This window comes from Pseudomonas sp. GW821-FHT09D08, assembly GCF_059416305.1.
The window spans coordinates 57,672-110,873 of the sequence record NZ_JBWKOX010000023.1; the positions used below are offsets into that span (position 1 = coordinate 57,672).

56 protein-coding genes (1 of these 56 cut by a window edge) are annotated in these 53,202 nt (G+C 63.9%); 32 read left to right on the plus strand and 24 right to left on the minus strand.

Annotated features, from left to right (window positions below):
- A protein-coding gene (dapF, locus tag AC07OP_RS27410; protein ID WP_495102874.1) for a diaminopimelate epimerase crosses the window boundary here: on the plus strand, positions 1-788 show its 3' portion. Its footprint begins 16 nt before the window's first position; the window shows 788 of its 804 coding nt (coding positions 17-804); the start codon falls outside the window, past its left edge; the stop codon is at positions 786-788.
- Here dapF and AC07OP_RS27415 read toward each other — a convergent pair.
- Positions 776-1,918, minus strand: coding sequence for a PAS domain-containing sensor histidine kinase (locus AC07OP_RS27415; protein WP_495102873.1), 1,143 nt, complete (start codon positions 1,916-1,918; stop codon positions 776-778). The genes dapF and AC07OP_RS27415 overlap by 13 nt on opposite strands.
- Complete coding sequence (locus AC07OP_RS27420) at positions 1,908-2,723, minus strand: alpha/beta fold hydrolase (RefSeq protein ID WP_495102872.1); 816 nt, start codon at positions 2,721-2,723, stop codon at positions 1,908-1,910. Before AC07OP_RS27420 ends, AC07OP_RS27415 begins: the two co-directional genes overlap by 11 nt.
- A 128-nt stretch (positions 2,724-2,851) precedes the next feature.
- Between AC07OP_RS27420 and AC07OP_RS27425 the strand changes: the two genes are divergently transcribed.
- Positions 2,852-4,057: a TPM domain-containing protein gene (locus AC07OP_RS27425; RefSeq protein WP_495102871.1), complete on the plus strand. Its 1,206-nt coding sequence runs from the start codon at positions 2,852-2,854 to the stop codon at positions 4,055-4,057.
- Between the two features lie 59 nt (positions 4,058-4,116).
- On the opposite strand, the gene AC07OP_RS27430 is transcribed toward AC07OP_RS27425, so the two are convergent.
- Together AC07OP_RS27430 and AC07OP_RS27435 are read right to left on the minus strand one after the other, a co-directional pair.
- A complete protein-coding gene (locus AC07OP_RS27430; RefSeq protein ID WP_141155309.1) occupies positions 4,117-4,542 on the minus strand; it encodes a GNAT family N-acetyltransferase in 426 nt (141 codons plus the stop codon).
- Between the two features lie 18 nt (positions 4,543-4,560).
- A complete protein-coding gene (locus AC07OP_RS27435) occupies positions 4,561-5,052 on the minus strand; it encodes a GNAT family N-acetyltransferase (protein ID WP_495102870.1) in 492 nt (163 codons plus the stop codon).
- Between the two features lie 274 nt (positions 5,053-5,326).
- On the opposite strand from AC07OP_RS27435, the gene AC07OP_RS27440 reads away from it, so the two are divergent.
- The gene (locus AC07OP_RS27440; RefSeq protein ID WP_495102869.1) at positions 5,327-5,797 is read left to right on the plus strand and encodes a GNAT family N-acetyltransferase; all 471 of its coding nucleotides are present in this window, start codon (positions 5,327-5,329) and stop codon (positions 5,795-5,797) included.
- Positions 5,798-5,917: 120 nt separating this feature from the next.
- Here AC07OP_RS27440 and AC07OP_RS27445 read toward each other — a convergent pair whose 3' ends face one another.
- Positions 5,918-6,403 carry an HIT family protein gene (locus AC07OP_RS27445; RefSeq protein WP_495102868.1) on the minus strand — a complete coding sequence of 162 codons (486 nt, stop codon included), beginning with the start codon at positions 6,401-6,403 and terminating at the stop codon, positions 5,918-5,920.
- A 140-nt stretch (positions 6,404-6,543) separates the two neighbouring features.
- On the opposite strand from AC07OP_RS27445, the gene AC07OP_RS27450 reads away from it, so the two are divergent.
- The gene (locus tag AC07OP_RS27450) at positions 6,544-6,873 is read left to right on the plus strand and encodes a DHCW motif cupin fold protein (RefSeq protein WP_092357344.1); all 330 of its coding nucleotides are present in this window, start codon (positions 6,544-6,546) and stop codon (positions 6,871-6,873) included.
- 70 nt (positions 6,874-6,943) lie between these two features.
- On the opposite strand, the gene AC07OP_RS27455 is transcribed toward AC07OP_RS27450, so the two are convergent.
- A complete protein-coding gene (locus tag AC07OP_RS27455; RefSeq protein ID WP_115488955.1) occupies positions 6,944-7,411 on the minus strand; it encodes a copper chaperone PCu(A)C in 468 nt (155 codons plus the stop codon).
- The gene (locus AC07OP_RS27460; RefSeq protein WP_024074981.1) at positions 7,411-8,016 is read right to left on the minus strand and encodes an SCO family protein; all 606 of its coding nucleotides are present in this window, start codon (positions 8,014-8,016) and stop codon (positions 7,411-7,413) included. Before AC07OP_RS27460 ends, AC07OP_RS27455 begins: the two co-directional genes overlap by 1 nt.
- A 181-nt stretch (positions 8,017-8,197) precedes the next feature.
- Between AC07OP_RS27460 and AC07OP_RS27465 the strand changes: the two genes are divergently transcribed.
- The 6 genes from AC07OP_RS27465 to hemN all read left to right on the plus strand — a co-directional run bounded on the left by AC07OP_RS27465 (position 8,198) and on the right by hemN (position 13,780).
- A complete protein-coding gene (locus tag AC07OP_RS27465; protein ID WP_495102867.1) occupies positions 8,198-8,581 on the plus strand; it encodes a DUF2946 domain-containing protein in 384 nt (127 codons plus the stop codon).
- Between the two features lie 62 nt (positions 8,582-8,643).
- Positions 8,644-9,189, plus strand: a complete 546-nt coding sequence (locus AC07OP_RS27470) for a putative natural product biosynthesis protein (protein WP_495102866.1) — start codon at positions 8,644-8,646, stop codon at positions 9,187-9,189.
- Between the two features lie 170 nt (positions 9,190-9,359).
- Positions 9,360-10,676 (plus strand): OprD family outer membrane porin, encoded by a 1,317-nt coding sequence (locus AC07OP_RS27475; protein ID WP_495102865.1) that lies wholly within the window; start codon positions 9,360-9,362, stop codon positions 10,674-10,676.
- A gap of 95 nt (positions 10,677-10,771) precedes the next feature.
- On the plus strand, positions 10,772-11,215 hold the full coding sequence (locus AC07OP_RS27480) for a hypothetical protein (protein WP_495102864.1): 444 nt from the start codon (positions 10,772-10,774) through the stop codon (positions 11,213-11,215).
- Positions 11,216-11,292: 77 nt separating this feature from the next.
- Entirely contained in the window at positions 11,293-12,408 is a 1,116-nt protein-coding gene (locus tag AC07OP_RS27485; RefSeq protein ID WP_495102863.1) for an oxygen-independent coproporphyrinogen III oxidase, read from the plus strand.
- Complete coding sequence (hemN, locus tag AC07OP_RS27490; protein ID WP_027607208.1) at positions 12,395-13,780, plus strand: oxygen-independent coproporphyrinogen III oxidase; 1,386 nt, start codon at positions 12,395-12,397, stop codon at positions 13,778-13,780. The genes AC07OP_RS27485 and hemN overlap by 14 nt, the downstream gene beginning before the upstream one ends.
- Before the next feature lie 474 nt (positions 13,781-14,254).
- On the opposite strand, the gene AC07OP_RS27495 is transcribed toward hemN, so the two are convergent.
- Genes AC07OP_RS27495 through AC07OP_RS27545 form a run of 11 tightly spaced genes read right to left on the minus strand, consistent with a single transcriptional unit; the run spans position 14,255 to position 23,179 of the window.
- Positions 14,255-15,709 carry a cytochrome D1 domain-containing protein gene (locus tag AC07OP_RS27495; RefSeq protein ID WP_495102862.1) on the minus strand — a complete coding sequence of 485 codons (1,455 nt, stop codon included), beginning with the start codon at positions 15,707-15,709 and terminating at the stop codon, positions 14,255-14,257.
- A complete protein-coding gene (gene cobA, locus AC07OP_RS27500; RefSeq protein ID WP_495102861.1) occupies positions 15,706-16,545 on the minus strand; it encodes a uroporphyrinogen-III C-methyltransferase in 840 nt (279 codons plus the stop codon). The genes AC07OP_RS27495 and cobA overlap by 4 nt, the downstream gene beginning before the upstream one ends.
- Before the next feature lie 44 nt (positions 16,546-16,589).
- The gene (gene nirJ, locus AC07OP_RS27505) at positions 16,590-17,771 is read right to left on the minus strand and encodes a heme d1 biosynthesis radical SAM protein NirJ (protein WP_405125661.1); all 1,182 of its coding nucleotides are present in this window, start codon (positions 17,769-17,771) and stop codon (positions 16,590-16,592) included.
- A 3-nt stretch (positions 17,772-17,774) separates the two neighbouring features.
- A complete protein-coding gene (gene ahbB, locus AC07OP_RS27510; RefSeq protein WP_495102860.1) occupies positions 17,775-18,284 on the minus strand; it encodes a siroheme decarboxylase subunit beta in 510 nt (169 codons plus the stop codon).
- Entirely contained in the window at positions 18,259-18,702 is a 444-nt protein-coding gene (locus AC07OP_RS27515; RefSeq protein ID WP_495102859.1) for an Lrp/AsnC family transcriptional regulator, read from the minus strand. Before AC07OP_RS27515 ends, ahbB (AC07OP_RS27510) begins: the two co-directional genes overlap by 26 nt.
- A complete protein-coding gene (gene ahbB, locus AC07OP_RS27520; protein ID WP_027607202.1) occupies positions 18,695-19,210 on the minus strand; it encodes a siroheme decarboxylase subunit beta in 516 nt (171 codons plus the stop codon). Before ahbB (AC07OP_RS27520) ends, AC07OP_RS27515 begins: the two co-directional genes overlap by 8 nt.
- The gene (locus tag AC07OP_RS27525) at positions 19,207-19,665 is read right to left on the minus strand and encodes an Lrp/AsnC family transcriptional regulator (protein WP_495102858.1); all 459 of its coding nucleotides are present in this window, start codon (positions 19,663-19,665) and stop codon (positions 19,207-19,209) included. Before AC07OP_RS27525 ends, ahbB (AC07OP_RS27520) begins: the two co-directional genes overlap by 4 nt.
- Position 19,666: 1 nt before the next feature.
- A complete protein-coding gene (locus AC07OP_RS27530; RefSeq protein WP_495102857.1) occupies positions 19,667-20,836 on the minus strand; it encodes a cytochrome D1 domain-containing protein in 1,170 nt (389 codons plus the stop codon).
- On the minus strand, positions 20,833-21,150 hold the full coding sequence (locus AC07OP_RS27535) for a c-type cytochrome (RefSeq protein ID WP_495102856.1): 318 nt from the start codon (positions 21,148-21,150) through the stop codon (positions 20,833-20,835). Before AC07OP_RS27535 ends, AC07OP_RS27530 begins: the two co-directional genes overlap by 4 nt.
- Positions 21,151-21,166: 16 nt before the next feature.
- The gene (locus tag AC07OP_RS27540) at positions 21,167-21,481 is read right to left on the minus strand and encodes a c-type cytochrome (protein ID WP_495102855.1); all 315 of its coding nucleotides are present in this window, start codon (positions 21,479-21,481) and stop codon (positions 21,167-21,169) included.
- Positions 21,482-21,505: 24 nt separating this feature from the next.
- On the minus strand, positions 21,506-23,179 hold the full coding sequence (locus AC07OP_RS27545; protein ID WP_495102854.1) for a cytochrome D1 domain-containing protein: 1,674 nt from the start codon (positions 23,177-23,179) through the stop codon (positions 21,506-21,508).
- Positions 23,180-23,374: 195 nt separating this feature from the next.
- Between AC07OP_RS27545 and AC07OP_RS27550 the strand changes: the two genes are divergently transcribed.
- From AC07OP_RS27550 to AC07OP_RS27575, 6 genes are all read left to right on the plus strand, one after another.
- Entirely contained in the window at positions 23,375-24,151 is a 777-nt protein-coding gene (locus tag AC07OP_RS27550; protein ID WP_065941877.1) for a CbbQ/NirQ/NorQ/GpvN family protein, read from the plus strand.
- Entirely contained in the window at positions 24,135-24,698 is a 564-nt protein-coding gene (locus AC07OP_RS27555; protein WP_115488970.1) for a cytochrome c oxidase subunit 3, read from the plus strand. Before AC07OP_RS27550 ends, AC07OP_RS27555 begins: the two co-directional genes overlap by 17 nt.
- A 7-nt stretch (positions 24,699-24,705) precedes the next feature.
- On the plus strand, positions 24,706-24,954 hold the full coding sequence (locus AC07OP_RS27560) for a cytochrome C oxidase subunit IV family protein (RefSeq protein ID WP_115488971.1): 249 nt from the start codon (positions 24,706-24,708) through the stop codon (positions 24,952-24,954).
- Between the two features lie 559 nt (positions 24,955-25,513).
- Positions 25,514-25,954, plus strand: coding sequence for a c-type cytochrome (locus AC07OP_RS27565; protein WP_074847069.1), 441 nt, complete (start codon positions 25,514-25,516; stop codon positions 25,952-25,954).
- Positions 25,955-25,957: 3 nt separating this feature from the next.
- A complete protein-coding gene (locus tag AC07OP_RS27570; protein ID WP_065941880.1) occupies positions 25,958-27,379 on the plus strand; it encodes a cbb3-type cytochrome c oxidase subunit I in 1,422 nt (473 codons plus the stop codon).
- Positions 27,380-27,601: 222 nt separating this feature from the next.
- Positions 27,602-29,443, plus strand: a complete 1,842-nt coding sequence (locus AC07OP_RS27575) for a nitric oxide reductase activation protein NorD (RefSeq protein WP_495102853.1) — start codon at positions 27,602-27,604, stop codon at positions 29,441-29,443.
- On the opposite strand, the gene AC07OP_RS27580 is transcribed toward AC07OP_RS27575, so the two are convergent.
- Genes AC07OP_RS27580 through AC07OP_RS27590 form a run of 3 tightly spaced genes read right to left on the minus strand, consistent with a single transcriptional unit; the run spans position 29,437 to position 30,541 of the window.
- On the minus strand, positions 29,437-29,628 hold the full coding sequence (locus AC07OP_RS27580; protein WP_495102852.1) for a protein DnrP: 192 nt from the start codon (positions 29,626-29,628) through the stop codon (positions 29,437-29,439). The two genes, AC07OP_RS27575 and AC07OP_RS27580, sit on opposite strands and share 7 nt — an antisense overlap.
- The gene (locus AC07OP_RS27585; RefSeq protein WP_495102899.1) at positions 29,625-30,308 is read right to left on the minus strand and encodes a Crp/Fnr family transcriptional regulator; all 684 of its coding nucleotides are present in this window, start codon (positions 30,306-30,308) and stop codon (positions 29,625-29,627) included. Before AC07OP_RS27585 ends, AC07OP_RS27580 begins: the two co-directional genes overlap by 4 nt.
- Before the next feature lie 29 nt (positions 30,309-30,337).
- Positions 30,338-30,541 carry a hypothetical protein gene (locus AC07OP_RS27590; RefSeq protein ID WP_137212229.1) on the minus strand — a complete coding sequence of 68 codons (204 nt, stop codon included), beginning with the start codon at positions 30,539-30,541 and terminating at the stop codon, positions 30,338-30,340.
- A gap of 120 nt (positions 30,542-30,661) precedes the next feature.
- Between AC07OP_RS27590 and AC07OP_RS27595 the strand changes: the two genes are divergently transcribed.
- The 8 genes from AC07OP_RS27595 (at position 30,662) to ubiT (ending at position 37,850) form a co-directional block, all read left to right on the plus strand.
- Positions 30,662-31,852 (plus strand): NnrS family protein, encoded by a 1,191-nt coding sequence (locus tag AC07OP_RS27595; RefSeq protein ID WP_495102851.1) that lies wholly within the window; start codon positions 30,662-30,664, stop codon positions 31,850-31,852.
- Positions 31,853-31,861: 9 nt separating this feature from the next.
- The gene (locus AC07OP_RS27600; protein ID WP_027607187.1) at positions 31,862-32,293 is read left to right on the plus strand and encodes a membrane protein; all 432 of its coding nucleotides are present in this window, start codon (positions 31,862-31,864) and stop codon (positions 32,291-32,293) included.
- Between the two features lie 661 nt (positions 32,294-32,954).
- Positions 32,955-33,602: a pyridoxamine 5'-phosphate oxidase gene (gene pdxH / locus AC07OP_RS27605; protein ID WP_115489180.1), complete on the plus strand. Its 648-nt coding sequence runs from the start codon at positions 32,955-32,957 to the stop codon at positions 33,600-33,602.
- Between the two features lie 85 nt (positions 33,603-33,687).
- Positions 33,688-34,242 (plus strand): molybdenum cofactor biosynthesis protein B, encoded by a 555-nt coding sequence (gene moaB / locus AC07OP_RS27610; protein ID WP_027607185.1) that lies wholly within the window; start codon positions 33,688-33,690, stop codon positions 34,240-34,242.
- A complete protein-coding gene (locus AC07OP_RS27615) occupies positions 34,239-35,471 on the plus strand; it encodes a molybdopterin molybdotransferase MoeA (protein ID WP_146478379.1) in 1,233 nt (410 codons plus the stop codon). Before moaB ends, AC07OP_RS27615 begins: the two co-directional genes overlap by 4 nt.
- Positions 35,472-35,480: 9 nt before the next feature.
- Positions 35,481-36,476: a ubiquinone anaerobic biosynthesis protein UbiU gene (ubiU, locus tag AC07OP_RS27620; RefSeq protein WP_495103129.1), complete on the plus strand. Its 996-nt coding sequence runs from the start codon at positions 35,481-35,483 to the stop codon at positions 36,474-36,476.
- A 10-nt stretch (positions 36,477-36,486) separates the two neighbouring features.
- Positions 36,487-37,377 carry a U32 family peptidase gene (locus tag AC07OP_RS27625; protein ID WP_092357316.1) on the plus strand — a complete coding sequence of 297 codons (891 nt, stop codon included), beginning with the start codon at positions 36,487-36,489 and terminating at the stop codon, positions 37,375-37,377.
- Positions 37,371-37,850 carry a ubiquinone anaerobic biosynthesis accessory factor UbiT gene (ubiT, locus tag AC07OP_RS27630; protein ID WP_027607181.1) on the plus strand — a complete coding sequence of 160 codons (480 nt, stop codon included), beginning with the start codon at positions 37,371-37,373 and terminating at the stop codon, positions 37,848-37,850. Before AC07OP_RS27625 ends, ubiT begins: the two co-directional genes overlap by 7 nt.
- Here ubiT and AC07OP_RS27635 read toward each other — a convergent pair whose 3' ends face one another.
- The 3 genes from AC07OP_RS27635 to AC07OP_RS27645 form a co-directional block, all read right to left on the minus strand.
- Positions 37,851-38,531, minus strand: coding sequence for a Crp/Fnr family transcriptional regulator (locus AC07OP_RS27635; protein WP_253490898.1), 681 nt, complete (start codon positions 38,529-38,531; stop codon positions 37,851-37,853).
- Positions 38,532-38,879: 348 nt separating this feature from the next.
- Positions 38,880-39,527: a two-component system response regulator NarL gene (gene narL, locus AC07OP_RS27640; RefSeq protein ID WP_027607179.1), complete on the minus strand. Its 648-nt coding sequence runs from the start codon at positions 39,525-39,527 to the stop codon at positions 38,880-38,882.
- Entirely contained in the window at positions 39,524-41,326 is a 1,803-nt protein-coding gene (locus AC07OP_RS27645; RefSeq protein WP_495103128.1) for a HAMP domain-containing protein, read from the minus strand. The genes narL and AC07OP_RS27645 overlap by 4 nt, the downstream gene beginning before the upstream one ends.
- A gap of 310 nt (positions 41,327-41,636) precedes the next feature.
- Here AC07OP_RS27645 and AC07OP_RS27650 point away from each other — a divergent pair, with 310 nt between their 5' ends.
- Genes AC07OP_RS27650 through moaA form a run of 8 tightly spaced genes read left to right on the plus strand, consistent with a single transcriptional unit; the run spans position 41,637 to position 53,021 of the window.
- Complete coding sequence (locus tag AC07OP_RS27650) at positions 41,637-42,893, plus strand: MFS transporter (RefSeq protein ID WP_141155276.1); 1,257 nt, start codon at positions 41,637-41,639, stop codon at positions 42,891-42,893.
- Between the two features lie 2 nt (positions 42,894-42,895).
- Positions 42,896-44,293: a NarK family nitrate/nitrite MFS transporter gene (locus AC07OP_RS27655; RefSeq protein ID WP_092357306.1), complete on the plus strand. Its 1,398-nt coding sequence runs from the start codon at positions 42,896-42,898 to the stop codon at positions 44,291-44,293.
- Positions 44,294-44,350: 57 nt separating this feature from the next.
- The gene (locus AC07OP_RS27660; RefSeq protein ID WP_495103127.1) at positions 44,351-48,124 is read left to right on the plus strand and encodes a nitrate reductase subunit alpha; all 3,774 of its coding nucleotides are present in this window, start codon (positions 44,351-44,353) and stop codon (positions 48,122-48,124) included.
- A gap of 1 nt (position 48,125) precedes the next feature.
- Positions 48,126-49,664, plus strand: a complete 1,539-nt coding sequence (narH, locus tag AC07OP_RS27665) for a nitrate reductase subunit beta (protein ID WP_027607174.1) — start codon at positions 48,126-48,128, stop codon at positions 49,662-49,664.
- A 3-nt stretch (positions 49,665-49,667) separates the two neighbouring features.
- Positions 49,668-50,423 (plus strand): nitrate reductase molybdenum cofactor assembly chaperone, encoded by a 756-nt coding sequence (gene narJ, locus AC07OP_RS27670; protein WP_115489187.1) that lies wholly within the window; start codon positions 49,668-49,670, stop codon positions 50,421-50,423.
- The gene (gene narI / locus AC07OP_RS27675) at positions 50,416-51,096 is read left to right on the plus strand and encodes a respiratory nitrate reductase subunit gamma (RefSeq protein WP_065948144.1); all 681 of its coding nucleotides are present in this window, start codon (positions 50,416-50,418) and stop codon (positions 51,094-51,096) included. The genes narJ and narI overlap by 8 nt, the downstream gene beginning before the upstream one ends.
- A 10-nt stretch (positions 51,097-51,106) precedes the next feature.
- Positions 51,107-52,033: a peptidylprolyl isomerase gene (locus tag AC07OP_RS27680; protein ID WP_495103126.1), complete on the plus strand. Its 927-nt coding sequence runs from the start codon at positions 51,107-51,109 to the stop codon at positions 52,031-52,033.
- Between the two features lies 1 nt (position 52,034).
- The gene (gene moaA / locus AC07OP_RS27685) at positions 52,035-53,021 is read left to right on the plus strand and encodes a GTP 3',8-cyclase MoaA (RefSeq protein WP_495103125.1); all 987 of its coding nucleotides are present in this window, start codon (positions 52,035-52,037) and stop codon (positions 53,019-53,021) included.
- Positions 53,022-53,202 lie beyond the last annotated feature (181 nt).

Below are 53,202 nucleotides of genomic sequence, written 5' to 3' on the forward strand. Positions count from 1 at the left end.
CAAAGATGCACGCCCACGGCGACGATTTCATCATCATCGACCGCCGTGGCCTGGACGACCCTGTCACCCCCGAGGTTGCCCGCCGCCTGGGCAATCGCCACACCGGCATTGGCTTCAATCAACTGGCCGTGGTGCTCGACTGCGAAGACGCCGCTGCGCGCATCAAGTTCTGGAACCCCAACGGCACGCCGCTGCAAACCTGTGGCAGCGCCACGCGTGGGGTGGCCGACCGCTTGATGCATGAAACCCGCAGCGATTCGGTTGTGCTGCGCACCGACCGGGGCCTGTTGACCTGCGTGCGGGTAGCGGATCGTCAAGTGTCGGTCAACATGGGTGAGCCGTCGCTGGACTGGTCGGCCGTGCCGCTGGCCGAGGCCATGGATACGTGCACGTTACCGATAGCGGGCAACCCGGCGGCGTGCAGCATGGGCAACCCCCATTGCACGTTTTTTGTGGCCGACATCAACGCCATCGATCCGGCCGCCGTCGGCCCGGCGCTGGAAATTCACCCGCTGTTCCCGGCCAGGACCAATGTGCATTTCGTGCAGGTGCTCGACCGTGGGCATATCCGCCTACGCATCTGGGAGCGTGGCGGCGGTGTGCCGCTGGGTTCCGGTTCGTGCTGCTGCGGCGCGGTGGTCAATGGCATCCGTCGTGGCTTGCTGGACGCCACGGTGCAGGTGCAGTGCGATGGCGGTACGGTCACGGTGCACTGGGACGGGCAGGGCGGTGTGGTGTTGACGGGCAGTGTGGAGCCGATCATGCAGGGCAGTGCCTACCTGTTCTGAAACGTCACCGTGAAGGTGGTGCCGGCCGTGGCACAGGAACTCACCGCCACATCGCCGCCATGGACCTTGGCCAACTCCCGCACGATATACAGGCCCAGGCCCACGCTGCGCACGTCGCTGCCCTGGTCGGTGCCGCGGGTCATGGGCTCGAACAGCCCGGCCAGCAAACCTGCCGGAATCGCCGTGCCGTGGTTGTGCACCGTCACTTCGCAAGCGCCGGCATCCAGGCGTGAGGTGATGGTAATCGGCCGTTGCAGGTCGCCATAGGCCACGCTGTTGGCGACCAGGTTGCCGATGATTTGCTGCACGCGATCGGCATCCAGGCAGGCGTCGCCACGGCCCTGTGCGTGATGCTCCAGCGTTGCCTTGGGGAACGCCACGCGCAGTTCGTCCACCGCGCGATGGATCACCTCGTGCAGGTCCAGAGGCGCCGCCTTGATAGTGATGCCGTGGCCGACCCGTGCCTGGGTAAAGTCCAGCAGGTCGGCGATCATGCGTTGCGCGCGCTCTGAGGACTGGCCGATGTGCCCCAGCAGTTGGCGCTCCTTGGGCGTGCGTTCGCCACGGCTGAGAAAGTCCGAGGCCATGCGGATCGCCGTGAGCGGGTTTTTCAGGTCATGGCTGACAATCGCCACCATCTGCTCGGCAAACAGGGCGCGATGCTGGGCGATGGCGTAGGCCTCGTTCAGTTCGGCCTGGGCTTGTTGCAGCGCGACTTCTGTGGCGGTTTTTTCCTGCAACAGCGCTTCGGCCAGGTGGCGCGCGTTGAGCAGCTCGCGCTCGTATTTGTCGCGGTCGGTGGTGCCGAACAGCGCCAGGTCGTACACCACGGCGCCGGCCTGTTCGCGTTTGTTGCCGTTGAGCAGCACGGTCAGCTTGTGGCCATCGCGGTGCAGCAGGTCCAGCTTAACCTCGGTGACGCTGCCGTGCATGCGCAGCATGGGCGCCAGGTGAGTCTGGTGGAAGATCCTCCCGCCCGTGCTCAGCAGGTCCTGGAAGCGCCGGCCCTGCAGCGCGGCGATGCTGAACCCCAGCCAGCCGCTGAGGCGCGCGTTGGCCTGCAGGATCGTGCCATCTTCCGTGGTGACGGCCAGGGCGCAGGCGGCGCTGTCGAACAGATCAGCCGGCACGTGCGGCCATCCACGGCACGAGGAAGGCGTCCATGGCCGCCGCGCAGGCCTGCGGCGCGCTCATGTGCGGGCAATGGCCGACGTTGTCCACCAGGCAATAGGTGCTGTTGGGCAGCACGCTGTGCAGGTATTCACCCACGGCCACCGGGGCGATCAGGTCGTCACTCGATTGCAGGATCAGCACCGGGGTGGGCAGGCCGATCACGTCCTGGCGGTTGTCCGACATAAAGGTCACGCGCGCGAACTGCCTGGCGATCTCCGGCTCGGTGCGGCAGAAACTCTCGGTCAACTCGTCGCTCAGCGCCGGTTGGCCGGGGGCTCCCATGATCACCGGGGCCATGGCGCTGGACCAGCCGAGGTAGTTGCTGTCGAGGGTGTCGAGCAGGTCGTCGATGTCGGCGCGCTTGAAACCGCCTACGTAGCCATCGTCATCGATATAGCGTGGCGACGGGCCGATCATCACATGGGCGGCGACACGGCCGGGGGCCAGGCGGTCGGCGAGAGTGCCGATCATGGCACTGACCGAGTGTCCCACCAGGATGACCGGGCCCTCGGCAAAGGCCTCGATGATCTCGTTCAAGTCGCGGGCATAGCCGTCCAGCGCGCTGTACTTGGCCTTGTCAAAGGCGTTGAGGTCGGACAGGCCGGCGCCCGCCAGGTCATACAGGACCACGCGAAAGCGCTCTTTGAACTGCGGCGCAAGGTAGTTCCACATGGCCTGGTTGCAGCCGAAACCATGGGAAAACACCAGGGTCGAGTGGCCGTCACCCATCACGTTGACGTTGTTGCGCTGGAGTAGGCCCATGGGGATCTCGAAGTTATGGCGTATTGCTAGGTGTGCTGCAGTTTAGATAGTCGATGGCTTTGGGTCACGCGTTATAGCGTCGATAGGGTAAAGTCAGCGCCTTCAGGAAGAAACTTCAGGTAACAAACATGATGCGGTGGTTGCGGCAATCCGTCTTGACTCTGCTGGTATTGATGTCTGCCAGCCTGTTTATCACCGCCCAGGCCGAGACGTCGCCCATCGGCGTCGCCCTCGACCAGCGGGTGATCGACCTCACCAACACCCTCGACGCCGGCACCACCACCCGTCTGCAAGACCAACTCGCCGCCCTTGAACACCGCAAAGGCGCGCAGGTGGCGGTGTTGCTGGTGCCCACCACCCGTGGCGCGAGCATCGAGGACTACGCCAACCAACTGTTCCGTGCCTGGAAACTGGGGCGCAAGGATGTCAACGACGGCATCCTGCTGCTGGTGGCCAAGGACGATCGCAAGGTGCGCATCGAGGTGGGCTATGGCCTGGAGGGCACGGTGACCGACCTGCTGGCCCATCGGATTATCGAAGAGCACATCACCCCGGCGTTTCGCCAGGGCGACTATGCTGGCGGTGTCGAGCAGGGCGTGAACGACCTGGTTGTCCTGGTGGATGGCGGTGACTTGCCGCAAGTAGCCGGGCAGGGCGGCAGTCTTGAGGCGCTTGCGGTGTTGCTGGCGTTCGTGTGCGGTGCCATCGGCGGCGTGCTGGTCGCCGCGCGCAAGCTGGGCTGGCGTGGGGCGTTGATCGCCACGGCAGTCGTTACCGTGGCGCTGGTGGCATTCGCCGGCGGCCGGGAATGGCCGATGTACCTGCTGGTACTGCCCCTGACCCTCCTGATCGGCGGCGCCACCTTCGGCGCCTTGTGGCTGGCGCGCACGGCGTTCTACTGCGTGACAGGGCTGTTGGCCTACATCGCCGGGGTGGTGATCGCCAACCGATTCGTGGAGGTCAGTTATATCCATTGGCTGGTGTGGCCGTTTGGCGGGGCGTTGGTGCTGGGCTTGTACCTCGGGTTGTTCTTCGTCATCAGGGCATCCTGGAAAAAGCGCCCGCGCTTTTTCCTCCTGCGTGCGCTGGCAGTCATGGCCATCTACGTCGCTGCGGGGACACTGCTGGGGCACGGGTATCAGGGCTGGATCGTGGCGATTCCAGTGGCCTCCTTCGTGGCGTTTATCGTATTTGTGCAGAGCATTGCCAGTTCCGGCTCGGGGTCCGGCTCGGGCGGTGGCTCCGGTTCGGGTTCCAGCGGCTCCAGCTCCAGCAGCAGTTCCTCGGGGGGCGGTGGTTCCAGTGGCGGTGGCGGGGCGTCGGGGAGTTGGTAACCGGCGGTTGTTCGGCCTGACGCCAGGCTGCAAACGGCTGCCTGGCAAAGTCCTGGACGTTACAGCCGCTTGGACAGAAACACGCGACTGCTGCCTGCCGGTTCACACGGGACCTCCCCGAACCGCACCCACCCATGTTTTTCATAAAAGCCCGGTGCCTGAAAACTGAGGGTATAGAGCACCGCGTTCGCGCAGCCGCGACGCCGGGCTTCGTGCTCAAAGGCGTGCAGCAACCGGCTGCCCAGGCCTGTGCCGCGCAGGGCCTCGGGCAGGTGGAACAGGTCGAGAAAAGCCATGCCCAGGGTGGTTTTGCCGGTGATGCCACCGACGGTCTGCCGGGTCTCGGGATCCTTGAGCAATACCGTCAGTGGCAGGCGGTCGTTGTAGCCGGCGATACCTTCGTTGAACGCAGCCAGGCCGTTGCCGAGAATACGCTCGGCGTCGGGATTGGCCTGGTCGCTGACTTCAATAAGCGCTGCGGTCATTGCAAAACCCTCCGTGGGTTAAAGCGTCATCAGCATTTCATGCCAGGCCATGCCGCCATGATCCGAGGGTGACGGCTGGACATAGGTGTAGCCCATGCGGGTGTACAACGGCACATGCTGTTCCTTGCACATCAGGTGAATCGTGCGCTTGCCCATGGCGTGCATGCGCTGCACGAACTCGGTCATCAGCACCTTGGAATAACCCTTGCCCTGATGCGGCGGGTCGACCACCACCGACATGATCACTACATTCGGCGCCTCGGCCGAATGCCCCACCAGTTCCTTGAAGGCCTCGTCCGACATCATCACTTCGTGGGCGCAGCCGCCGTTGATAAAACCCACCACCTCGCTATCGGCTTCCAGGATCAAAAAGCCTTGCGGGTATAGCGCAATACGCGTGGCGATCTTTTCCAGGGTCGCGGCTTCGTCGCCCTCGTAGGCGGTGATTTCAATTTCAAAGCAACGGGCGGCGTCGGCGGGGAGAGCGTTGCGTAAGGTGAGGGCGGGCATGGGCGTTTCCTGGGGCGTTGAGCGAAAGGCCACATCATAACGGCCTTGCTGGGACTCTGGGCAGAACACAGATCGAAATTGTGGGAGGGGGCAAGCCCCCTCCCACAGTTTTGTCTGCGCCAGGCTTGGTGGTGGGTGCTGTTTTCGATGTATGTTGGTCAGGGGCACGGCATTCAAGAGGCAGTGTGGAGCCCGCCAAAGCGGAAGCAAGCGCCCTCACCTCCGTTATTCATTCACCCGGGCGGGCAATGAAAATCCATGAAGGAAGGACCCCATGCTGGAAATAAAACGCGCCACCCCCACCGACGCCAACGCCGCTTTTGACATCCGCCGCGCAGCCATTCGCAGCCAATGCATCGGTGTCTACACCGCTGAACAAATGGCGCTCTGGACCCGTGGCAAGGCCGAGGACGGCTACAGCGCGCTGATGGAAAAACCGTTCTACCTGGGCTGGTTGAACGGTGAGCCGATCGCCACTGGCATGCTCGACCTGGCCAACAACGAAGTCGGCGCGCTGTTCGTGTTGCCCGCATTCACCGGACGCGGGTATGGCAAGGCGATGCTGGATCACCTTGAGCAGGTCGCGCGGGAACTGGCGATTGAAGAGGTGGTGCTGGACGCGACGTTGAATGCCGCGAGTTTTTATCGCGCGTGCGGCTACGTGGGCGATGAACAGGCGATTTATCACTCGCCGTCGGGGTTGCAGTTGGCGTGTATTCCGATGAAAAAACCGCTGCCGCGCTGACGCACCGACTGTAGGAGCCGGCTTGCCGGCGAAAAGCCCGAGGGCAACGCGCTTATTCAGAATGGCCGCGTCATCGTTGACGATTTTCGCTGGCAAGCCAGCTCCTACAGGTGGGCTTGTTCAGTGGAGAAAGTGGGTTCGCAAGGTTGCGATCACTTGTGTAACGGACGGCCCGTGGATCGGTGGAGGCATCAGGCTTTCACCCAACTCCCGCCACACAAACAGCGTCAGTTCAGCGCCATCGGTGAGGGTTTTTGCCAGGTCCTGGGAACCCAAGCCTTGCAGCCGCCGATAACGCTCATCCCCCCAGAACGCATCTTCCACCCAGTCATACACCGGGATGAAATGAAAGTGCAGCGGGAACCCCGGCAGATGCCCATAGCGGCTGATATACAACCACTTGGGCTTGAGTTGCGCCTCCATGACTCGTTGGGTTTTCGCCAGCAGCCCACCCAGTTCGGCCAGCGCTGCATCCGACATGTCGGCGAGGGAATCAACAGGCGCCTTGGCACCCAGCATCAGGTAACCCGGCAGCTTCGAAGCCAGGTGATGGTTGAGCAGCCAGTGCTCGGTCTCAAACAGGATATAGGCGGGGTCGATCTGCATCAGCGCGCGTCCTTGGGAGCAGGGTGGGCAGGATAACAAGCACGCTCGCCTGTATCCCACAAAACCACGGGATCTGTGTCTATCGCGCACGTTGTCAGGTGGATAGCCTCAGGCCACGTTAACTGACGACCGAGCAAACCATGGAACTCACCGCTGTCCCGTTTGGCATCACCGACTGGTCCACCCTCGAACCCGAGCTTCACCCCGGCGTCAGCGGCAGTGCCTCATGGCGCACCTGCCACTTCGGCACCACCCGTGTGCGCAGGGTGGATTACAGCCCCGGCTACCTGGCCGATCACTGGTGCCGGCGCGGGCATGTGCTGCTGTGCCTGGAAGGCGAGTTGCACACCGAGCTGGAAGACGGCCGCCGGTTCACGCTGACGGCCGGGATGAGTTACCAGGTGGGCAATGACATGGAGGCGCATCGTTCCTCGACGAGTGTCGGGGCGAAGCTATTTATCGTGGATTGAAGGGGGACCTTTGTGGTGCGGGAACAAGCTCCCTCACCACAGGAACAGGCACCCCCTTAAATCCGCTGCATCAATGCATCTTGCTATGGTCCATGCCATCCAGCCCACGCGCCGTGGCCTGAACCTCAACGGTCTGCTTCTCGCCCTTGGCGTCCTGCACCGTCAGGGTCAGCGGCACCTGGTCGCCTTCCTTGATCTGGCCGGTCAGGCCCATCAGCATCACGTGGTAGCCGTCCGGGTCGAGCTTGACCGCCTTGCCCGCCGGCAGGGCCACCGCGTCCACCGGGCCCATGCGCATCACGTCGTCCTTCATGCTCATTTCATGGATCTGCACGTCCTTGGCCACCGGCGAGGCCACGCTGAGCAGCTTGCTGTCGCTGTCGGCGGTCACGGTCATGAACGCGCCGCTGGACGGTTGGCCCGGCACCGAGGCGCGCACCCAGGCGTCGGTGACTTGCACCTGGGCACTGGCGTGGGCGGCGAGGCCCACCAGGGCGAGGCCAAGGGTGAAGCGCTTGAGGTGTTGAACGGCAGTCATTAGCAGACCTCCATGACGGTGAGCAGGTCTTCTGCGCACTCTTTAGCGGTAAGGGATGCCTGCAACCCCAGGCGCAGGTTGCCACGGGTGTCGAAGACAAAACTGGTGGCCGTGTGGGACAGGGTGTAGGTGTCGCCGGCGGGGATCTTTTCATAAAAGATCCCGAATTCCTTGGCGGCCACGGCGATTTCTTCCGGGGTGCCGTACAGCGCTTCGAAGCTGGGGTCGAAGGCCTTGACGTACTTGTCGAGGATCTCCGGCGTGTCGCGTTCCGGGTCCAGGGTGATAAAGATCACCTGCATGATCTCGCCGTCGCGGCCCATCAGTTTCTTGGCCTGGGCGGCGCGGGCCAGCGTGGTCGGGCACACGGCCGGGCACTGGGTGAAACCGAAGAACACCACCGGCATCAGGCCACGGTAGGAACTGAGGGTGACGGTGTCGCCCTCGGTGTTCTTGAGCTTGAAGGTGCGGCCCATGATCTTGTCGCTCAAGTCCTTGCCGTACTTGAAGTTCAACTTGGGGCTGTTGTCACAACCGGCCAGCAGGCCCAGGCCCAACAGGCCCATGCCGGTCAGGACCTTGCGGCGGGTGAATAACGTACTCATCAACGGTGCATCCTGTGAAACGCCCGCATTGCGCGAAATCAACTCGGCGGGCTTTGAATAGGAGTAAACGAGGAGGGCGCCAAGTCTACCAACCCTGGCCAGCCCGCGTAATCTGCGACGTTCTGCCACAGGGGCACGCTGAATTTCATCCTTTTGCACCGCTGGTGGTAGAGTCGCCGCCATGAAATCGAGCCGCCCCGACCGTTCCCTGATCGTCTGGACCCTGTACTTCTGCGTGCTGATGAACCTGTTCGTGTGCGGTTTGGGCCATGGCCAGATGACCGGCCAGCAACTCAACGGGATCGGTGGCGCGTTCTGTGGAGTGGACGGCCAACAGCTTCCACTTTCCGACAAAGGGCTGGGCGCGCCGTCTTCCAGTAACATCTCGAACTACTTTGCCTGCCCGGTGTGCAACGCCGTGACCGTCACGCTGGTGTTCCTGATCGGCCTGGCCTGGTTGCTGGGCCTGGGGCAGACCCCACGCCCGGCCCATGAGCGGCGCAACAAGGCGCCGCCGCGTTATTCCTGGCCCTCGGCCAACCCCCGCGCATCCCCCGCATTCTGACGTGTGCCTTGGGCCTCCTGTGAACAGGGGGCGTTCTATCGTCACGACTGTGAGTGCGCTTTATGAACCATCACTTGCCTGCCGGCGCCAGCCGCCTGGTCAGCCAGGCGGCCCGTCGCCTGCGCGCGGAACCGGCACGCCCGGACTACCCGAGCAATGCCCGCTGCTTTGTGCACCTGGATGCACGCCTGTTGCCGTATTGGCACACCGTGTTCGACATCTGCCCGACGCTGCTCAAGCTCGACCCGCCCGAGGGCCTGAACCTGTTTCGCAGCTTCATGACCTGGGCCTATCGCAACCAGCCGGCCCAGGACTGGACCTGGCACCTGAACCTGTGCCGTTGGCTGCTGGCGTCGCCGTATCGCGGGCGGATTGATGAAGAGCCCATCGAAACCTTCATGGCCGCCGCGGCGGCGCGTTGGATCAGTACGGATGACAGCCAGGCCCAGGGGGTGGTCCTGGCCTGGCAGGGCTTGACGGTGTTCGATTGGAAGGACGTGCGCAGTGCCGCCGCCGAACAACAGGCACTGCCCGCCACGCAATGGGATTTTGCCTGGTGTCCGCTCGCCTCCCCAGGGGTATTCCAGGGCTGGTTGCCGGTGCCTTGAACGAGCGGGATTGTTACGTAAACCGCAACAGTGATTGACGGTTTTAGCGGCTGTTTCCCCACGGCCCAAGGCTATACCGTGCGCGCACCCGTTGAATGCAGCACCACCCGACCGACAAACAACAGGGTTGGGCTGTAACGGGGTCGCCTCAATCACTTCACGGAGCCTTCATGAAACACACCACGTGCCTGGCGCTCGCCGTCTCCTTCGGCGCCGCGCAGCAGGCGGCTGCATCGGGTTTTATCGATGACAGCAAAGCCACCCTCGACCTGCGCAATTTCTATTACAACCAGGACACCCGCAACACCAGGGCGCCGTCGGACAAGGAGTGGGGCCAGGCCTTCATGTTCAACTACCAGTCCGGTTTCACCGAGGGCCTGGTGGGCTTCGGCCTGGACCTGCAGGCCATGTATGGCCTGCGCCTGGATGCCTCGGGGCGCGCCGGCAAGGCCGGAGAAGACAACACCCCCGGCAGCGTTTTCCCGTTGTCCGATGGCAAGGCCGCCCATGACTTCAGCAAGACCGGCGCCACCGGCAAGGTGCGCATCTCACAAACCCAGCTCAAGGTCGGCGCCTTGATGCCGAAGATGCCGGTGCTGATGTCCGAAGACGGCCGCTTGTTGCCGCAGACGTTCCGTGGCTATCAGGTCGATTCCAGGGACCTCAAGGACTTCAACCTGATCGCCGGCAAAATGGAGCAGGTGCTCGACCGCAACTCCAGCAACGGCCAGGGTCTGTCGATCGCCGGGGCCAATGACCCGGCCAAGGGCAAGTCCAGCAACCAGTTCTACTACGGCGGGGTGGATTACGCCGTCAGCAGGCAACTGCAAGTGCAGTACTACTACGCGACCCTGGAGAGTTTCTACCAGCAGCATTTCGTCGGCCTGGTGCACAACTGGCAGTTGCCGGTGGGGCAGCTCAAGACCGATCTGCGTTATTTCTACAGCACCGCCGACGGCAAGAACGGCAGCGCCGCCGGGCGCGGTGAAGGCTATGTGAGTTCCGGGTATTACGCGCCGGGAGTCAACTCAGGCAAGGTCGACAACCGCCTGTGGAGCGCGATGTTGACCTATGGCGTGCACGGGCACTCCGTGGGCCTGGGGTATCAGAAAACCACCGGCGCCAGTGACTTCCCCCACATCAACCAGGGCCAGGGCCGTTCGCTGTACCTGATCACCAACGCCCAGTCGTTGAAGTTCGTCAACGCCGGCGAACAGGCCACGGTGGGTAACTACACCTATGACTTTACCGGCCTGGGCGTTCCGGGCCTGAAGTCGAGCGTGACCTATATCCACGGCAGCAACATCCGTGCGGCGCGTCGCGACAACAGCGAGTGGGAGCGCGATGTGCGTGTCGACTACGTGATCCCCACGGGGACGTTCAAGGGGCTGGGCCTGACCTGGCGCAGCGCCGTGCTGCGCGGCAATGACACCGCCGACAAGGATGAGACGCGGCTGATCGTCAGCTACAGCCTGCCGTTGCTGTAAGCCAGGCAGGAGCAACGCTTGACCGGCATCAAGGCCGCCCCGTGCGCCAGCCCGCACACTGGGCTCCCCACGGCCGGTCCCTCTGCGAGGCTTGCATGCTCTACCTCCTGTTGCTATTGGCCCACCTGTTCGCTGCGCTGGTCTTTATCGGCACGGTGTTCTTCGAAGTGCTGATCCTCGGGCACCTGCACCAGCACTTGCCGATTCGGGTGATGGTGCTGGTGGAGCAGGGCGTCGCCCGGCGTGCCCGGGTGTTGATGCCGTGGGTGTTGCTGGTGCTGTTCGGCGCCGGGCTCGGCATGGTCTGGCTGCGCTACCTGCCGGCGTTGTCGGCCCCGCTGGCATCCTCGTTTGGCACGTTGCTGGGCCTCAAGTTGATCCTGGCCGCCAGTGTGCTGCTGCACTTCCTGGTGACCATGGCGCGGATGCGCCGGGGCAAGGTCAGTGCGCGCTATAGCCATTTCATTCACCTGAGCCTGTTCGTGCACATGGTCGCCATTGTGCTGCTGGCCAAGGGCATGTTTTACCTCAGCTGGTAGCGACCTTGATGCATATCAAGGTGCGCGCAGCGGTCGCACCGGACAATGGACCACCGCCGCCCGCTCCGGAGTCCGCCATGCGCAGCCATCTTCATCCCACCCGCTTTCGTCAGTACCAGGGCGTGCTGGGCCTGGCCTGCCAGACGGACACGCGCCGCTTCCATGCCGGCGTCGGTTCCCTCGACCTGCTGCGCGCCCTGCGCGACAGCCGCCAGCGCCAGCGGCCCCTGGCGCTGAACCTGCACTGGCCGGCAAGCGATGCCGGCGCTGAGTACCTGCAGAGCCTCACCCAGGAAATCCAGCTGATCGGCTGCCAGCTCGGCCCGCGCCAACCAGTCGAGCACTTTCACCTGCGCGGCACCACACCGACGATCGAGCAGGTGTGCACGGTGCTGGAACACCTGCACAGCCGCTTCAACTTTCTCGACCACGACCGTGGCGACTACCGAATCGACCTCGACCCCTGGCACACCGACTGGGCCACCATGGGCCTGTTGCGCGACCAGGGTTTCAACCACGCCAGCATCGGCGTGCCCGACGCCAACCGGGACGGGCCGCTGTCCCAGGCACGCTATCAGGACCCGGCGCCCATCGAGTCGCTGGTGGATGCGGCGCGGACCTTCGGGTTTCGCTCAGTGAACATCGACCTCGGCTACGGCCATGCCTGGCAGACGCCGGCCAGTTTCGAGCAGAAACTGGCCAGCCTGATTGCCCTGGAGCCGGACCGCCTGCAGTTGTTCGATTACGCCCAGCCACCGGTGCGCTACCTGGGCCGGCAATCCCAGGCGTTTTGCAGCGCGGCGGATAAACGCGCGATGCGCCGCCTCGGCTTTGAACACCTGGCCGCCGCCGGTTACCACTACATCGGCCTGGGCCAGTTCGCCCGCACCGACGATGACCTCAAGCAGGCCCAGGAACGCGGACGCCTGAGCCGTAACTGCGAAGGCTTCACCCTGCACGGCTACTGCGATCACATCGGCTTTGGCCTGGGCGCCATCAGCCAGATCGACACACTGTGTGCCCAGAACACCCCGGATGCCCGTGAGTACTGTGCCCAGCTGAGCAATGGCCAACTCGCCACCTGTTGTGGCAGGTTTCACGAAACCGCCGACCCGGCGCGTCTGTACGTCACCGAGCCCCTGACCGCCCCCGTCAGCGCCAACGACGAGGTGATTGACCATGACGGCGTTTGAGTTCGACCGTGCCCTGGTGCACAAATACGACCGCCCGGGGCCGCGCTACACCTCCTACCCCACCGCGCCGCAGTTCAACAGCGCGTTTGCCCTGGACGACTATCACCAGGCCGTGCGCGCCAGTCACCAACTCGCCGCGCCCAAGGCGTTGTCGGTGTACATCCATATTCCGTTCTGCCAGAGCCTTTGCTACTACTGCGGCTGCCACAAGATCATCACCCGTAAGACCCACCGCGCCGTCGAGTATGTGGCGTACCTCAAGCGCGAGATCCAGATGCAGGGCGCGTTGTTCGAGCGCTCGCGGCGCCTGACCCAGTTGCACCTGGGCGGCGGCACCCCGACGTATCTGGACGATGCGCAACTGGCCGAACTGATGGCCTGCCTGGCGGACAACTTCAGCCTGGATGACAGCGACGCCCATGAGTTCTCCATCGAGGTCGACCCGCGCACCATCAGCCTCGAGCGCATCAACACCCTGCGCCGCCTGGGCTTCAATCGCCTGAGTTTCGGCGTGCAGGACTTCGACCCCGACGTACAGGCCGCCGTGAATCGCGTGCAAAGCGAAGCGCAGATCCTGCAACTGGTGGCGGCGGCCCGCGAGGCACGCTTCAAGTCGGTGAGTGTCGACCTGATCTACGGCCTGCCCCTGCAAACCGTGGCCAGCTTCGACGTGACCTTGAGCAAGCTGATCGCCCTGCGGCCCGACCGCGTGGCCGCCTACAGCTACGCACACTTGCCGAGCCAGATCCGCGCCCAGCGCATGATCCGTCCCGAAGACATGCCACCCCCGGCGCGCAAGCTGGAGCTGCTGGAACTGACCATTCGCCGCCTCACCGAGGCCGGTTACATCTACATCGGCATGGACCACTTCGCCCTGCCCGACGATGAGCTGGCACTGGCCCGCGCCAACGGCAGCCTGCAACGCAACTTCCAGGGCTACTCCACCCATGCCGATTGCGACCTGATCGGCCTGGGCGTATCGGCCATCGGCAAGGTCGGCGACAGCTACAGCCAGAGCGTCAAGGAGCTGTCCCAGTACTACGCGCGCATCGATGCGGGCATGTTGCCGGTGCAGCGCGGTTACCGCCTCAACCCCGATGACGTACTGCGCCGCGAGGTGATCAATGGGTTGATGTGCGACGGCCGCGTCGATGTCGCCCAGGTGGAAGCGGCCCATGGCATTCGGTTCAATGAGTATTTTGCCCAAGCGTTGACGCAGCTGGACGAGCAAGTGGCGGACGGCTTATTACTGGTCCAGGACGACGCGCTGCAACTGCTGCCCAAGGGTCAACTGATGGTACGCAGCGTGGCCATGGCCTTCGACGCCTACCTGGGCGGCGCCCACAAAGGCCAATTCTCCCGTACCGTCTGACACTCCCCGTTAGCAGTGTGTCAGCCAGCACCTCTACCAACTGTGCCGCCGCCATCGAAGCCTCGCTGAAGCTCGACATCTCCCACAGGGATCAGCGGTGCCCATCAGATCGACGGCCAGACGTTTTCTACCTGGCAACAACAATCAAATGTGGGAGGGGGCTTGCCCTAATGCCAGTCAGTTAGGCGTACATCGCCTCCTGTAGGAGCGAGCTTGCTCGCGAAAAACGTCAACGATAACGCGTGCTTCCTGAATGAGCGTGGCGCCTGTGAGTTTTTCGCGAGCAAGCTCGCTCCTACAAAAAGCCTTAAGTGACTGGCATTAGGGCTTGTCCCCGATAGCGCTGTGTCAGCCAACACCTCTACCAACTGTGCCACCGCCATCGAAGCCTCGCTGAAGCTCGACATCTCCCACAGGGGACCGGCGGTGCCCATGCGCTCTACGACCTGGCTGCTTCCTGCCTGTCACCCGTGTTCAATGCGACGTCCCTTCCGCAAACTCCACCTTATTGCCCACGTTGTACTTACCCGACGGTTTATTCATAGGGATACGCTTCACCTCCTCGAGCGTCTGGCTGTCATACACAATCAGCGCCCCCTCCGTGGCCCAGATGCTCAGCAACACATATCGCCCATCCCGGGTGAATTCCACATGGGCCGCCGTCTTGCCCGGCACTGGCCTCAGGGTGTGGGCGATCTCGAGGGTCTGCTTGTCGATCAGGTGAATCGCATCATTGTCCGGCCCGAAAAACACGTCGCTCCACACATAGCGCGAGTTCACATGGCTGCGCATGAAAAAGCCCGGCCCGAGGGTGGGGATCCGTTTGATCAGGGTCCAGGTCTTGAGGTCGATCACCGAGATTTGCCCCTTGCTGATATTCGGCGTGGCAAACACCCACTGCCCGTTGCGTTGCCAGTACGTCCCCGAACCCAGGTGCGGCATGCCGGACAGCGGGATGTCGGTGACCACGCGGCCGCTGTCCAGGTCGATCACCTGGCCGCCGCCGGCCTTGCGGGAGGTGGCGATCAATTGGCGGTAATCGGGCGAGAACGAGAAGTCGTCGAGCACATCCTGGGCCTGGATGCGCCGGGGCTCGAAACTGGGCCGAGCATCGGCATAGGACAATTCCCAGACCTCGTTCACGTCCTTGAGCGCGACGATAAAGCTGTTGCGCGGTGGCGCGGTGTACACCGCACTGACCCGTGAGCCGGTGTCCAGGGTCTTGACCAGCGACAGGTCGCGGGCATCCAGCAGCACCAGGTTGCCCGGCAGGTAATTGCCCGCCAGCACCCAGCGGCCATCCTTGCTCACCGCCAGGTTGCGGGTGTTGAGGCCCACGCGGATCTCGGCGATCAACTTGAGGTTGTGCAGGTCGTACTGGCTGATCCAGCCGTCCCGCGAGGCGAAGTACACAAAGCGTCCGTCCGGGGAGAATTTCGGCCCGCCGTGCACCGCGAAATGGGTGGGGAAACGGTCCAGCACCGCAAAGGTGTCGCCGTCGAGAATATCCATGTGATGGTCGCCGGACTCCACCACCACAAACAGGTTGAGCGGGTCGGCGTGATGCTGCGGCGTGCTCGGCAATTGGCGCAGGTCCGCCAGCACGCTGTGGCTGTTGCGGATGTCATGCTCGCTCCATGTCGCCGGTGAATCAGGCGGCTGTTGCAGAAACTGCGCCAGCCTATCGATCTGCGCGGCACTCAGTTGCGGCGCGAACGCGGCCATCTGGCTGGCGGGCCGGCCTTGTTCGATGACCTTGCGCACTTCATCCGGCTTAATCCGCCCCAGGCTCTCCGGCAACAGCGCCGGGCCGCTGGCGCCGATGCGATTAAGCCCGTGGCAGCTTTCGCAATACTGGCGGTAGTCCTGCGCTGGCGTAGCGTGTGCGGCCGTCGCCCACAGCAGCGGCACCAGCAGCAGGCGTTTCATACCGCCACCGCTTCACGGGCCGGTGCCAGGCTGGCGGGGAAGTGCAGGGCGGCGTCGGCAAACAGGTTGACGACGTGGCCGATCACCGTCAGCGTCGGTACGCCGGGTTCGCAGTCGGCGGCCAGGGTGGGCAACTGGCGCAGAGTGCCACGGGCCACCTGTTGATCGGCGCGCGCACCGTTGCTGATCAGGGCGGCCGGTGTATCTGCGGGCAAACCGGCCGCCACCAGATGCTCGGCGATCAGTGCCAGGTTCGACAGGCCCATGTAGAACACCAAGGTCTGGCTCGGCTCGGCCAGGCTGGCCCATGGCAGTTTCAACGCACCGTCGCGTTGCAGGTGGCCGGTGACGAAGCGGCACGAATTGACCAGGTCGCGGTGGGTCAGCGGGATACCGGCATAGGCGCTGCAGCCGGAGGCGGCGGTGATGCCCGGCACCACCTGGCACGGGATACCGCGGGCGAGCAGGTACTCCAGCTCCTCGGCGCCGCGCCCGAAGATAAACGGGTCGCCGCCCTTGAGGCGCACCACCCGCTGGCCCTGGTCGGCCAACTCAGCCAGCAGTTCATTGAGTTGATCCTGGGGCAGGCTGTGGCAACCGCTGGCCTTGCCCACGTAATGACGGGCGCAGGTCAACGGGATCAGCGCGAGCAGTTCGGCACTGATCAGCCGGTCGAACACCACGGCGTCGGCCTGCATCAACAGGCTCCAGGCGCGCAGGGTCAGCAGGCGCGGGTCACCGGGGCCGGCGCCCACCAACGCGACTTCGCCGGGGTGCAAGGGGCTGTGCAGACTGGCTGGCAGGCCAGTGGAGAAGTGGGCAGTTGAAGTGTGCATGGGACGTCCTTGGTTCATCATCAGGTAGGCGGCCCCCGGTTGTGTCACCGGGTGGTCGAGCAAGGGATCAGGTTGAGGGGCTGGCGCGCGATCTCGGCGTCGCTGAAGTAGCAACCGGGGTCCGGGCCCCACAGGTCGCCATCGGCCCAGGCGCGGGTGCGGGTATTGCCGTTGCAGATCGCCAGCCAGCGGCACTCGGCACAACGCCCGCCAATGCTGCGCGGGTGTTCGCGCAGGCGCAGCAGCAAGGGGTCGGGCTGTTCCAGCCAGAGCTGGCGGAAGGTGGTATTGCGCACATTGCCCACCGATTGCTGCCACCAGTAGGTGTCCGGGTGCACCTCGCCGGTGTTGTCGATATTGGCGATGCCGCTGCCCGAGGCATTGCCGCCCCAGGCATGCAGCAGGTGTTCAAGCTGCGGGTAGTGTTCGGGCAGGTGCTGGTGCACCCATTGCAGCAACAGCACGGCGTCGGCGTCGTTGTTGCCGCTGACGAAATCGCTGTCCACGCCGTGTTGAATATCGCTCCAGGCCTGCTGGAAGATCAGCGCCATGGCCTCGCGGCTCATTTGCCGGTGCGCATCCAGCTGGCGGCTGCGTTTGCCGCGCCCGCTGTAGTTGAGGTGTGACAGGTAGAACTTCTGCACGTCATAGGTGCGCATCAGCGCCAGCAACTGCGGGAGCTGCCCATGGTTGTCCTGGGTCAGGGTGGTGCGCAGGCCCACGCGAATCCCGGCTTCGCGGCACAGGCGGATGGCGTGCATGGAGCGCTGGAAACTGCCGTGCAGTTGGCGAAACGCGTCGTGGGTCGCCTCCAGGCCGTCGATGCTGATGCCCACGTAGTCGAAACGGGCGTCGGCGATCTGCTGGATGTTGTGCTCATCGATCAGCGTGCCGTTGGTCGACAGTGCGACGAAAAAACCTTTGTCACGGGCATAGGCACTCAGCACGAAGAGGTCTTCGCGCAGCAGCGGCTCGCCCCCGGACAGGATCAACACGCGCACCCCGGCGTCGTGCAAATCGTCGATCACCCGCAATGCTGCCGGGGTGTCGAGCTCATCGCGAAACACGCTGTCGGCGCTGGTGGCGTAGCAGTGCTTGCAGGTGAGATTGCAGCGCCGCAGCAGGTTCCAGATCACCACCGGCGGCCGCTCACTGCCAGGGGGCGAGGTGCGCGGCGGCGGGCATTGACCGGCGAGGGTGCGCAGGTACTGACTGATTCGCAGCATGGGCTATTCCTTTGAGTGCGCCGGCGTCAGGCGCAGGCCGGTTTTTTTCAGGATGCGGCTGCTCACCAGCATCTCGTCGGCGCGGCAGGCCTCCCCCAGCAGGAAACGCAGGTGCTCGCGGTAGCTGTCGATTTCTTCGCGGCTGCGGCCATGCACCATGGCGAACAGGTTGTAGGGCCAGTCCGGGCGCCGGGGGCGACGGTAGCAATGGCTGACAAACGGCTGGGCGCCGAGCAGTTCTCCCAGGCGCGGCAGGTGCACATCGGCCACGTCCCACACCGTCATGCCGTTATGCCGATAGCCCAGGCGGTAGTGGTTGGGCACCGCGGCGATACGTCGGATCGCACCTTCGGCCTGCAGGCGCTTGAGCAGGTCGAGGGTCGACTCGACGCTGATGCCCAGTTGCTCGGAGAGCCAGGCCCATGGGTCCTCCACCAGCGGCAGGCCGCTTTGGGTGAGGGCGACCAGTTGCAGGGCCAGGGTGTTGTCAGACCGGGAAATACAGACCGACATGGTAGGTGTGCTCCTTCGGCAGGTTGAGCACCGCCAGCCCGGTCAGGGCCTCGATGCACGACAGGGTATCGGCCAGCTCCTGCGCGGTGGCGCAGGCCAGCACGAACCACATGTTCCAGCGGTGTTCGCGGCGGTAGTTGTGGGCCACCTGGGGCAGGGCGTTGAGCTGCTCGGCGACCGCATCAAAGCGCGCCTCGGGTACGGCGAGCGCGGCCAGGGTGAAGGCGCCGCCGAGACGCTCGATGTCGAACATCGGGCCAAAGCGCGTGAGCACGCCGTCTTCGAGCAGGGCATACAAGCGGTCGAGCAGTTCACTCGGAGGGCTGTGCAGTTCCTCGGCCACCTGCTGCCAGGGCTGGCGCACCAACGGCAGGCCGTGTTGCAGGCGGTTGATCAGTTGTCGATCCAGCTCATCCATGGGCCCATACCTGTGACGGCGGCGGCGCGAAACGCCCACCGCATTGCTTGAAGGCGCGGGTGCTGAACAGCAGTTGGTGGGGCAAGTCGCTGAGCAGATGCTGCTCCAGCAACGCCTGGATCTGCGCCTCGACCACCGCGCGCTCGCGCCCGTGCACCATGCAGAACAGGTTGTAGCGCCACTGCGGCAGGCGCCGCGGGCGCTGGTAACACAGGTTCACGCCGGGCGCGCGGCCCAGGCGCGCACCGACTTCATCGACCAGCGCATCCGGCACATCCAGCACCAGCATGGCGTTGGCCACATAGCCCAGGGCGCGGTGATTGAGCACCAGGCCGACACGACGGAACAGGCCCTGGTCGTGCCATTGCTGCATCTGTTGCAGCACCTGATCGTGGTGGGCACCGATCTGCTCGGCGAGCTCGTCGTAGGGCCGTGGCACGATGGGCAGGCCGCGCTCCAGGCACTGGCGCAGGTCGAGCATCTGCTCGTGGTTCAGTGGCGCGATCACGGCTGCTCTCCGAGGGAAAAACCGAGGTCGATGCGGTAGGCGGTGAGCATCGGCAGGTCCAGGGGCGTGAGGCCGGTGTCTTTCTCCAGCTCATCGAGGACTTGCTGCAAGTGCTGGCGGTGGGGCCCGGTGAGCACGAACCACAGGTTGTAACGGTGCTCGCGGGCATAGTTGTGATTGACCTCCGGGTACTGGCTGACCCGCGCCGCCACTTGTTCCAGGCGCTCGATCGGCACCGCCAGGGCGGCCAGGGTGCTGGCGCCGGCGCGGGTGTGTTCGAACACCGGGCCGATGCGCGACAACGCGCCGGCCAGTTCCAGGCGTTGCAGGCAGGCCATCACCTCGGCCTCGCTGCAGCCCAGTACCTGGGCCATTTCGCGGTAGGGCTCGGCGCACAGCGGCATGCCGTGCTGGAAGCGTTCGATCAATTGCTGGCTGAGCGAATCAAGGTCCATTTCAATACCCCATTTTTTGCGCGCGCAGGCTGAAGAAAATCCCGCTGGGACTCTGGGCCGGCAGGCTTTTCAGCAGGGTCAGGCGGTACGGGTCCCACACTTGCAACTGTTCGCCATCGCGCACCGACAGCCACAGTTGCTCGCCACGCCCGGTGAACTCCATGTGCAGCACACCGGGGCCTGGGCGCAGGTCGGCGACCACCTGGTGGGTTTCGGTGTCGAGTACCTGCACCCGGTCGTTGTCCGGGTAGGCGAAGTTGACCCACAGCTGGCGACCGTCGGGGCGCGCAGTGACAAAGATCGGCTGCCCGGCCACCGGGATCGCCGCCGTCTGCTGCCAGGTGCGCGCGTCCATCACCAGCACCTGATGGCGCCCCACCGCCGGCACGAACGCCTGGACATCGGCGACGGCCCAGCCCTCCAGGTGGGGCATCTTGTACACCGGCAGCTTGGCCTGGCCGCGCCCGTAGTCCTTGAGCACGCGCACCACGCCGCGCTCCGGGTGCCACAGGTCGAGCTGGGCCATGCCGTCTTCACCGAACAGCCCGGCCATGTAGTAGCGGCCGTCGGCGGTGATCAGCGCGTCATAGGGTTGCTCGCCGACGTCCTTGAAGCGGGTGATGCGCGGCGGGTTGCCGTGGCTGAAGTCGGCGCTCCAGATCTCGCCGGTGTCGAACAGGCTGAACACGAAGCGCTGCCCGGACGCATCCACCAGGCCGACCACCCGCGAGCGCTTGCCATCGGCCATTTCCGTCGCGGGGATGTCGGCGATGAGGGTCAGGTCTTCTGCATCGAACACCTTGACCCCGCCCGGCACGTAATTGGACACGGCGATCAGGCGCCCATCCTGGCTGATGGCGCCGCCGATGCTGTTGCCGCCCTGGACGATGCGCCGCTCGATGCGTTGGCGCAGCAGGTCGATCTTGGTCAGCCCGCCATCGCGGGCAAACACGTAGGCATAGCGCTGGTCGCGGGAAAACACCGCCGAGGCGTGGGACAGGTCGCCCAGCCCCTCGATACGGGCCAGTTCGGTCATGCCGGTGCTCTCGATAATCTGCACGCTGCCACTGGCGCGTTCGATCACCAGGCCCAGGTCGCCGCTGCCGCGCAACGCGGGTTGGGCACAGGCACCCAGCAACAGGCACAGGGATAACAGGGTAGGGCGCATCATGGTGGGGGGCTTCCTTGCAATAGGCGGTCGACCAGCCAGGCAATATCGCCGGCACTGAGCAGCGGGCCCCAACCGGGCATGGCGCGGGCGGGGCGGCCGTAGGTCACGGTTGCGATCAGGCTGTCGCGGCTGTGGTGGGCCAGGGCTTGCGGTGTGAGGGGTGGGCCCAGGCCGCCGGTGAGGTGCAGGCCATGGCAGGCCCCGCAATCCTGGGTCAACAGGTGTTCAAGGCGGGCAGCGTCCGGGGTGGCCGCTGCCCGCGCGGGAATCAGCAGGAGCAGCGCCATGGCCGTACCGATCATCGATGCTTGCATGGCGTGCTCCTTGTGCTTATTTCAAGGTCAGGACCCAATCGGCCAACACCTTGGCTTCATCATCGGTGACCTGGTTCGGCGGCATCGGCACCGGTCCCCAGTTGCCCTGGGTGCCGTTCTTGATGTGGCTGGCCAGGGTCGTGGCTGCGTCTTTCACACCGGCATTCTTGGCGGCGACGTCCTTCAAGGCCGGCCCCACCAGTTTGCTGTCAATCGTGTGGCAGCCCACACAGGGTTTGCTGTTGAACAACCCCGGGCCGTCTTGTGCCAACACCGGTTGCAGGCTGAGCGCAGCGGCGGAAGCGAGCAGTGCGAGGAGAATATTTTTCATTCGGTGACCTCGTGTTGATGGGGCTCAATAAATGTCGTGTTGGGTGTTGTAGACGTTGAATTTTCCGGTCGGCGTGATCAGGCGCTTGTCGCGGATCACCTGCTTGAGCTTCAAGGTCTTGTCATCGATCACCACCAGCGCCGACTCTTCGGTCTGGCCGTTCCACACCGAGAACCACACCTCGTCACCGGCCTTGTTGTATTCCGGTTGCACCACCCGCAGCGCGCCTTGCTTGATGCCCGAATACTCGGCAATCGGCAGCACGGTGTAGCCCTTGTCCAACTGGTTGATGTCGAACACCGCCACCGACTGGCTGAGCTTGGCGTCGGGGTTGAGGGTGGTGTCGACATACAGGTGATGGGAGTTGGGGTGGGTCTTGATAAACAGCGAACCGCCGCCCTGGCCCTTGAGGGATTCCACCTGCTTCCAGGCGTATTGCGGGTGCTTGACCGGGTCGGTGCCGATCACCGAAATACCGCCGTCGCCCAAGTGGCTGGTGGCCCATACCGGTCCATATTTTGGGTGAATGAAGTTGGCGCCACGGCCGGGGTGCGGGGTCTTGCCGACCTCTACCAACGCGGTGAGCTTGCGCTCCCTGGAGTCGATCACCGCGACCTTGTTGGCGTTGTTCGCGGCGGTCATGAAGTAGCGGTGGGTGCTGTCCCAGCCGCCGTCATGCAGGAACGGCGCGGCGTCGATGGTGGTGATGGTGAGGTTCTTGATGTCCTGGTAATTGACCAGCATCACCTTGCCGGTTTCCTTGATATTGACGATGAACTCCGGCCACTCGTGGGAGGCGATGATTGCCGCCACGCGGGGTTCGGGGTGGTATTCCTGCTTATCGACGGTCATGCCCCGGGTGGACACGATCTGCCTGGGCTCCAGGGTTTCGCCATCCATGAGGGTGAACTGCGGCGGCCAGTAGGAACCGGCAATCGCGTACTTGTCTTCATAGCCCTTGAACTTCGACGTCTCCACCGAGCGGGCCTCGATGCCCACCTTGATCTCGGCGACTTTGGTCGGCTCCAGGGGCCACAGGTCGATCATGTCGATCTTGGCATCGCGGCCGATCACCAGCAGGTAGCGGCCAGACGCGGAGATACGCGAGATATGCACGGCGTAACCGGTGTCGATCAGCCTGATGATCTGCTTGGTGTCGCCGTCCACCAGGGCGATCTTGCCGTCGTCGCGCAGGGTGACCGAGAACAGGTTTTGCAGGTTGAGGGTGTTCAGTTGTTTTTTCGGCCGGTCTTCGGGCTTGACCAGCACTTTCCAGGTCTTGAGGGTTTCGGCCATGCCCCATTCCGGCGGAGTGGGCGCGGTGTGCTGGATGAAGGTGGCCATGCTGGTGATCTGCGCCTTGGTCAGCGCATTGGACGTGCCCCAGTTGGGCATGCCGGCCGGGGAACCGTAGGTGATCAGCGCTTCCAGATAAGCCTGGCCACGGGCCTGGGTGATGTCCGGTGTCAGCGGCTTGCCGGTGGCGCCTTTGCGCAAAACACCGTGGCAGCCGGCGCAGCGTTCGAAGTAAATCTGCTTGGAGGCGTCGAACTCCGCCTGGCTCATATCCGGCGCGCCGGGGCTTTTCACTATCCCGGTTGGCGTGTCGCCATGGGCGTTGATGGGCAATGCGAGGGCCAGGGCGCAGCTCAGGCTGGTAAGACTCAGGACCCAGGGTTTTCTGTTGCGAGTCAGCATTCCATATCTCCTCAGGCAAGACCTTTGCGATGCCCGGCGAAGGCGGGGTAGAGCGCAGGTTCTTAGTGCCAGGCAAGACTATGTTGCAGTGGCGCAAGGCTCGCTTGACGGCGATCAAGTTTGCCGTTGTACGTGCTTGCCAGGTTGTCGCAGGGGCCCTTAGCGTGGGGGTCGAACCCGTTGCGAGTACGCGTCATGACCGAGCCCTTCTACCAACCACAGGACAACGAACAGCAGCTGTTCGAACACGCCTGGCGCCACCACCTACCGGTGCTGATCAAAGGCCCCACCGGCTGTGGCAAGACGCGCTTCGTGCAGCACATGGCGCACCGCTTGAACCTGCCGCTGTACACCGTGGCCTGCCACGACGACCTCAGCGCCGCCGACCTGCTCGGCCGCCACCTGATCGGTACCGACGGCACCTGGTGGCAGGACGGCCCACTGACCCGCGCCGTGCGCGAAGGCGGGATCTGCTACCTCGACGAAGTGGTGGAAGCACGCCAGGACACCGCCGTGGTGCTGCACCCGATTGCCGATGAACGCCGCGAACTGTTCCTGGAACGCACCGGCGAAGTGCTCAAGGCACCGTCGTCGTTCATGCTGGTGGTGTCGTACAACCCCGGCTACCAGAACCTGCTCAAGGGCATGAAACCCAGCACCCGCCAGCGCTTCGTGGCGATGCGGTTTGGTTACCCGCCGGTGGCCGACGAGGAACGCATCGTCGCCCGCGAGGCCGGTGTGGATGTGGCGCTGGCCGCCCAGGTCGTGCGCCTGGGCCAGGCGCTGCGTCGGCTTGACCAGCATGACCTGGAGGAGGTGGCCTCCACCCGGCTGCTGATCTTCACCGCCCGCCTGATCGGCGCCGGCATGAGCCCACGCGAAGCCTGCCTGGCGTGCCTGGCCGAACCGCTGAGCGACGACCCGCAGACCGTCGCCGCGCTGATGGACGTGGTGGATGTGCACTTTGCCTGAACCGCGCCGGCTGCCAGGCGACCTGGCGATGTGGTTTTTTATCCTCGCCGAGCTGTCGGTGTTCGCGATTCTGATCCTCACGTTTGCCGTGACCCAGGCGCTCAAGCCCGAGCTGTTTGCCGCCGGGCGCGCACAGCTGGATACCTCGACGGGGTTGGCGATGACCTTGAGCCTGCTCACCGCAGGCTTGTTGGCCGCGTTGGCGGTGCAGCAGGTGCGATTGCAGCGCTGGCGACGCGGCGCCGGTTTGTTCGTCGCGGCGTTGTTGGTGGCGCTGGTGTATGTGGCGATCAAGCTTGGCGAGTACGCCCACCTGGGCGCTGCCGGACTGGGCCTGGAGCACAGCACGTTTTTTACCTTGTACTGGATACTCACGGGGTTTCATTTCCTGCATGTGCTGCTGGGGATGGTGATTCTCGGGTGGCTGGCGCTGGCCTGCTGGTGCGGCGGGCTGTCAGTCGGCGGGCTGGAGTCGGGGGTGCTGTATTGGCACATGGTGGATCTGGTGTGGGTGGTGTTGTTTCCGCTGGTCTATGTGATTCGCTGAGGTGGGTATGACGGATTCCCGGACGCTGATCCTGTGTTGGCTGATGTTGGTGGTGCTGAGCGTTGGCACTGTACTGACGGGGGCCTCCGGGTTGTGGTGGGGGGTGTTGTTGCTGGCGGTGGTCAAGGGGTGGGTGATTGTGGATGGGTTTATGGAATTGCGGCGTGGGCCGTGGTTGTGGCGGTTTGTGATGGTGGGGTGGGGGGTGGTGTTGATCGCGTTGGTTGGGCTGAGTACATATCCGTTTTTTCGGTAACGGCGGCTTAGGGTTCCGCTCTTACAGCGGCCCACGCTCCAAAGCCTGCATTCGGCCAGCGTGTTTGACGGGGCGATTTGAGATCAAAAGCCAAAGCGCGGCGGCCTTAGAGCCGACCGGAGTTGGGTCTGGTGTACTCGGTAAATGTGGGAGGGGGCTTGCCCCCGATGAGGGAGTGTCAGTTGGTGGATTTGGTACTGACCCACTGCAATCGGGGGCAAGCCCCCTCCCACATTTGGATCTCCATCCAGCAGGTAGGCCTCAGCCTGCTTTTGCTCTGCTTTTGCTCTGGCTTTTGATCTTGATCCTGGGCACACCGAGCCTAGGCGAGGTGCCGAGTGTTGGGGCAAGAGCCCTTTGGTTACTTTGGGGCTTTTCCAAAGTGACCCGCTGTAAGAGCGGAACCATAGGCCGCCGTTACCTAAATAACGGATATGTACCCAACCCAACCCCCCAAAAAAATACCCCACCAAAACCATCAACAATTCTTGATCGCCATCAAGCAGTTTCCACCCCCCACCTCCCTATCATTCCCTGGCCAAGCAATGAGGAAGCGACCATGTCAGAGACCTTCACCAAGGGCATGGCCAGGAATATCTACTTCGGAGGAAGCGTGTTCTTCTTCCTGATTTTCCTGGCCCTGACCTACCACACCGAACAAACCTTTCCCGCCCGCAGCAACGTCGACCAACTCAGCGAATCCGTCGTGCGCGGCAAGGGCGTCTGGGAGCGCAACAACTGCGTCGGCTGCCACACCTTGCTGGGCGAGGGCGCTTATTTCGCGCCGGAGCTGGGCAATGTGTTCAAGCGCCGGGGCGGCGAAGAAGGGTTCAAGCCGTTCCTGCATGCCTGGATGAAGATGCAGCCCCTGGGTGTACCGGGGCGACGGGCCATGCCGCAATTCAATCTCAGTGACCAGGAGGTGGACGATATGGCCGAGTTCCTCAAATGGAGCTCGAAGATCAATACCAATAACTGGCCACCGAACAAGGAGGGCTGAGCCATGCGCAGTGCCAATCCATACTTGAAATTCCAATCCCAGGCCGTGGCCAAACCGTACTTTGTGTTCGCCCTGATCCTGTTTCTCGGTCAGGTGCTGTTCGGTTTGATCATGGGCCTGCAATACGTGATCGGCGACTTTCTGTTCCCGTTGATCCCCTTCAACGTGGCGCGGATGGTCCACACCAACCTGCTGATCGTCTGGCTGCTGTTCGGCTTTATGGGCGCGGCCTACTACCTGGTGCCCGAGGAGGCCGAACGCGAGCTGCACAGCCCGAAACTGGCGATCGTCCTGTTCTGGGTGTTCGCCGCCGCCGGGGTGTTGACCATCCTCGGCTACCTGCTGGTGCCCTATGCGGCGCTGGCCAGGCTGACCCACAACGAGCTGCTGCCGACCATGGGGCGTGAGTTCCTGGAGCAACCGACCATCACCAAAATGGGCATCGTCGTGGTATGCCTGGGCTTTCTGTACAACATCGGCATGACCTTGCTCAAGGGCCGCAAGACCACCGTCAGCATGGTGATGATGACCGGGCTGATCGGCCTCGCGGTGTTCTTCCTGTTCTCCTTCTACAACCCCGGCAACCTGGCGCGGGACAAGTTCTACTGGTGGTGGGTGGTGCACCTGTGGGTCGAAGGCGTGTGGGAGCTGATCATGGGCTCGATGCTGGCCTTCGTGCTGATCAAGGTCACCGGCGTCGACCGTGAAGTGGTGGAGAAATGGCTGTACGTGATCATCGCCATGGCCTTGATCACCGGGATCATCGGCACCGGTCACCACTTCTTCTGGATCGGCGCGCCCGAGGTGTGGTTGTGGGTCGGTTCGATCTTCTCGGCCCTGGAGCCGCTGCCGTTCCTGGCGATGGTAATGTTCGCCTTCACCATGGTGAAGCAACGTCGGCGCCAGCACCCCAACCGCGCGGCCACGTTGTGGGCCAAGGGCACCACGGTCACGGCGTTCTTCGGCGCGGGCGTGTGGGGTTTCCTGCACACCCTGGCACCGGTCAACTTCTACACCCACGGCACCCAACTCACCGCCGCCCACGGGCACCTGGCGTTCTTCGGTGCCTACGCAATGATCGTAATGACACTGATCAGCTACGCCATGCCCCGCCTGCGCGGTATCGGTGAAGCGCCGGACGCGCGTTCGCAAACCCTCGAGATCTGGGGCTTCTGGATGATGGTGCTGTCGATGGTGATGATCACGCTGTTCCTCACCGCTGCCGGGGCCGTGCAGGTCTGGCTGCAACGCTGGCAGGTGGACGGGGTGGCCTTGCCGTTCATGGCCACGGTGGAGCATTTGCAGGGACTGTTCTGGGCGCGGTTGGTCAGTGGGCTGGTGTTCCTGCTCGGGCTGGCCTGCTACCTGTGCAGCTTCCGGCAACGCGCCCGGATGGCTGGAGCACCGGTACCGATCGTCCATTGAAGTAACGCTGTCCAAATGTGGCAGGGGACTCGCTGTGGCAAACGGGCCTGCTGTGGTGAACGGGCTTGCTGTGGTGAGTGGGCTTGCTGTGGTGAGCGGGCTTGCCCCGCGCTGGGCTGCGCAGCAGCCCACTGGGATCTAAGCCCCACTCACCACAGCAAGCCCCTCCCACATTTGCACCGCAGTGTACCCGTCGAATCCCCACTAGTTGGAGCCCCTCCCATGGCCTTCACCCTTGAGCTGGAAGAATGGGTCGGCAGTGCCTGGCACCGCTTTATCACCCGCCGCGCCAGTGTCGATTTTCCGCACGCGCGGGTCGATCTGGTCGACCGCCAGCGCAGCCTCGCCGTATTGTTTCGCGCCCTGGGCGGTGCCAGCGGGATCGCCCTCGAAGCCGCCAGCGAACGCGACCTGCTGCTGCGCCGCAACCTGTTGATGCGCATCGCCGGCACCTGCAAGCATGCACCCCTGGCCTCCTGCGATGGCAACCGTCTACGCCTGCCGTCGAGCCTGGCGGTGTACCCCACCGTCGCCTTGAACCGGGAGTTGTACCGCTGGCTGGCGCTGTTGGCCGCCCATGCAGGCCCCATGACCCATTGGGCCCGGGACAACCAGCGCTGGACCTGGCTGCTGCTGCAACGCTACCCGGCGCTGCTGCCCAGCTACCAGCGCCTGGTGGACGCCCATATCACGCTGCGCCCCGACCCGGCCAGCCTGAGCCCCGCTGAAGCCGCCCTGGAAAAAGCCTTGCGCAAGGCCCTGCGCGAGCCCGGCAGCGTGCGCCATCTGCCCCGCAGCGAACGCGCCGCCTGGCCGTTGCCCTTATGGCTGTACCCGCCGTTGCACCTGGACACGCCCCAGGCCCTCGATCTTGAAGACGACGGCGACGACCTCGCCACCCCGTCCGGGGAGCAGCAGGGCGCGCCCAAACGTGCCGGCCGTGTGGATGATCACAGCCGTGATGGCGGCCTGCTGGTGGTGCGCCTGGAAAACCTGTTCAGCTGGACCGAGCACGTCGACCTCGATCGCTGGACCGACGACAGTGAGGACCCGGACGCCGCCCGCGTCGCCGAAGACCTCGACCAGTTGAGCCTGTCGCGCCAGCGCGTGCGCAAGAGTGGCGGCTTGACGCTGCACCTCGACCTGCCGCCCGCCGATGTGGATGACATCCCCCTCGGCGAGGGCATCAAGCTGCCCGAGTGGGACTACCGCCAACAATGCCTTCGACCCGGTTTCGTCAATCTGCAGCTGATGCAGCCACGTGCCGATGCACCGCAACCGTTACCGGCCCGACTACTCGGCCCGGCCCAGCGCCTGCGCCGTCAATTCCAGCAGCTGCGCACCGACCGCCAATGGCTGCGCCGGCAACCCCAGGGCGCGGAGCTGGACCTGCAAGCCTGGGTGGATTTCCAGGCGCAACGCCAACACGGCGCCAGCACCGAACGCGGCTTGTACCAGGAGCAACGTCACACCCGACGCGACCTGGCATGCCTGCTGCTGGCGGACCTGTCGATGTCCACCGACGCGCATTTGAACGACGAGCAAAAGGTCATCGACGTGATCCGCGACAGCCTGTTGCTGTTCGGCGAAAGCCTGGACGGGCTGGGGGATGCGTTTGCGTTGTATGGCTTCTCGTCCCTGCGCCGCCATCAGGTACGCCTGCACCAGCTCAAGGCCTTCGAGCACGCCTATGACGACCGCACGCGCGGCTGTATCCAGGCCCTCAAACCGGGGTACTACACGCGCATGGGCGCCGCGATTCGCCAGGCCACCCAGTTGCTGGGCGCGTGCAAACAGCGGCGCAAGTTGTTATTGCTACTGACCGATGGCAAACCCAATGACCTGGACCTGTATGAGGGCCGCTACGGGGTCGAAGACACCCGCCAGGCAGTGGTCGAGGCGCGGCGCCAGGGCCTGATTCCGTTCTGCATCACCATCGACAGACAGGCCGGGGACTATTTGCCCTATATGTTCGGTGCCCATGGCTACACCCTGATCCGCCAGCCGGAGCAGTTGCCGCTGCGCTTGCCCCAGCTGTACCGGCAACTGACCGAGGGTCAGTAGAGGTCGCGGGGCAACCAGAAGAACATCGCGATGCAAAACAGCGTCAGGCCCAGGCAGAACCACTGGAAACGCCGTAGCCGCCGCGCTTGCAGGCTGGCATCCGCGGCGGGCAGGGACGTTCCGCAGCCGGCGCATGCCTCGCGCACGTCGGCATTGCGCTGCTGGCAATACAGGCAGGTTTTCACTCGAATTGCTCCAGGCGCAGCCGGTCCAGAATGGCGATCTGACGTCCGTCCTGGGTGATGATCTTTTCATCGATCAGGCGCCGGATAATCCGCGAAAAGGTCTCCGGCTGGATCGACAGATGCCCGGCAATCAACTGCTTGGCCATCGGCAGTTCGAAGGTGGCGCCGGTGCTGTGCAGGCGCATCAGTTGGGTCAGCAGGTAGCGCACCACGCGGTGGGTGGCGTTTTTCAGCGACAGGGTCTCGATCTCGTTGACCCGCTGGTGCAGGCGCACGCACAGCTTGCCGAGCAGGGCGAAGGTCAGGCGGCTGTTGCTGTGCAGCAGGCGCATGTAGGTGGCGTTGGACAAACGGTACAACTGGGTGGGGCACACCGCTTCGGCGCAGGCCACGTAGTTGGGGGTGTCCATCAGCATCATGGCCTCGGCGAAGGTCTGGCGCTCGCCGATTACTTCGAAGACTTTCTCCTGGCCGTCGGGAGTCAAACGGTAGACCTTCACCGCACCGGCGATCACAAAGTAAAACGCCTCGGCCGATTCGCCCTGGCGGAACAGCGGCTCGCCTTTGTCGATGCTCAGCAACTGGCTGTTGCCCATCAGCTCGTCGAGTTCTTCGTCGTTCAGCGGTTCGAACAGGTGATGGCTGCGCAGGATCTGGTGGTGCACGCGATGCAGCACCATGCCCGGTTCCTTGAACAGCAGCGGGGCGTTCACACCAGCACCAGCGAAAGCCCGCTGGCGGCGGCCAGCATGGAGCCGAGGATCACAAACCAGGCGAGGGGGACATAGGCGTTTTTCATCATGGCTCCAAAGCATGCTAAAGGTGTTGTAGGAGCGAGCTTGCTCGCGAAAAACCCACAGACACCGCGTTTAATCAGGATGCCCGCGTCATCGTTAACGTTCTTCGCGAGCAAGCTCGCTCCTACAGTGAGCGCAAGCGTAAGCGTTGAAGTGGGTTTGCGACTTGATCTACGACAAGGGCAACACGCAGGTATCGGCGCAAGATTGCCGCAGTCCTGAAGGGAGACCGTGTCATGCAAGTGCTCGATCGGCGCAAGGCCATGTCGATTACCCCGTTGTTTCGCCTGGCCTTCCGGCCATTCTTTCTCGGCGCCTGTGTGTTGGCGGCGCTGGCAATTCCCCTCTGGCTGCTGGCCCTGGGCGGGCACCTCGGCACCTGGCAACCCGCCGGCGGCTGGCTGGCCTGGCATCGCCATGAGCTGCTGTTCGGCTTTGGCGTGGCGATCATCGCCGGGTTCCTGCTCACGGCAGTGCAGACCTGGACCGGCCGCCCAGGCATCAGCGGCAATGCCCTGGCGCTGCTTGCCGGCGTGTGGCTGGCGGCGCGCCTGGGCTGGTTGTTCAACCTGCACTGGCCGCTGCTGGCGGTGCTGGAGCTGACCTTTCCCCTGGCTGTCGCCGCAGTGATGGGCTGGACCCTCTGGCAGGTAAGACAGACGCGTAATTACCCGATTGTGCTGGTGCTGGCGCTGCTGACCGTGGCTGATGCGCTGTCGCTGTATGGCTTGCTGCGCAATGACCCAGGCCTGCAACGCCAGGCGGTGCTGACCGGCCTGTGGCTGGTGGCGGCGATGATGGGTTTGATCGGCGGGCGGGTGATTCCGTTTTTCACCCAGCGCGGTTTGGGCCGGGTCGAGGCGGTCAAGCCCTGGGCGTGGCTGGACCTTATGTTGCTTGGCGGCTCGCTGCTGATCGCGGTGCTGTATGCCGCAGGGCCCGCGTTGCGCGCCAACCTGTGGATCGGCCTGCTGTTCGCCGCCCTCGGGCTGGGGCACCTGGTGCGCCTGGTCCGTTGGCATGATCGCGGCCTGTGGCGCGTGCCGTTGCTGTGGTCATTGCACCTGGCATATGCCTGGCTGGCCGTGGCCTGCCTGGGCATGGCGCTGTGGCACTGCGGTGCGCCGCTCAATCCCAGCCTGGCCGTGCATGCATTGACCATCGGCGCCATGGCCGGGCTGATCCTGGCCATGATCGCCCGCGTCAGCCTGGGCCACACCGGCCGCCCGTTGCAGCCGCCGGCCGGCATGACCCTGGCCTTTGGGCTGCTGAACCTGGCGTGTGTGTGCCGGGTGGCGCTGGTCCTGCTGTTGCCGATGGCCGCGTTGTGGCTGGCGGGTGTGTGCTGGACCCTCGGGCTCGGCCTGTACTTGTGGCGGTATGGCCCGATGCTGTGGCAGGCACGGGTCGATGGGCATCCGGGCTAGGAGGACGTCATGCTCTATTCCACCTTGTTGATCGTGCATCTGCTGGCGGCGATTGCGTTTATCGGCACGCTGTTTTTCGAAGTGGTGATCTGGCACAGCGCCCGCGAGGAGCTGGCCTGGTCGGCGCAGTTCACCTCCGACCATGCCATTGCACGGCGTTCGCGCCAGGTACTGCACGGCGTGGTGGTGTTGCTGTACGGCGCGGGCATCGGCCTGGCCTGGCACTATCGCGGGCTGTTGGCGGTGCCCTGGGCCAGCCACTTCGCCGCGCTGCTGAGCCTGAAAATCCTGCTGGCCCTGAGCATCATCGGCCATTACCTGTGGCTGGCGTACCTGCTGAGTCACCAGCGCTTGAGCCCCCGGCGTGCGACGTGGATTCGTCGCAGCATCCTGGGGCATATGGTCGTGATCGTGATCGTGGCCAAGCTGATGTTGCGTTGATCAGGCAGGCGGACTGAGCGCCCTGGTAAACAACACGTCGTTCTCCAGGCGGATGTGGTCGCGCGGGTGTTGCTGCGGTAATGGAGTGAGATCCAGAGCAGACTAGTATCTACCTGACTGTATGGAGATCAAATGTGGGAGGGGCGGTGCGACGATTCGACTTGCCCCCGATGGCGGCCTGACAGCCGACCAGGATGTTGGATCAGGCCGAGTACATATCCGTTGCTACGGTAACGGCCACCTATGGTTCCGCTCTTACAGCGGCTCACTTTTGGAGGGACCCAAAAGTAAGCAAAAGGTCCTCGCCCCAACACTCGGCACCTCGCCTAGGCTCGGTGTGCCCTCACTCCGGCTTGAATCCGTGGGCCGCCGTCATGGGCCATCCCTGGCCCAGGACGGCTAACCCGGCGTCCTGCCGGGTTACCCACGGATTCAAGCCTGCGTTCGGCCAGCGTGTTTGACGGGGCGCCTGAGATCAAGATCAAAAGCAGAGCCAGAGCAACAGCCAGAGCAACAGCAACAGCAACGCGATCCGTTGTGTAGCCCCCCACACCTCAAGCAATCACATGCGGCGTCATGCCACGGGCGAATGTTGATCGCGGTCAAGGGATAACTTCGTGGTAGTTCCCACACTGTGGCGAACTTTCTGGAGGACTGCGCCATGCCCCTGTCTCTTGCGCAATTGCGCCGCAACTACACCCTTTATGGCCTGCGTGATGACTTGGTGCAGGACGATCCCTTGGTGCTGTTCGGCCAGTGGCTGGATCAGGCGCGTAAAACCGAGGTGCCGCCGGCGGAGGCCAATAGCATGGCCTTGGCTACGGTCGATCATGATGGGCATGCCCACTGTCGCATCCTGCTGCTCAAGGGTTTCAGCGCCGAGGGTTTTTTCTTTTTCGGCCACTACCAGAGTGCCAAGGGCCAGGAGCTGGCGAGCAATCCCCATGCGGCCATGACGTTTTTCTGGCCGGGGCTGGAGCGTCAGGTGCGTATCGAAGGCCCGGTGGTTCGAGCGGATGCGCAGCTGTCGGACGATTATTTCGATGCGCGACCGGCCGCCAGTCAGTTGGGCGCCTGGGCCTCGCCGCAAAGCCAGCCCCTTGGCCATCGCAGCGAGTTGGAAAGCCGCCTGCGTGACGTCACCGAGCGTTTCGCCGGGCAGCAACCGCCACGGCCCGAGCATTGGGGCGGCTACCGCCTGCAACCGCAGCGCATCGAGTTCTGGCAGGGCCGGCCCGACCGTCTGCATGACCGTCTCGACTACCGCCTGCACAGGGGCATTTGGCAGCGCACGCGCCTGGCCCCCTGAACGAGATACCTCCTTGGAGGAATAGGCCCTGCGCCCGTTGCGGCGCAGGCTGACGGCAACTTTCTTCACGCCTGGAGCCTTGATCATGGCCCATTTGAAACAACGCACGTTCGTGCCCCTGAACATCGCCGTGCTGACCATCAGTGACACCCGTACCCTCGACACCGACACCTCCGGCCAGACCCTGGTGGACCGCCTCGAAAGTGCCGGGCATGTGCTTATCGACCGTGGCCTGGTGATCGACGACATCTACCAGATTCGTGCGCAGGTGTCCCTGTGGATCGCCGACCCCGAGGTGCAAGTGGTGCTGATGACTGGCGGTACCGGTTTCACCGCCCGCGACAACACGCCCCAGGCGGTGCTGCCGTTGCTGGACAAACATGTCGAAGGCTTCGGTGAGCTGTTCCGCCAGGTGTCCTTGGCCGAAATCGGCACTTCCACCTTGCAGTCCCGCGCCCTGGCCGGCATCAGCAACGGCGTGCTGGTGTGCTGCATGCCGGGCTCGCCTGGCGCATGCCGCACCGGCTGGGACAGGATCCTGGCGGAACAGTTGGACAGCCGCACCGGCCCGTGCAACTTCGTGCCGCACCTCAAGCCTCAGCCTGAGCAAATCCTGCAAGCCTGCGAGTCGCGTTCATGAGTGTCTCGGTGTGTGACAGCGGCCACCTGATGCCGGTGGACGAGGCCATCGCCGCGCTGCTGGCCCAGGCGCCGCCGCCGCCGAGCACCCAGGTGATTGGCCTCGAGCAGGCGCTGGGGCGGGTGGTCGCCGAAGAGCTGTTCTCGCCCCTGGATTTGCCCGGTTTCGACAACAGCGCCATGGACGGCTACGCCCTGCGCGCCGAGGACGTACCGGCCGAAGGCGGCTACCTGATGCTCGCCGGGCGCATTGCGGCGGGGCAGCACAGCAAGGTGAGGGTGCAGGCCGGGCAGGCCGTGCGCATCTTTACCGGTGCGCCGCTACCGCCCGGCGCCGACACGGTGGTGCCCCAGGAGCGTTGTCGCCTGTACGGCCAGCGTATCTGGTGCCCGCCGGTACGTCTCGGCGAGCACGTGCGCAAGCAGGGTGAAGAGCTGCAGCGCGGGCAGACCCTGATCGCCGTCGGCAAGCGCCTGCGTGCCCAGGACATCGGCTTGCTGGCCTCGGCCGGCATTCCTCGGTTGAAAGTCTATCGCCCGTTGCGGGTGTGCCTGCTCAGCAGCGGCAACGAGCTGCGTGACCCGGGCGAAGCGCTGGTGCCGGGGCAGATCTACAACAGCAACCGCTATGCCCTGGCCGCGTTGTTGCGTGGCTGGGGCGTGGACGTGCACGACTACGGCGTGATGGCCGACGAGTTGGCCGCCAGCCGCGATGCGCTGGCCCTGGCCTCGTCCGAGTGCGACCTGTTGCTGACCTCGGCGGGGGTGTCGGTGGGGGAGGAGGACCATCTCAAGCAGGCCATCGAAGCGCTCGGCCGCGTGGACTTCTGGCGCCTGGCGATCCAGCCCGGCAAACCCCTTGCATTTGGCGACGTGGCGGGCAAGCCGTGGCTGGGCCTGCCCGGTAACCCGTCGGCGGCGCTGATCACCGCGCTGGTGGTGGTGCGTCCGTTCCTGCTGCGCGCCCAAGGAGTGGAGCGGGTGTTGCCGGTGCCGATCCAGGTGCCGGCCGCATTCGAATGGCTCAAGCCCAACAAGCGCCGCCAGTACCTGCGTGCACGCCTGAGCCCCGGCGAGGACGGGCAATTGCGCGCCGTGCTGCACCCCCAGCAAAGCTCGGCGATGCTCACCGCCGCCTGTTGGGCCGATGGCCTGGTGATCGTCGAGCGTGAGCACCAGGTGCTCAAGGATGAACCGGTGCCGTTTGTGTCTTTCGCTGAATTTCTCTGAGGAGCCCCCATGCAACTGGTCTGCCCGGCAGGCAACCTGCCTGCGCTTAAAGCCGCGGTGCGCCAAGGCGCCGATGCGGTGTATGTCGGTTTTCGCGATGACACCAATGCCCGGCACTTTGCCGGGTTGAACATGGACGACAAACAGTTCGACGGTGCCGTCGCCTTTATTCGCCAGCACCAGCGCAAGCTGTACGTGGCGGTCAACACCTACCCGCAACCGAAGATCTGGGCACGCTGGCAACGCGCCGTCGACCGCGCGGCGGACCACGGCGTGGACGCCCTGATCGCCGCCGACCCCGGTGTGCTCGACTACGCCAGCCGCCAGCATCCGCACATGGCCTTGCACCTCTCGGTACAGGGCTCGGCCACCCACGCGGCGGCGCTGAAGTTCTATGCCGAACGCTATGGGATTCGCCGCGCGGTGTTGCCCCGTGTGCTGTCCCTGGCCCAGGTCAAACAGGTGGCGGCGAGCAGCCCGGTGCCCATCGAAGTGTTTGGTTTTGGCAGCCTGTGCATCATGGCCGAGGGGCGTTGCCACCTGTCGTCCTATATCACCGGGGAGTCGCCGAACCTGTGCGGCGTGTGCTCGCCGGCCAAGGCGGTGCGCTGGAGCGAAGATGCCGAGGGCTTGAGTGCGCGCCTGAGCGACGTGCTGATCGACCGCTACACCGCCGACGAACCCGCCGGCTACCCGACCCTGTGCAAGGGCCGCTTCCTGGTCGACGGCAAACGCTTCCATGCCCTCGAAGAACCCACCAGCCTCGACACCCTCGACCTGCTGCCGGAGCTCAGCGCCATCGGCGTCGAAGCGGTCAAGATCGAAGGCCGGCAACGCAGCCCGGCGTATGTGGAACAAGTCACCCGGGTCTGGCGCGCCGCGCTCGACGCCCACCGCAGTGCACCGACCAGCTTTGTGGTCAAGGACCAATGGCGCCAGGTGCTGGCCGGGTTATCCGAAGGCAGCCAGACCACACTCGGCGCCTACCATCGTGCATGGCAGTGAGGAGACACAGATGAAACTCAGCCTGGGACCGGTGCTGTTTTATTGGGATAAGGAACACCTGGGGCGCTTCTACTCGGACATGGCCGGCTTGCCCCTGGACGTGATTTACCTGGGCGAAACCGTGTGTGCCAAGCGCCGCGCGTTTTCCCTGGACCGTTGGTTAGGCCTGGGCCGGGAGCTGCAAACCTGCAGCTCGGCGCAGATCGTGTTGTCGAGCCTGACCTTGATCGAAGCCGCCTCCGAACTGTCGAGCCTGCGCCGCCTGTGCGACAACGGCGAGTGGCTGGTGGAGGCCAACGACATGGGCGCGGTACAGATGCTGATCGAGCGCAAATTGCCCTTTGTCGGCGGCCCGGCGCTCAACCTCTACAACGGTCACGCCTTGGTGCAACTGCTCGACGCCGGCATGCAACGTTGGGTGCCGCCGGTGGAATGCTCCCAGGGCCTGATCGCCGACGTGCTGGAGCAGGTGCGCGAATTGGGCCGGCCACTGCCCGAGGTGGAAATCTTCGCCTACGGCCATTTGCCCCTGGCCTACTCGGCGCGTTGCTTCACCGCCCGCGCGGAAAACCGCCCCAAGGACGATTGCCAGTTCTGCTGCATCAACTACCCCGACGGCATGCCCCTGACCAGCCAGGAAGGGCAGGCGCTGTTCACCTTGAACGGCATCCAGACCATGTCCGCCGACGTTACCAACCTGCTGGCCGATTACCCCGGCCTGGTGTCCAGCGGCGCCGACCTGTTGCGCCTGAGCCCACGGGCCGAGGGCATGGTCGAGGTGGTACGTGCCTACGACCAGGTACGCCAGGGCGCTACGCCGCCGCTGTATGTCGAAGGCTGCAACGGCTACTGGCACGGCCAGGCGGGTATGTTGCGGGTTGAGGAGGTGGGCCTGTGCTGAGTCGTAAACCATGGCTGCTCAAGGGGGCCGACCGGTTGTTGCCATTGATCCGCCGTGTGCCATTTGGCGTACAGCGCCTGGTCTTGCAGCAAGCCCTCAACCGCTGTCTGGCCGAACCCCTGCGCGACGGCGGGTTTGACCTGCTGCGCGGGCGTTGGCTGTGTTTGCGTATTCCTGACCTGGGGTTGTGCTGGTACCTGACCCTGGGGCGGGATGGGTTGCGGATTGCGCAAAAGGCTGAGGCGCAGGTCAGCATCAGTGGTAATTGGCGGGAGTTTCTGTTGCTGGCCAGCCGCCAGGAAGATCCGGATACGTTGTTCTTTCGCCGCCGGTTGGTGATCGAGGGGGATACGGAATTGGGGCTGGGGTTGAAGAATCTGATCGACAGTTTGGACCCGGATGTGTTGCCGCCCTGGTTGTGGCGGAATCTGGAGCGGGCGGGGCGGGCGTCAGCGGTTCATAGCGGGCACTGATCAGCCGGCCTGATAGCCCATCAACTGTTCTTCGCAGAGGATTCGAATGGTGCGCCGCTGCACCTCGATCAACCCGCCTTCCACCAGCCGGTGCAGGATCCTTGAAAAGGTCTCCGGCTGGATCCCCAGCTTCGACGCCACCAGGCGCTTGGGCACTTGCAGCACCACCTCGCCACTCAGCGCATCGCGCTCCTGGAACAGGAAGTTGATCACCCGACGGCTGGCGTTGGCCAAGGTCAGGGTGTCGATGTCCTTGAGGCGCTGATGCAGGTGGATGCTCATGCTGGCGAGGATCGCCAGGCAGATTTTCGGCTGGTCCTCCAGGGCCCGGCGGTAGTGCTGGCCTTCGATGCTGACCAGCACGCTGTCCTTGAGCGCGGTGGCGCTCACCGGATAGGCCTTGGCCTGGGTGAACAGCAGGGCTTCGGCAAAGGTCTGGCCGGGCTGGATGATTTCCACCAGGTGTTCCTGGCCTTCGCCCGTAACCCGATGCAGCTTGATCTGGCCGCTGACCAGCAGGAAGAAACGCTCGGCCGCGTCACCCTGGTGCATCAACGGCGCATGGCCGGGCAGGTGCTTGAGATTGGCCAGCGTGCAGACGTCCTGGAAGGTTTTTTCCGGGAGCTGGCTGAACAGGTGATGGCGACGCAGGGTGAGCACGATGTGGGGATGGGTGAGCATGGTTGGGCCTCCGCAATGGGCTAGCGTAGAAGGCTTGGGGCGGGGTTGATATGCCTCTGTGGGGGTACCTCTTGCGGGGTTTGTGTAAACAATGTGGGGGGCTTGCCCCCGATGAGCAAGGGTATCCACACAACTTTTCAGCCCCAGACAAATCTCCCTGTGGTGGGCGGGCTTTTTGTGGTGAGCGGGCTTGTCCCGCGCTGGGCTGCGTAGCAGCCCCAAAACCAGTGTCTACAGAGTGTCTGATACACCGCATTCTTCTGGACTGGGGCTGCTGCGCAGCCCAGCGCGGGCCAAGCCCGCTCACCACAACAGCCCTATCTGCCGCGCGTTCAGCCTCAAACAGCCTCACCCCGCCTGCCGCAAATGCTCCATCGCCCAGACCGCCGCCTCGACCCGCGACCGCAACCCCAGCTTATGCAGCAGATTCTTCACATGCACCTTCACCGTGCCCTCGGTAATCCCCAATTTGTGCCCGATCACCTTGTTGCTGTGCCCACTGGCAATCGTCCTCAGCACCTGGCGTTCGCGCTCGGTCAATTCCACCGCTGCATGGGGCTGCGGCGAGCGCAGGGCCTGGGCCAGGACGCGGGTCAGGCCGGGGCTGATGACCAACGCGCCATGCAACGCATCACGGATGTACTGGATCAACAACTCCGGCTCCATGTCCTTGAGCAGATAGCCATTGGCATCCAGGCGTAGCGCATCGCGTATGTCGTCCTCGGCGTCGGACACGGTAAACAGCAGCACCTTGCCGGCATAGTTCATGGCCCGCAGGCGGCGCAGGGTTTCCAGGCCGTTCATGTGCGGCATGTTGTTGTCCAGCAGGACCAGGTCCGGTTGCAGCCCGTCGATCTGGTCCAGGGCTTCCTGGCCGTTGCCGGCTTCGCCGACCACTTGCAGGTCGTCTTCCAGTTCAAGCATCTGGCGCATGCCGTGGCGCATCATCGGGTGATCGTCGACCAGCAGGATACGGTGGCGGGTGAGGGTGTTCATGAGGCGGTGCCTTGTAGGGAGTGGCCGAGAAATTCCGGTTGGAAACGCAATTGCACGCGGGTGCCCTGGGGCTCGCGGGGGCTGATGTCGAGGCGGCCATGCAGGCTGCGGGCGCGCTCGTCCATGATGGTCAGGCCGTGGTGTTCGCGGGTGTCGACCTCACCGCAGAAGCCCCGGCCGTCGTCCTCGATGCTCAGGCTCACGGTCTCGCCTTCCTGGCGCAGTTGCAGCCAGGCGTTTTGCGCATGGGCATGGCGCAGGCAATTGGACAGGGCCTCGCGGGTGACCTGCAACAAGTGGATCTGTTCGCTGGCCGACAGCTGGAAGGCTAGAGCGTCCACATGCAGATGCACCTGGAACTCGCCACGCCGCGAGAACTCTTCGGCGGTGTCCTGTAGCTCCTGCACCAGCCCGGCATCGTGGATTTGCAGGCGGAAGGTGGTGAGCAATTCGCGCAGTTGGCGGTAGGCGTTGTTCAGCCCGTCGCGCAGTTCGGCGGTGACGGTGGCCAGGGTTTCCACCGGTTCGCCACGGCGGATCAGGGTTTGCATGCGGCTGACCTGCAGCTTCATGTAGGACAGCGCCTGGGCCAGGGAATCGTGCAGTTCCCGGGCGATGATGGTGCGTTCGTCGAGCAGCAGCAGGCGGTGGTCCTGTTCGCGCTGGCGCTTGAGCGACAGCGAGGTGCCGATCAGGTTGGCCAGGGCCTGGATCAACTGTTTCTCCCAGTCCTGGGGCGCATGGCCGTCGAGGAAGTGCGCCTTGAGTTCGCCCAGTTCCGAGCCCTGGTTGCTGATGCTGAATACCTGGGGGAGTGCCACTTTCTGTTTTTGGCACGTTGCGCAATCACCGATGGCGCAGACGTTGCGGCTATCCCCCCCATTCAGGGAGAGCATCTGCTGGGCCGGCGCCAGGAAGTGCCCTTGCAGGCACAGCGACAGGCGCAGCCCCGGCAGGCGTTTCTGGAAGCGCCGGATCAGTTCATCCAGGCCCTCGGCGTTCGCCAGGCGCGTGGCCAGGCTGCGGCTGCTCTGGTAGAGCAGTTCGAGGGCGGCGTTGGCTTGTTGCAGGTTGAGGGTTTTCTGCCGCACCTGGCTCTCCAGGGTCCGGTGGGAGTGTTCAATGGTTTCGGCCATGGTGTTGAAGCTCAGGGCCAATTGCCCCAACTCGTCTTCGGAGCGGTGGTTGACCCGAGTCTTGAAGTCGCCGTCACGAAAGCGCCGGGTCGCGTGCACCAGCTCTTCCAGGGGGTTGACCACGCCGTACTGCAATTCATACAGGCCGATCAGCAGGATGATCAGCGTACTGAACAGAGCCAGGCCCTGGATGCTTTGCTGCCAGCCCTGTTTCTGTTCGCTGTGTTGTTGCAGGAGGCTGACGAATTGGTTCAATTGCTCGACGAACCCCGGTGCGCTGGCCTGGAACAGCACCGCGTCGCCGCGTGCCAGCGCCGGGCGCAGATCGGTGTCCCAGCGCTGCTGGATCTGTTGGTAGCTCTGCAGCAGGGCGCTGCGCGGGCCGTCTTCAAGCACCGCCTTGAGCGACTGGCTGTCGAGGCGCCCTTGCAGGCTGTGGGTGATGGCGTCGATCTCGTCGGCAGGCGCGCCGGCCGCCAGTTTCCAGCTCAGGTGGTAGGTCTCCATGCGCACCGAGCCGGCGGTGTTGATGGCGGCGGCATCGCCCTGGCTGAACCAGGCGATCAAGCCGGCGCTCAAGGAACTGGCGAGGGCGAGGATGGCGATCAGGATCACCGCCAGCCCGGCGCGAGCGGGCAGGGAGCTGCGCAGCCAATTAAACATGGCGGCGTGATCGAAGGGGGTTGAGAGCCTGCATGGCGGCACCTGCAAAGGGAAAAGGGCTGAAAGACCGCAATCCCTGGCGCACTACCTCTAAAGAGTTGCCGGCAAACCCTCCCACGGGAAAACGCCGGCACAAGAGATCAATCCATTGATAAATAAAGACTTTCTCTTGTTGTTAGGACTACCTCCTTAGAGGTATGTGGGGCCAGCATAGCCCCATACCCCCCAGGCGGACGTTGACCTGGGTCAAGTTCCACGGGGGTGTCGCCCCTAACCTGCGCCCATGGAATCACTTTCTGGAGCGCATACCGTGACTCAACCCCGTATGAGACAAGGCCTGGTGCTGGGCATGAGCACCCTGGCCTTCACCGTCTGCTTTATGGTGTGGATGATGTTCGCCGTGCTGGGCGTACCCATCAAAGAGCTGCTGCAACTCAACGAAACCCAGTTCGGCCTGCTGGCCGCCACGCCGGTGTTGACCGGCTCCCTGGTACGCCTGCCCCTGGGCCTGCTGACTGACCGCTTCGGCGGGCGCATCGTGTTCTTCCTGTTGATGCTCGCCTGTGTGCTGCCGCTGTACCTGATCACCTACGCCACTGCCTATTGGCAGTTCCTGGTGCTGGGCCTGTTCGTCGGCCTGGCCGGCGGTTCGTTTTCGGTGGGCATCGCCTACGTGGCCAAGTGGTTCGATAAAGACAACCAGGGCTTTGCCATGGGCGTGTTCGGCGCCGGCAACGCGGGCGCCGCCGTCACCAAGTTCCTGGCCCCGGCGCTGATCGCCCTCGGCACCTGGCACCTGGTGCCCAAGGTGTTCGGCGCGATCCTGTTTATCACCGCGCTGCTGTTCTGGTTCCTCACCAGCGAGAACAAGGCGCACCGCAGTGCCGGCGGCGCCACCCTGCGCCAGCAGTTGCTGTGCCTGAAAGACCCGGCCGTGTGGCGCTACTGCCAGTACTACTCGATTGTGTTCGGCGGCTATGTGGCCCTGGCACTGTGGATGACCAAGTACTACGTGCAGGAATACGGCTTCAGCCTGCAAAGCGCCGCGTTGCTGGCCGCGTGTTTCTCCCTGCCGGGCGGCGTGCTGCGTGCGGTGGGCGGCTGGATGTCCGACCGCTGGGGCGCCCAGAGCGTGACCTGGTGGGTGCTGTGGGTGAGCTGGATCTGCCTGTTCCTGCTCAGCTACCCGCAGACCCAATTGCAGGTGCAGACCGTCAACGGTCCCCTGGATTTCCATATCGGCCTCAACGCCACCCTGTTCACCGTGCTGCTGTTCGTGATGGGCATCGCCTTCGCGTTCGGCAAGGCCTCGGTGTTCAAGTACATCGCCAATGACTACCCACAGAACATGGGCGCGGTGTCCGGCATCGTCGGCCTTGCCGGTGGCCTGGGCGGCTTTGTGCTGCCGATCCTGTTTGGCGCCCTGGTGGACCTCACCGGCGTGCGCTCGTCCTGCTTCATGTTGATGTACGGCGTGGTCTGGGTGTCCCTGACCTGGATGTACTTCAGCGAAATGCGCAAGCAACCGCTGTTGGGCAAAACCGCCCAACCTCTCCAAGGAGAATGAACATGTCCATCGCGCAAAAGCCCGGCTCGGGGCCGGTGATCCACGACTGGCGCCCTGAAGACCCGGCGTTCTGGGGCGCCAGCGGCAAGAAGACCGCGACCCGCAACCTGTGGATCTCGATCCCTGCGCTGTTGCTGGCCTTCGCCGTGTGGATGGTGTGGAGCACGGTGATCGTGCGCCTGAACGCCATCGGCTTTACCTTCAGCACCGACCAGTTGTTCTGGCTGGCGGCGTTGCCGGGCCTGTCCGGTGCCACCTTGCGGGTGTTCTACTCGTTCATGGTGCCGATCTTCGGCGGCCGCCGCTGGACCGCCCTGAGCACCGCGTCGCTGCTGCTGCCGTCGCTGTGGATGGGCTTTGCGGTGCAAGACCCCAACACCCCCTACAGCGTGTTTGTACTGATCGCGCTGCTGTGCGGTTTCGGCGGCGGCAACTTTGCCTCGAGCATGTCCAACATCAGCTTCTTCTACCCCAAGTCGCAGCAAGGCACGGCCCTGGGCCTGAACGCCGGCCTCGGCAACCTGGGGGTATCGGTGATGCAGTTCTGCGTGCCGCTGGTGATCACGTTCGGCGTGTTCGGCCTGGTGGGCGGCCAACCGCAGACCTTGGCGGATGGCAGTCAACTCTGGCTGCAGAACGCCGGTTTCATCTGGGTGCCGTTTATCCTCACCGTCACCGTGGCGGCCTGGTTCGGCATGAATGACCTGTCCAGCGCCCGCGCTTCGTTCAGCGAGCAGGCGGTGATCTTCAAGCGCAAGCACAACTGGCTGATGTGCTGGTTGTACCTGGCGACTTTCGGCTCATTCATCGGTTTTTCGGCGGCGTTCCCGCTGCTGATCAAGACCTCGTTCCCCGACGTGGTGGCGCTGAAATTCGCCTTCCTCGGCCCGCTGGTCGGCGCCCTGGTACGCCCACTCGGCGGCTGGCTGGCGGACAAGCTGGGCGGCGCACGGGTGACCTTGTGGAACTTCGTGCTGATGATCGTGATGGTGTTCGGCGTGCTGCACTTTTTGCCGCAGAACGGGCAGGGCGGCAGCTTCTACGGTTTCCTCGGCATGTTCATGCTGCTGTTCATCACCACCGGCGTCGGCAACGGCTCCACCTTCCGCATGATCCCGGTGATCTTCCGCACCCAGCACGAGAAGGCCAGTGCCGGTAAATCCGCCGCCGAGCGCGAGCAGGCGATCAAGGATGCCGGCAAGGAATCCGCCGCCGTGCTGGGCTTCAGCTCGGCCATGGGCGCCTTCGGTGCGTTCTTCATTCCCAAGTCCTTCGGCACGTCCATGGCCGCCACCGGCAGCCCGGCGATGGCCTTCTACATGTTTGTCGGTTTCTACCTGAGCTGCATCGTCGTGACCTGGTGGTGGTACGCCCGCAAAGGCTGCGCCACACCCTGCTGATCGACCACGAATTCGCGGGGCAACGCACCCCACGGCATGCCTGATGAGGAAAGCATCATGAGTCACTTACTGGATCAACTGCGGTTCTTCAACCGCAAGCAAAACGAATTCTCCGACGGTCACGGCGAGACCCGCAAGGAGTCCCGCGACTGGGAAAACGTCTACCGTTCGCGCTGGCAGTACGACAAGATCGTGCGCTCCACCCATGGTGTGAACTGCACCGGCTCGTGCTCGTGGAAGATCTACGTGAAGAACGGCCTGATCACCTGGGAAACCCAGCAGACCGACTACCCGCGCACCCGCAACGACCTGCCCAACCATGAGCCGCGCGGCTGCCCGCGGGGGGCCAGCTACAGCTGGTACATCTACAGCGCCAACCGCCTCAAGTACCCGAAGATCCGCAAGCCGCTGCTCAAGTTGTGGCGTGAGGCGCGCCTGACCCTGTCGCCGGTGGAGGCGTGGGCGAGCATTGTCGAGGACAAGGTCAAGGCCGACTCGTACAAGAGCAAGCGCGGCATGGGCGGTTTCATTCGCTCGAACTGGGAGGAGGTCAACGAGATCATCGCCGCCTCCAACGTCTACACCATCAAGCAATACGGCCCGGACCGCATCGTCGGCTTCTCGCCGATCCCGGCCATGTCGATGGTCAGCTACGCGGCGGGTTCGCGTTACCTGTCGCTGCTCGGCGGCGTGTGCCTGAGCTTCTACGACTGGTACTGCGACCTGCCACCGGCCTCGCCGATGGTGTGGGGCGAGCAGACCGACGTGCCGGAATCGGCCGACTGGTACAACTCCAACTACATCATCGCCTGGGGTTCCAACGTCCCGCAGACCCGTACCCCGGACGCGCACTTCTTCACCGAGGTGCGCTACAAGGGCACCAAGACCGTGGCCATCACCCCGGACTATTCGGAAGTGGCCAAGCTCACCGACCTGTGGCTCAACCCCAAGCAGGGCACCGACGCCGCGTTGGCCCAGGCCTTCAACCATGTGATCTTCAAGGAATTTCACCTGGATAAACCGAGCGCCTACTTCACCGACTACGCCAAGCGCTTTACCGACTTGCCGGTGCTGGTGATGCTCAAGCCGATGACCGGGTTCGCGCCCGGCGCCGGCTTCCAGCCCGATCGCTTCCTGCGTGCCTCGGACCTCACCGGCAACCTCGGCCAGGACAACAACCCGGAATGGAAAACCATCGCCCTCGACGAAAGCGGTGAACTGGTGTCGCCACAAGGCTCCATCGGCTACCGCTGGGGCGAGAAGGGCAAGTGGAACATCCTCGCCAAGGAGGGCGGTGAAGGCCGTGCCATCGACCTGAAACTCAGCTTGATCGGCGACGACATCGCCGAAGTGGCCTTCCCGTATTTTGCCGGCGAAGCCCACGAGCACTTCCAGCACGTGGCCGGCGATGCCGTGCAGTTCCGCCGCGTGCCGGTGCACAGCGTGACCCTGGCCGACGGCAGCGTGGCCAAAGTGGCGACGGTGTTCGACCTGTCCGCCGCCAACCTGGCCATCGACCGTGGCCTGGGCGGCCAGAACGTGGCCAGGGACTACGACGACGCCAGCGTGCCGGGCACCCCGGCGTGGCAGGAAGCGATCACCGGTGTCAGCCGCGAGAAAGCCATCCAGATCGCCCGTGAGTTCGCCGACAACGCCGACAAGACCAAGGGCCGTTCGATGATCATCGTCGGCGCGGCGATGAACCACTGGTACCACATGGACATGAACTACCGCGGGCTGATCAATATGCTCATGCTCTGCGGTTGCGTCGGCCAGACCGGCGGCGGTTGGGCCCACTACGTCGGCCAGGAAAAACTGCGCCCGCAATGCGGCTGGCTGCCCCTGGCCTTCGGCCTCGACTGGAACCGCCCGCCACGCCAGATGAACGGCACCAGCTTCTTCTACGGCCACAGCTCGCAATGGCGCCACGAGAAGATGAGCATGCACGACGTGCTCTCGCCCCTGGCCGACAAGTCGCAATTCCCGGAACACGCCCTGGACTACAACATCCGCGCCGAACGCGCCGGCTGGTTGCCCAGTGCCCCACAGCTCAACACCAACCCGCTGCACATCTGCCGTGACGCCGCTGCAGCCGGCATGACGCCGAAAGACTACGTGGTCAAATCCTGGCAGGACGGCAACCTGCGCTTCGCCTGCGAACAGCCGGACAGCCCGGTGAACTTCCCGCGCAACATGTTTATCTGGCGCTCCAACCTGCTCGGTTCCTCGGGCAAGGGCCATGAGTACATGCTCAAGTACCTGTTGGGCACCAAGAACGGCGTGATGAACGAAGACATCGGCCACAGCACCGACTGCAAGCCCACCGAGGCCGAATGGGTCGAAGACGGCGCCATCGGCAAGCTTGACCTGGTGACCACCCTCGACTTCCGCATGTCCTCCACCTGCGTGTATTCCGACATCGTCTTGCCGACCGCCACCTGGTACGAAAAAGACGACATGAACACCTCGGACATGCACCCGTTCATTCACCCGTTGTCGGCGGCCATCGACCCGGCGTGGGAGTCGCGTTCCGACTGGGAAATCTACAAGGGCATCGCCAAGGCGTTCTCGGCCATGTCGGTCGGCCACCTGGGCGTGGAGCAAGACCTGGTCACCGTCCCGTTGATGCATGACAGCGTCGGCGAACTGGCCCAGCCGTTTGGCGGCACCGACTGGAAAAGCGCCGGTGTGGCGCCGGTGCCGGGCAAGAACGCGCCGAACATGGCGGTGGTGGAGCGCGACTACCCGAACATCTACAAGCAGTTCTCGTCCCTGGGCCCGATGCTGGAAAAACTCGGCAACGGCGGCAAGGGCATCAACTGGAACACCGATGAAGAAGTCGAGTTCCTCGGCGAGCTGAACCTTCACGAAAGCGCTGCGGGCATCAGCCACGGCCGGCCGAAAATCGACACGGCCATCGACGCCGCCGAAGTGATCCTGTCCCTGGCCCCGGAAACCAACGGCAAGGTCGCCTTGAAAGCCTGGGCCGCGCTGTCGGAATTCACCGGCATCGACCACAGCCACCTGGCGATCTCCAAGGCCCACGAAGCGATTCGCTTCCGCGACATCCAGGCGCAGCCGCGCAAGATCATCTCCAGCCCGACCTGGTCAGGCCTGGAAGACGAGCATGTGAGCTACAACGCCGGCTACACCAACGTGCATGAAAACATCCCATGGCGCACCATCACCGGCCGCCAGCAGTTCTACCAGGATCACCCGTGGATGCAGGCGTTCGGCGAGCAGTTGATGAGCTACCGGCCACCGGTCAACACCCGCACCATCGAAGGGGTGAAGGGCAAGCGCAGCAATGGCGAGACCGAGATCGTGCTGAACTGGATCACCCCGCACCAGAAGTGGGGCATCCACAGCACCTACAGCGACAACCTGCTGATGCTCACCCTGAGCCGTGGCGGACCGATCGTTTGGCTCTCGGAAATCGACGCCAAGCGCGCCGGCATCGAAGACAACGACTGGATCGAATGCTTCAACGTCAACGGCGCATTGACCGCCCGTGCGGTGGTCAGCCAGCGCGTCAAGGAAGGCATGGTGATGATGTACCACGCCCAGGAACGCATCGTGAACGTGCCGGGTTCGGAAACCACCAAGACCCGTGGCGGCCACCACAACTCGGTGACCCGCGTGGTGCTCAAGCCGACCCACATGATCGGCGGCTATGCCCAGCAGGCCTACGGTTTCAACTACTACGGCACGGTCGGTTGCAACCGCGATGAGTTTGTCGTGGTGCGCAAGATGGCCAAGGTCGACTGGCTCGATGGCTCCAGCGGCGATGATTTGCCGCGCCCATTGCCGACTGACATCGAGGAGAACTGAGATGAAAATTCGCTCACAGATCGGCATGGTCCTCAACCTGGACAAATGCATCGGCTGCCACACCTGTTCCATTACCTGCAAAAACGTGTGGACCAGCCGTGAAGGCATGGAATACGCCTGGTTCAACAACGTCGAGTCCAAGCCCGGCATCGGCTACCCCAAGGAGTGGGAGAACCAGGACAAGTGGAAGGGCGGCTGGGTGCGCAACGCCAATGGCTCGATCAACCCCCGCATCGGCGGCAAGTTCCGCGTGTTGGCGAACATCTTCGCCAACCCCGACCTGCCGAGCCTGGACGACTACTACGAGCCGTTCGACTTCGACTATCAGCACTTGCACACCGCGCCATTGGGCGAGCACCAGCCGACCGCACGCCCGCGTTCGCTGGTGTCCGGCAAGCGCATGGAAAAGATCGAGTGGGGGCCGAACTGGGAGGAAATCCTCGGCACCGAATTCGCCAAGCGTCGCAAGGACAAGAACTTCGACCAGATCCAGGCCGACATTTATGGCGAGTACGAAAACACCTTCATGATGTACCTGCCGCGTCTGTGCGAGCACTGCCTCAACCCGGCGTGTGCGGCATCCTGCCCAAGCGGTGCGATCTACAAGCGTGAAGAAGACGGCATCGTGCTGATCGACCAGGAGAAGTGCCGGGGCTGGCGCATGTGCATCAGCGGTTGCCCGTACAAGAAAATCTACTTCAACTGGAAGAGCGGCAAGTCCGAGAAGTGCATCTTCTGCTACCCGCGTATCGAAGCCGGTATGCCGACCGTGTGCGCCGAAACCTGTGTGGGTCGGATTCGCTACCTCGGTGTGCTGCTGTACGACGCCGACCGCATCAGCGAAGTGGCCAGCACCGCCAACGAACAGGACCTGTACGAGAAGCAACTGGAGATCTTCCTCGACCCGAATGACCCGGCGGTGATCCGCCAGGCCCTGGCCGACGGCGTGCCGCAGTCGGTGATCGACTCGGCCCAGCGTTCGCCGGTGTACAAAATGGCCGTCGACTGGAAGCTGGCGCTGCCGCTGCACCCGGAATACCGCACTTTGCCGATGGTCTGGTACGTGCCGCCGCTGTCACCGATCCAGAACGCCGCCGCGGCCGGCACCGTGGGCATGAACGGGGTGATCCCGGATGTGGACAGCCTGCGTATTCCGCTGCGCTACCTGGCGAACATGCTCACCGCTGGCGATGAAAAACCGGTCAAGCGTGCACTCAAGCGCCTGTTGGCGATGCGCGCCTACAAACGCTCCCAGCAAGTCGATGGCGTACAGGACCTGCAAGTGCTCGAAGACGTCGGCCTGAGCGTTGAACAGGTGGAAGAGATGTACCGCTACCTGGCCATCGCCAACTACGAAGACCGCTTCGTGGTACCGAGCGCCCACCGTGAAGACGCCATGAGCGACGCGTTCGCCGAACGCTCCGGCTGTGGTTTCAGCTTCGGCAGCGGTTGCAGCGGCAGCTCCGACACCAACATGTTCGGCGCCAAGAAAGCCAACCGCCGCGACGTGCTGAAAACCGTCCAGATCTGGGAGGACTGAGCCATGCGCATTCTTAAAGTGATTTCGTTGCTGCTGGACTACCCCACTGAAACCCTGGTGAACGGTCGCGACGAACTGGAACAGGCGATTCTTGAAGCACGGGAAATCAGCCCCAAGCAGCGCGGTGCGTTGTTCGAGCTGCTGGAACTGATCTGCGCCAATGACCTGATGGATGGCCAGGAACACTACGGCGCGCTGTTTGGTCGGGGGCGGTCGTTGTCGCTGTTGTTGTTCGAACACGTGCACGGCGAATCCCGCGACCGGGGCCAGGCCATGGTCGACATGATGGCCCAGTACGAGGAGGCCGGCTTCGCCATCGGCGTCAAGGAGCTGCCGGACTACATCCCGTTGTACCTGGAGTTTCTGTCCACCCGCGAAGACATCGAGGCCCGCGAGGGCCTGGCGGATGTGGCGCACCTGCTGGCCTTGCTCGCTGCGCGTCTGGACGAGCGTGAGAGCGGCTATGCCAGTTGCTTCCGTGCGCTGTTGCAGATTGCCGGCGCCGAGCCGCACCAGGCCGTGGCCGAACTGCGTGCCCAGGTCGCCGCCGAACCGCGGGACGACTCCCTCGAAGCCCTGGACAAAATCTGGGAAGAGGAAGCGGTGGACTTTATGCAGGCTGAGCAACAGGACCGCTGCAGCTCGATGCCGAGCAGTCCGGGCAAGGCCCGCGAAGAAAGCGCGGTGCCTTTGCACTGGGTGGATTTTCAGCAAGAAGGCCGGGCCGCAGCGCCCGCCGGGGAGGTGGGTAATGTCTAAGTGGAATTTGCTGGTATTCGGGGTGTACCCCTATGTGGCCCTGGCGATCTGCCTGTTGGGTAGTTGGGCGCGGTTCGACCTGTCGCAGTACACCTGGAAGGCCGGTTCCAGCCAGATGCTCAACAATCGTGGCATGCGCGTGGCGAGCAACTTTTTCCACATCGGCGTGCTGTTCGTGCTGGCCGGGCATTTTGTCGGCCTGCTGACCCCGGCGTCGGTCTACCACCATGTGATCAGCACTGAGAACAAGCAGTTGCTGGCGATGGTCTCGGGCGGCTTCTTCGGCCTGCTGTGCCTGGTGGGCCTGCTGATGCTGGTCAAGCGGCGCCTGGGGGACCCGCGCGTGCGGGCGACCTCGAGCCCGTCGGACATTTTGATCCTGCTGGTGTTGCTGGCGCAGTTGCTGCTGGGCCTGCTGACCATCGTTGCCTCCACCGGGCATATGGACGGCTCGGTGATGGTGATGCTCGCCGACTGGGCGCAGAACGTGGTGCTGTTGCGGCCGGTGGAAGCGGCCGAGTCGATTGCGCCGGTGTCGCTGATCTACAAGGCCCACGTGGCGCTGGGCTTGACCCTGTTCGTGCTGTTCCCGTTTACCCGCTTGGTGCACATGGTCAGCGCGCCGATCTGGTACCTGGGGCGTCGTTATCAAATCGTGCGGCAGAAGTATTGAGGAGAACGTCATGACTACTGGATGCGGATGTGGTGGCGGTAACGGCGGCAGCGGTGGTTGCGGCTCGTCGGCCAAGGAACCGGTGATGGCCGAGGCTGTGGCCCAGGCTTCTTTCGAGGAGATCAAGGCGCCGGAGTTGATCGCCAGCAGTGAACAGGAATGGCCGATCATCAGTGTCAACGGCGTGGCGGTCACGCCCGAGGCCATGGCCCTGGAATTGCAATACCATCCGGCCGACAGCCGCGAGGAAGTGGTGTACCTGGCCGCCCGCGCGCTGGTGATCCGCGAGCTGTTGCAACAGCGGATCGCCGAGCTGGGCCTGGCGGTGGAAATCGCCGCCGGAGAGAACGAAGAAGAAGCCGCCACGCGCCTGCTGCTGGAGCGTGAGGTGACGGTGCCCGACTGCGACGAAGCCACCTGTGTGCGCTACTTCGAGAACAACCGTGGGCGCTTTCACAGCGCGCCGTTGCTGGCGGCGCGGCACATCCTGCTCGAATGCGCGCCGGACGACGCCGAGGCGCGCCACCTGGCGCGCACCCAGGCCGAAGTCCTGCTGCTGAGCCTGGAAGAACAGCCCGGCCAATTTGCCGAACTGGCGCTCAAGTACTCGGCCTGCCCGTCCAAGGCCCAGGGCGGTTCGCTGGGCCAGGTGAGCAAAGGCCAGACCGTGCCGGAGTTGGAGCGCCAGTTGTTCACCCTGGCCCCGGGCCTGGCCGCCAAGCCGCTGGAGAGCCGTTATGGCTGGCACGTGATCAGCGTCGACCAGCGTATCGAAGGCCAGCCGTTGCCGTATGAAGCGGTAGCCGTCGCGATTCGCACCCAGTTGCAGCAAGGGGTGTGGCAGAAGGCATTGGTGCAGTACCTGCAAACCCTGATCGGCGCAGCGGACATCCGCGGCATCGCGCTGCAGGGCGCCGACTCACCGTTGGTGCAGTGACATGAGCCTGGTGGATGGGGTGGGCCGTTCGATCGATTACCTGCGCTTGTCGGTGACCGACCGTTGCGATTTTCGCTGTGTGTACTGCATGGCGAAAAACATGACATTTCTGCCGCGCCAGCAGGTGTTGACCCTGGAAGAACTGCAACGCCTGGCCGCGCTGTTCGTGGGGCAGGGCGTGCGCAAGATCCGCCTCACCGGGGGCGAACCGCTGATTCGCCCGGGCATTGTCGGGCTGTGCCGCAACATCGCGGCACTGCCGGGCTTGCGTGAACTGGTGATGACCAGCAATGGCTCGCAGTTGGCGCGACTGGCGCGGCCGTTGGTGGAGGCGGGGGTCAAGCGCATCAACATCAGCCTCGACAGCTTGGATGCGCAGCGCTTTCGTGGGATCACCCGCAACGGTGATCTGCGCCAGGTGCTGGACGGTATCGAGGCCGCGCGGGAGGCGGGGTTCGAGCGGGTCAAGCTCAACTGCGTGGTGATGAAGGGGCGCAACTTCGACGAGGTCTCGGCGTTGGTGCGGTACGCCATCGACCAGGGTGTCGACATCAGTTTTATCGAGGAAATGCCCCTGGGGGACGTGGGGCGGTCGCGGGGCGAGACGTTCTGCTCCAGCGATGAAGTACGCGCGGTGATTGCCCATGAGCATGGGCTGATCGATAGCACCGAGAACAGCGGCGGGCCGGCGCGGTATGTGCGGTTGGCGGGGCATCCTGGGACGCGGGTGGGGTTTATTTCGCCAAATTCCCATAATTTCTGTGGCGGTTGTAATCGGGTACGGATGACGGTGGAAGGGCAGTTGCTGTTGTGCCTGGGGCAGGAGGATGCGCTGGATTTTCGCGCGTTGTTACGGCGCTATCCGTTGGAGGATGGGCCGTTGGTCGAGGCGTTGCACAGGGGGTTGAAGGGCAAGCCGTTGCGGCATGATTTCAGTGGGGAGGGGGAGGTGCAGGTGGTGCGGTTTATGAATATGAGTGGGGGGTGAGGGGCGGTGTGGGGTGGTGTGGGGTGGTGTGGTACTGAGTACATATCCGTTTCTTCGGTAACGGCTACTTAGGGTTCCGCTCTTACAGCGGGTCACTTTTGGAGGGACCCAAAAGTAACCAAAAGGTCCTCGCCCCAACACTCGGCACCTCGCCTAGGCTCGGTGTGCCCTCACTCCGGCT

Excerpts from the sequence above, each read along its gene's own strand:
- AC07OP_RS27540 (WP_495102855.1), bottom strand. The coding sequence starts at position 21,481 with ATGAAAAATATTCTCCTCGCACTGCTCGCTTCCGCCGCTGCGCTCAGC.
- AC07OP_RS27545 (WP_495102854.1), bottom strand. The coding sequence starts at position 23,179 with ATGCTGACTCGCAACAGAAAACCCTGGGTCCTGAGTCTTACCAGCCTG.
- narH (WP_027607174.1), top strand. The coding sequence starts at position 48,126 with ATGAAAATTCGCTCACAGATCGGCATGGTCCTCAACCTGGACAAATGC.
- AC07OP_RS27660 (WP_495103127.1), top strand. The coding sequence starts at position 44,351 with ATGAGTCACTTACTGGATCAACTGCGGTTCTTCAACCGCAAGCAAAAC.
- AC07OP_RS27535 (WP_495102856.1), bottom strand. The coding sequence starts at position 21,150 with ATGCAAGCATCGATGATCGGTACGGCCATGGCGCTGCTCCTGCTGATT.
- narJ (WP_115489187.1), top strand. The coding sequence starts at position 49,668 with ATGCGCATTCTTAAAGTGATTTCGTTGCTGCTGGACTACCCCACTGAA.
- AC07OP_RS27430 (WP_141155309.1), bottom strand. The coding sequence starts at position 4,542 with ATGACCGCAGCGCTTATTGAAGTCAGCGACCAGGCCAATCCCGACGCC.
- AC07OP_RS27530 (WP_495102857.1), bottom strand. The coding sequence starts at position 20,836 with ATGATGCGCCCTACCCTGTTATCCCTGTGCCTGTTGCTGGGTGCCTGT.
- cobA (WP_495102861.1), bottom strand. The coding sequence starts at position 16,545 with ATGCACACTTCAACTGCCCACTTCTCCACTGGCCTGCCAGCCAGTCTG.
- AC07OP_RS27570 (WP_065941880.1), top strand. The coding sequence starts at position 25,958 with ATGCGCAGTGCCAATCCATACTTGAAATTCCAATCCCAGGCCGTGGCC.
- AC07OP_RS27680 (WP_495103126.1), top strand. The coding sequence starts at position 51,107 with ATGACTACTGGATGCGGATGTGGTGGCGGTAACGGCGGCAGCGGTGGT.
- AC07OP_RS27515 (WP_495102859.1), bottom strand. The coding sequence starts at position 18,702 with ATGGATGAGCTGGATCGACAACTGATCAACCGCCTGCAACACGGCCTG.
- AC07OP_RS27560 (WP_115488971.1), top strand. The coding sequence starts at position 24,706 with ATGACGGATTCCCGGACGCTGATCCTGTGTTGGCTGATGTTGGTGGTG.
- moaA (WP_495103125.1), top strand. The coding sequence starts at position 52,035 with ATGAGCCTGGTGGATGGGGTGGGCCGTTCGATCGATTACCTGCGCTTG.
- AC07OP_RS27485 (WP_495102863.1), top strand. The coding sequence starts at position 11,293 with ATGCGCAGCCATCTTCATCCCACCCGCTTTCGTCAGTACCAGGGCGTG.
- AC07OP_RS27440 (WP_495102869.1), top strand. The coding sequence starts at position 5,327 with ATGCTGGAAATAAAACGCGCCACCCCCACCGACGCCAACGCCGCTTTT.
- AC07OP_RS27635 (WP_253490898.1), bottom strand. The coding sequence starts at position 38,531 with ATGCTCACCCATCCCCACATCGTGCTCACCCTGCGTCGCCATCACCTG.
- AC07OP_RS27615 (WP_146478379.1), top strand. The coding sequence starts at position 34,239 with ATGAGTGTCTCGGTGTGTGACAGCGGCCACCTGATGCCGGTGGACGAG.
- AC07OP_RS27495 (WP_495102862.1), bottom strand. The coding sequence starts at position 15,709 with ATGAAACGCCTGCTGCTGGTGCCGCTGCTGTGGGCGACGGCCGCACAC.
- AC07OP_RS27585 (WP_495102899.1), bottom strand. The coding sequence starts at position 30,308 with ATGGTGCTGCATCGCGTGCACCACCAGATCCTGCGCAGCCATCACCTG.
- AC07OP_RS27425 (WP_495102871.1), top strand. The coding sequence starts at position 2,852 with ATGATGCGGTGGTTGCGGCAATCCGTCTTGACTCTGCTGGTATTGATG.
- AC07OP_RS27420 (WP_495102872.1), bottom strand. The coding sequence starts at position 2,723 with ATGGGCCTACTCCAGCGCAACAACGTCAACGTGATGGGTGACGGCCAC.
- AC07OP_RS27555 (WP_115488970.1), top strand. The coding sequence starts at position 24,135 with ATGTGCACTTTGCCTGAACCGCGCCGGCTGCCAGGCGACCTGGCGATG.
- nirJ (WP_405125661.1), bottom strand. The coding sequence starts at position 17,771 with ATGCTGCGAATCAGTCAGTACCTGCGCACCCTCGCCGGTCAATGCCCG.
- moaB (WP_027607185.1), top strand. The coding sequence starts at position 33,688 with ATGGCCCATTTGAAACAACGCACGTTCGTGCCCCTGAACATCGCCGTG.
- AC07OP_RS27645 (WP_495103128.1), bottom strand. The coding sequence starts at position 41,326 with ATGTTTAATTGGCTGCGCAGCTCCCTGCCCGCTCGCGCCGGGCTGGCG.
- AC07OP_RS27565 (WP_074847069.1), top strand. The coding sequence starts at position 25,514 with ATGTCAGAGACCTTCACCAAGGGCATGGCCAGGAATATCTACTTCGGA.
- AC07OP_RS27475 (WP_495102865.1), top strand. The coding sequence starts at position 9,360 with ATGAAACACACCACGTGCCTGGCGCTCGCCGTCTCCTTCGGCGCCGCG.
- AC07OP_RS27450 (WP_092357344.1), top strand. The coding sequence starts at position 6,544 with ATGGAACTCACCGCTGTCCCGTTTGGCATCACCGACTGGTCCACCCTC.
- AC07OP_RS27525 (WP_495102858.1), bottom strand. The coding sequence starts at position 19,665 with ATGGACCTTGATTCGCTCAGCCAGCAATTGATCGAACGCTTCCAGCAC.
- AC07OP_RS27550 (WP_065941877.1), top strand. The coding sequence starts at position 23,375 with ATGACCGAGCCCTTCTACCAACCACAGGACAACGAACAGCAGCTGTTC.
- AC07OP_RS27455 (WP_115488955.1), bottom strand. The coding sequence starts at position 7,411 with ATGACTGCCGTTCAACACCTCAAGCGCTTCACCCTTGGCCTCGCCCTG.
- pdxH (WP_115489180.1), top strand. The coding sequence starts at position 32,955 with ATGCCCCTGTCTCTTGCGCAATTGCGCCGCAACTACACCCTTTATGGC.
- AC07OP_RS27435 (WP_495102870.1), bottom strand. The coding sequence starts at position 5,052 with ATGCCCGCCCTCACCTTACGCAACGCTCTCCCCGCCGACGCCGCCCGT.
- AC07OP_RS27465 (WP_495102867.1), top strand. The coding sequence starts at position 8,198 with ATGAAATCGAGCCGCCCCGACCGTTCCCTGATCGTCTGGACCCTGTAC.
- AC07OP_RS27655 (WP_092357306.1), top strand. The coding sequence starts at position 42,896 with ATGTCCATCGCGCAAAAGCCCGGCTCGGGGCCGGTGATCCACGACTGG.
- AC07OP_RS27600 (WP_027607187.1), top strand. The coding sequence starts at position 31,862 with ATGCTCTATTCCACCTTGTTGATCGTGCATCTGCTGGCGGCGATTGCG.
- AC07OP_RS27445 (WP_495102868.1), bottom strand. The coding sequence starts at position 6,403 with ATGCAGATCGACCCCGCCTATATCCTGTTTGAGACCGAGCACTGGCTG.
- AC07OP_RS27480 (WP_495102864.1), top strand. The coding sequence starts at position 10,772 with ATGCTCTACCTCCTGTTGCTATTGGCCCACCTGTTCGCTGCGCTGGTC.
- ubiU (WP_495103129.1), top strand. The coding sequence starts at position 35,481 with ATGCAACTGGTCTGCCCGGCAGGCAACCTGCCTGCGCTTAAAGCCGCG.
- narL (WP_027607179.1), bottom strand. The coding sequence starts at position 39,527 with ATGAACACCCTCACCCGCCACCGTATCCTGCTGGTCGACGATCACCCG.
- AC07OP_RS27625 (WP_092357316.1), top strand. The coding sequence starts at position 36,487 with ATGAAACTCAGCCTGGGACCGGTGCTGTTTTATTGGGATAAGGAACAC.
- hemN (WP_027607208.1), top strand. The coding sequence starts at position 12,395 with ATGACGGCGTTTGAGTTCGACCGTGCCCTGGTGCACAAATACGACCGC.
- AC07OP_RS27595 (WP_495102851.1), top strand. The coding sequence starts at position 30,662 with ATGCAAGTGCTCGATCGGCGCAAGGCCATGTCGATTACCCCGTTGTTT.
- AC07OP_RS27470 (WP_495102866.1), top strand. The coding sequence starts at position 8,644 with ATGAACCATCACTTGCCTGCCGGCGCCAGCCGCCTGGTCAGCCAGGCG.
- narI (WP_065948144.1), top strand. The coding sequence starts at position 50,416 with ATGTCTAAGTGGAATTTGCTGGTATTCGGGGTGTACCCCTATGTGGCC.
- AC07OP_RS27460 (WP_024074981.1), bottom strand. The coding sequence starts at position 8,016 with ATGAGTACGTTATTCACCCGCCGCAAGGTCCTGACCGGCATGGGCCTG.
- ahbB (WP_495102860.1), bottom strand. The coding sequence starts at position 18,284 with ATGTCGGTCTGTATTTCCCGGTCTGACAACACCCTGGCCCTGCAACTG.
- AC07OP_RS27575 (WP_495102853.1), top strand. The coding sequence starts at position 27,602 with ATGGCCTTCACCCTTGAGCTGGAAGAATGGGTCGGCAGTGCCTGGCAC.